The organism is Pseudoalteromonas sp. SR41-7 (assembly GCF_014163935.1).
Taxonomy (GTDB): Bacteria; Pseudomonadota; Gammaproteobacteria; order Enterobacterales; family Alteromonadaceae; genus Pseudoalteromonas; species Pseudoalteromonas distincta.
This window is the reverse complement of the sequence record NZ_JACJEF010000005.1, coordinates 1-57,671: the sequence shown is the minus strand read 5'-3', so window position 1 is coordinate 57,671 and position 57,671 is coordinate 1. Positions and strand designations below refer to the sequence as shown.

The 57,671-nt window shown below is 39.3% G+C and carries 51 protein-coding genes and 1 pseudogene (1 of these 52 running past the window's edge); 40 read left to right on the top strand and 12 right to left on the bottom strand.

The annotated features are described in order from the left end of the window. A protein-coding gene (gene ushA, locus H5092_RS08240; RefSeq protein ID WP_182716350.1) for a bifunctional UDP-sugar hydrolase/5'-nucleotidase UshA crosses the window boundary here: on the bottom strand, positions 1-1,511 show its 5' portion. 121 nt of this gene lie to the left of the window's left edge; the window shows 1,511 of its 1,632 coding nt (coding positions 1-1,511); it begins with the start codon at positions 1,509-1,511; its stop codon lies off the left edge, out of view. Positions 1,512-1,598: 87 nt separating this feature from the next. Beyond that, the gene (locus tag H5092_RS08235; RefSeq protein ID WP_024594581.1) at positions 1,599-1,784 is read right to left on the bottom strand and encodes a hypothetical protein; all 186 of its coding nucleotides are present in this window, start codon (positions 1,782-1,784) and stop codon (positions 1,599-1,601) included. 251 nt (positions 1,785-2,035) lie between these two features. On the opposite strand from H5092_RS08235, the gene H5092_RS08230 reads away from it, so the two are divergent. Beyond that, positions 2,036-2,776, top strand: coding sequence for a peptidylprolyl isomerase (locus tag H5092_RS08230; protein ID WP_182716351.1), 741 nt, complete (start codon positions 2,036-2,038; stop codon positions 2,774-2,776). A gap of 67 nt (positions 2,777-2,843) precedes the next feature. Here H5092_RS08230 and H5092_RS08225 read toward each other — a convergent pair whose 3' ends face one another. Beyond that, positions 2,844-3,260 (bottom strand): MAPEG family protein, encoded by a 417-nt coding sequence (locus H5092_RS08225; RefSeq protein WP_024594583.1) that lies wholly within the window; start codon positions 3,258-3,260, stop codon positions 2,844-2,846. 234 nt (positions 3,261-3,494) lie between these two features. On the opposite strand from H5092_RS08225, the gene H5092_RS08220 reads away from it, so the two are divergent. Further along, positions 3,495-6,377, top strand: coding sequence for an insulinase family protein (locus tag H5092_RS08220; protein WP_182733292.1), 2,883 nt, complete (start codon positions 3,495-3,497; stop codon positions 6,375-6,377). A 67-nt stretch (positions 6,378-6,444) separates the two neighbouring features. Here H5092_RS08220 and H5092_RS08215 read toward each other — a convergent pair whose 3' ends face one another. Beyond that, positions 6,445-7,827 carry a Na+/H+ antiporter NhaC family protein gene (locus tag H5092_RS08215; RefSeq protein WP_024604188.1) on the bottom strand — a complete coding sequence of 461 codons (1,383 nt, stop codon included), beginning with the start codon at positions 7,825-7,827 and terminating at the stop codon, positions 6,445-6,447. Positions 7,828-8,150: 323 nt separating this feature from the next. On the opposite strand from H5092_RS08215, the gene H5092_RS08210 reads away from it, so the two are divergent. Then, a complete protein-coding gene (locus H5092_RS08210) occupies positions 8,151-8,378 on the top strand; it encodes a hypothetical protein (RefSeq protein ID WP_370626123.1) in 228 nt (75 codons plus the stop codon). A gap of 201 nt (positions 8,379-8,579) precedes the next feature. Further along, positions 8,580-8,921: a GNAT family N-acetyltransferase gene (locus tag H5092_RS08205; protein WP_310736009.1), complete on the top strand. Its 342-nt coding sequence runs from the start codon at positions 8,580-8,582 to the stop codon at positions 8,919-8,921. Here H5092_RS08205 and H5092_RS08200 read toward each other — a convergent pair. The 3 genes from H5092_RS08200 to H5092_RS08190 are packed head-to-tail and all read right to left on the bottom strand — an operon-like array spanning position 8,918 to position 12,344. Continuing rightward, positions 8,918-9,526, bottom strand: coding sequence for a PqiC family protein (locus H5092_RS08200; protein ID WP_182733291.1), 609 nt, complete (start codon positions 9,524-9,526; stop codon positions 8,918-8,920). The genes H5092_RS08205 and H5092_RS08200 overlap by 4 nt on opposite strands. Next, on the bottom strand, positions 9,526-11,181 hold the full coding sequence (pqiB, locus tag H5092_RS08195; protein ID WP_002959056.1) for an intermembrane transport protein PqiB: 1,656 nt from the start codon (positions 11,179-11,181) through the stop codon (positions 9,526-9,528). The genes H5092_RS08200 and pqiB overlap by 1 nt, the downstream gene beginning before the upstream one ends. Next, entirely contained in the window at positions 11,178-12,344 is a 1,167-nt protein-coding gene (locus H5092_RS08190) for a paraquat-inducible protein A (RefSeq protein WP_259398378.1), read from the bottom strand. Before H5092_RS08190 ends, pqiB begins: the two co-directional genes overlap by 4 nt. A 164-nt stretch (positions 12,345-12,508) precedes the next feature. Here H5092_RS08190 and H5092_RS08185 point away from each other — a divergent pair, with 164 nt between their 5' ends. Beyond that, positions 12,509-13,255: an ABC transporter substrate-binding protein gene (locus H5092_RS08185; RefSeq protein ID WP_182716356.1), complete on the top strand. Its 747-nt coding sequence runs from the start codon at positions 12,509-12,511 to the stop codon at positions 13,253-13,255. Here H5092_RS08185 and H5092_RS08180 read toward each other — a convergent pair. Further along, positions 13,244-14,059 (bottom strand): thioesterase family protein, encoded by an 816-nt coding sequence (locus tag H5092_RS08180; RefSeq protein ID WP_024595563.1) that lies wholly within the window; start codon positions 14,057-14,059, stop codon positions 13,244-13,246. The genes H5092_RS08185 and H5092_RS08180 overlap by 12 nt on opposite strands. 241 nt (positions 14,060-14,300) lie before the next feature. On the opposite strand from H5092_RS08180, the gene dnaK reads away from it, so the two are divergent. The 12 genes from dnaK (at position 14,301) to H5092_RS08120 (ending at position 27,623) form a co-directional block, all read left to right on the top strand. Further along, the gene (dnaK, locus tag H5092_RS08175) at positions 14,301-16,217 is read left to right on the top strand and encodes a molecular chaperone DnaK (RefSeq protein WP_002959064.1); all 1,917 of its coding nucleotides are present in this window, start codon (positions 14,301-14,303) and stop codon (positions 16,215-16,217) included. A 202-nt stretch (positions 16,218-16,419) separates the two neighbouring features. After that, a complete protein-coding gene (gene dnaJ, locus H5092_RS08170) occupies positions 16,420-17,559 on the top strand; it encodes a molecular chaperone DnaJ (RefSeq protein ID WP_002959065.1) in 1,140 nt (379 codons plus the stop codon). A gap of 101 nt (positions 17,560-17,660) precedes the next feature. Further along, a complete protein-coding gene (ybaK, locus tag H5092_RS08165) occupies positions 17,661-18,122 on the top strand; it encodes a Cys-tRNA(Pro) deacylase (protein WP_182716874.1) in 462 nt (153 codons plus the stop codon). A 150-nt stretch (positions 18,123-18,272) separates the two neighbouring features. Next, positions 18,273-18,677, top strand: a complete 405-nt coding sequence (locus H5092_RS08160; RefSeq protein ID WP_002959069.1) for a DUF1761 domain-containing protein — start codon at positions 18,273-18,275, stop codon at positions 18,675-18,677. A 92-nt stretch (positions 18,678-18,769) separates the two neighbouring features. After that, complete coding sequence (locus tag H5092_RS08155; RefSeq protein WP_182724016.1) at positions 18,770-19,138, top strand: response regulator; 369 nt, start codon at positions 18,770-18,772, stop codon at positions 19,136-19,138. Positions 19,139-19,442: 304 nt separating this feature from the next. Then, positions 19,443-19,694: a hypothetical protein gene (locus H5092_RS08150; protein ID WP_024595559.1), complete on the top strand. Its 252-nt coding sequence runs from the start codon at positions 19,443-19,445 to the stop codon at positions 19,692-19,694. A gap of 161 nt (positions 19,695-19,855) precedes the next feature. Continuing rightward, positions 19,856-20,119, top strand: a complete 264-nt coding sequence (locus H5092_RS08145) for a hypothetical protein (protein ID WP_024595558.1) — start codon at positions 19,856-19,858, stop codon at positions 20,117-20,119. 189 nt (positions 20,120-20,308) lie between these two features. Continuing rightward, positions 20,309-22,039 carry an ATP-binding protein gene (locus H5092_RS08140; RefSeq protein ID WP_182733289.1) on the top strand — a complete coding sequence of 577 codons (1,731 nt, stop codon included), beginning with the start codon at positions 20,309-20,311 and terminating at the stop codon, positions 22,037-22,039. Then, complete coding sequence (locus tag H5092_RS08135) at positions 22,032-23,396, top strand: sigma-54 dependent transcriptional regulator (RefSeq protein ID WP_182712321.1); 1,365 nt, start codon at positions 22,032-22,034, stop codon at positions 23,394-23,396. The genes H5092_RS08140 and H5092_RS08135 overlap by 8 nt, the downstream gene beginning before the upstream one ends. 176 nt (positions 23,397-23,572) lie before the next feature. After that, on the top strand, positions 23,573-24,529 hold the full coding sequence (locus tag H5092_RS08130; RefSeq protein WP_182693761.1) for a porin: 957 nt from the start codon (positions 23,573-23,575) through the stop codon (positions 24,527-24,529). Positions 24,530-24,538: 9 nt separating this feature from the next. After that, the gene (locus H5092_RS08125) at positions 24,539-26,014 is read left to right on the top strand and encodes an SLC13 family permease (RefSeq protein WP_182695174.1); all 1,476 of its coding nucleotides are present in this window, start codon (positions 24,539-24,541) and stop codon (positions 26,012-26,014) included. Positions 26,015-26,228: 214 nt separating this feature from the next. After that, positions 26,229-27,623: a coniferyl aldehyde dehydrogenase gene (locus tag H5092_RS08120; RefSeq protein ID WP_404936174.1), complete on the top strand. Its 1,395-nt coding sequence runs from the start codon at positions 26,229-26,231 to the stop codon at positions 27,621-27,623. A 136-nt stretch (positions 27,624-27,759) separates the two neighbouring features. Here H5092_RS08120 and H5092_RS08115 read toward each other — a convergent pair whose 3' ends face one another. Next, entirely contained in the window at positions 27,760-28,485 is a 726-nt protein-coding gene (locus H5092_RS08115; RefSeq protein ID WP_182733287.1) for a tetratricopeptide repeat protein, read from the bottom strand. Between the two features lie 781 nt (positions 28,486-29,266). Between H5092_RS08115 and H5092_RS08110 the strand changes: the two genes are divergently transcribed. The 7 genes from H5092_RS08110 to H5092_RS08080 all read left to right on the top strand — a co-directional run bounded on the left by H5092_RS08110 (position 29,267) and on the right by H5092_RS08080 (position 37,165). After that, a complete protein-coding gene (locus H5092_RS08110) occupies positions 29,267-30,130 on the top strand; it encodes a DUF6279 family lipoprotein (RefSeq protein WP_182733286.1) in 864 nt (287 codons plus the stop codon). 84 nt (positions 30,131-30,214) lie between these two features. Continuing rightward, on the top strand, positions 30,215-31,243 hold the full coding sequence (locus H5092_RS08105; RefSeq protein WP_182733285.1) for an XdhC family protein: 1,029 nt from the start codon (positions 30,215-30,217) through the stop codon (positions 31,241-31,243). Further along, positions 31,237-31,830, top strand: a complete 594-nt coding sequence (locus H5092_RS08100) for a nucleotidyltransferase family protein (protein WP_182695170.1) — start codon at positions 31,237-31,239, stop codon at positions 31,828-31,830. Before H5092_RS08105 ends, H5092_RS08100 begins: the two co-directional genes overlap by 7 nt. A gap of 199 nt (positions 31,831-32,029) precedes the next feature. Next, positions 32,030-32,518 (top strand): (2Fe-2S)-binding protein, encoded by a 489-nt coding sequence (locus H5092_RS08095; protein ID WP_007582016.1) that lies wholly within the window; start codon positions 32,030-32,032, stop codon positions 32,516-32,518. 12 nt (positions 32,519-32,530) lie between these two features. Next, on the top strand, positions 32,531-34,822 hold the full coding sequence (locus H5092_RS08090) for a xanthine dehydrogenase family protein molybdopterin-binding subunit (RefSeq protein WP_182733284.1): 2,292 nt from the start codon (positions 32,531-32,533) through the stop codon (positions 34,820-34,822). Between the two features lie 186 nt (positions 34,823-35,008). Further along, positions 35,009-35,980 (top strand): GTP 3',8-cyclase MoaA, encoded by a 972-nt coding sequence (gene moaA, locus H5092_RS08085; protein WP_007582018.1) that lies wholly within the window; start codon positions 35,009-35,011, stop codon positions 35,978-35,980. Between the two features lie 147 nt (positions 35,981-36,127). After that, the gene (locus H5092_RS08080; protein WP_182733283.1) at positions 36,128-37,165 is read left to right on the top strand and encodes a GGDEF domain-containing protein; all 1,038 of its coding nucleotides are present in this window, start codon (positions 36,128-36,130) and stop codon (positions 37,163-37,165) included. Between the two features lie 10 nt (positions 37,166-37,175). On the opposite strand, the gene H5092_RS08075 is transcribed toward H5092_RS08080, so the two are convergent. Next, positions 37,176-38,114: a LysR family transcriptional regulator gene (locus tag H5092_RS08075; protein WP_076925596.1), complete on the bottom strand. Its 939-nt coding sequence runs from the start codon at positions 38,112-38,114 to the stop codon at positions 37,176-37,178. A gap of 119 nt (positions 38,115-38,233) precedes the next feature. On the opposite strand from H5092_RS08075, the gene H5092_RS08070 reads away from it, so the two are divergent. From H5092_RS08070 to H5092_RS08050, 5 genes are all read left to right on the top strand, one after another. Beyond that, positions 38,234-39,403, top strand: a complete 1,170-nt coding sequence (locus tag H5092_RS08070) for an efflux RND transporter periplasmic adaptor subunit (RefSeq protein ID WP_182733282.1) — start codon at positions 38,234-38,236, stop codon at positions 39,401-39,403. 9 nt (positions 39,404-39,412) lie between these two features. Continuing rightward, entirely contained in the window at positions 39,413-42,565 is a 3,153-nt protein-coding gene (locus H5092_RS08065) for an efflux RND transporter permease subunit (protein WP_182733281.1), read from the top strand. After that, on the top strand, positions 42,558-43,970 hold the full coding sequence (locus H5092_RS08060) for a TolC family protein (protein ID WP_182733280.1): 1,413 nt from the start codon (positions 42,558-42,560) through the stop codon (positions 43,968-43,970). Before H5092_RS08065 ends, H5092_RS08060 begins: the two co-directional genes overlap by 8 nt. Positions 43,971-43,980: 10 nt before the next feature. Further along, a complete protein-coding gene (locus tag H5092_RS08055) occupies positions 43,981-45,009 on the top strand; it encodes a zinc-binding dehydrogenase (RefSeq protein ID WP_182733279.1) in 1,029 nt (342 codons plus the stop codon). Between the two features lie 339 nt (positions 45,010-45,348). Beyond that, positions 45,349-47,604: an acyl-CoA dehydrogenase gene (locus H5092_RS08050; RefSeq protein WP_149603631.1), complete on the top strand. Its 2,256-nt coding sequence runs from the start codon at positions 45,349-45,351 to the stop codon at positions 47,602-47,604. A gap of 190 nt (positions 47,605-47,794) precedes the next feature. Here H5092_RS08050 and H5092_RS08045 read toward each other — a convergent pair whose 3' ends face one another. Further along, the gene (locus H5092_RS08045) at positions 47,795-48,763 is read right to left on the bottom strand and encodes an integron integrase (RefSeq protein ID WP_182733278.1); all 969 of its coding nucleotides are present in this window, start codon (positions 48,761-48,763) and stop codon (positions 47,795-47,797) included. 245 nt (positions 48,764-49,008) lie between these two features. On the opposite strand from H5092_RS08045, the gene H5092_RS08040 reads away from it, so the two are divergent. The 6 genes from H5092_RS08040 (at position 49,009) to H5092_RS08015 (ending at position 51,755) form a co-directional block, all read left to right on the top strand. Further along, positions 49,009-49,512, top strand: a complete 504-nt coding sequence (locus H5092_RS08040) for an arsinothricin resistance N-acetyltransferase ArsN1 family B (RefSeq protein WP_182693011.1) — start codon at positions 49,009-49,011, stop codon at positions 49,510-49,512. Positions 49,513-49,630: 118 nt separating this feature from the next. Beyond that, on the top strand, positions 49,631-49,894 hold the full coding sequence (locus H5092_RS08035; protein WP_182694107.1) for a hypothetical protein: 264 nt from the start codon (positions 49,631-49,633) through the stop codon (positions 49,892-49,894). 95 nt (positions 49,895-49,989) lie between these two features. Then, entirely contained in the window at positions 49,990-50,502 is a 513-nt protein-coding gene (locus H5092_RS08030; protein WP_182694106.1) for a hypothetical protein, read from the top strand. A gap of 142 nt (positions 50,503-50,644) precedes the next feature. After that, entirely contained in the window at positions 50,645-50,893 is a 249-nt protein-coding gene (locus H5092_RS08025; protein WP_182693013.1) for a hypothetical protein, read from the top strand. A 99-nt stretch (positions 50,894-50,992) separates the two neighbouring features. Then, on the top strand, positions 50,993-51,319 hold the full coding sequence (locus H5092_RS08020; protein WP_182693012.1) for an Imm50 family immunity protein: 327 nt from the start codon (positions 50,993-50,995) through the stop codon (positions 51,317-51,319). Positions 51,320-51,440: 121 nt separating this feature from the next. Then, complete coding sequence (locus H5092_RS08015; protein ID WP_182693010.1) at positions 51,441-51,755, top strand: CC0125/CC1285 family lipoprotein; 315 nt, start codon at positions 51,441-51,443, stop codon at positions 51,753-51,755. A 937-nt stretch (positions 51,756-52,692) separates the two neighbouring features. Here the strand turns inward: H5092_RS08015 and H5092_RS08010 are convergent. Then, positions 52,693-53,847: an IS110 family transposase gene (locus H5092_RS08010; protein WP_182693009.1), complete on the bottom strand. Its 1,155-nt coding sequence runs from the start codon at positions 53,845-53,847 to the stop codon at positions 52,693-52,695. Between the two features lie 117 nt (positions 53,848-53,964). On the opposite strand from H5092_RS08010, the gene H5092_RS08005 reads away from it, so the two are divergent. The 5 genes and pseudogenes from H5092_RS08005 to H5092_RS07985 all read left to right on the top strand — a co-directional run bounded on the left by H5092_RS08005 (position 53,965) and on the right by H5092_RS07985 (position 57,538). Then, entirely contained in the window at positions 53,965-54,396 is a 432-nt protein-coding gene (locus H5092_RS08005) for a hypothetical protein (RefSeq protein WP_182733277.1), read from the top strand. Between the two features lie 105 nt (positions 54,397-54,501). Next, on the top strand, positions 54,502-54,810 hold the full coding sequence (locus tag H5092_RS08000) for a hypothetical protein (RefSeq protein WP_182725399.1): 309 nt from the start codon (positions 54,502-54,504) through the stop codon (positions 54,808-54,810). Positions 54,811-54,987: 177 nt separating this feature from the next. After that, positions 54,988-55,821 carry a tyrosine-type recombinase/integrase gene (locus H5092_RS07995; protein ID WP_182733276.1) on the top strand — a complete coding sequence of 278 codons (834 nt, stop codon included), beginning with the start codon at positions 54,988-54,990 and terminating at the stop codon, positions 55,819-55,821. Further along, positions 55,818-56,905 (top strand): annotated as a pseudogene (locus tag H5092_RS20870) (IS91 family transposase). The gene H5092_RS07995 and the pseudogene H5092_RS20870 overlap by 4 nt, the downstream one beginning before the upstream one ends. Before the next feature lie 336 nt (positions 56,906-57,241). Continuing rightward, a complete protein-coding gene (locus H5092_RS07985; RefSeq protein ID WP_182725410.1) occupies positions 57,242-57,538 on the top strand; it encodes a hypothetical protein in 297 nt (98 codons plus the stop codon). The last annotated feature ends 133 nt before the right edge of the window (positions 57,539-57,671 follow it).

Sequence of the window (57,671 nt, the reverse complement as noted above, 5' to 3'; positions counted from 1 at the left end):
CCATCACCGCCTGATGCGTTATAGCTATTTAGACTCATTCTGTATGTTTTATTTTTATTAAGCGGTTCGCCATTGATCAAAACATTAACCAACTGATTATTTTTACGCTCAAACGATATTTTATGGTATTGCAAATAAGCACCAGCATCCGGTGGGAAGCTCGTTACTGTATTTAAGTAATCCCATAAATCACTGCCTTGCCAATCCATATAAGTAATGCGGTTTTTAAAAGGATGTACTTTTAAAATATCTTTATAGCTTACTTTACCAGCCTCTATTGAGCTGCGAATACCACCGCCACTTATTAATCCAAAGTCTGCATTTACTACATCCATTTGAGCTTGAATAATTACACGTGCAAGGTTTGTTTGTTGGTAACGAACTTTGTTTCTGTCACCTTCTAAGCGAGCATCTACTTCACCAATGGTACCTTCAATTTGTTTAGCGCCTTTAGCTTGGTATACCGCTAAATAAGATTCAAGTTTAGGGTCTGGTTTAATGTACTCGTTTGCTAATACTGCTTTAGTAGAGCCATCAGCTTGAACTTTATCTACATACAAATTAACAGGCATGAGTTTGTAGTCTAGTAACGTTAATTTTCCGTTTTCAAGCTTAAACTCAGCTTTACCAACATACTTACCCCATTCATGGGCTTGCATAATGTAAGTACCGTTTTGCTGGTCTGGCTTACAGGCAAGGCCAGGTTTAAAGTTATCGTCATTTACATTTGTATCACTCATACACACAGGTTCTTGTGAGTGACCGCCAATGATCATATCAAGTGTGTTTGCAGGAAGTGAGCGAGCAAGTGTTACGTCACCTGGTGCATTAATGCCAAAGCTAGCATCAACATAATGACCCATATGAGTCAGCGCAATGGTAATGTCAGGGTTGTACTTAGCTTTTATTTCTTTAGCTAGTTCTGCAGTAACGTCAACAGGGTCTTTAAACTCTAAGTGGCCAATATACTGAGGATTACCAATTTTAGCTGTGTCTGTTGTTGTTAATCCAATAACAGCAATAGTTAAGCCATTTTTTTTGAATATTTTATAGCTATCAAACGCATGTTCGCCTGATTCTTTTTCAAATATATTGGCTGATAGAAAAGGAAAGTTCACCCATTTTTGCTGTTGCTTCAAAACATCAATAGGATTATCGAATTCGTGATTGCCTAATGCCATTGCATCATAACCAATCAGCGACATACCTTTAAAGTCAGGTTCTGCTTTTTGTAAATCTGACTCAGGAATACCGGTATTAATGTCACCACCAGAGAGAAGTAAAACGGCATGACCTTGCTTTTGGGCGTCATTACGTAAAGAGTCAATTAACGTTTTGCGAGCGGCCATACCGTATTCGCCTTTTTCGTTTTGCCAAAAACGGCCGTGATTATCATTAGTATGAAGAACAGTTAAATATTCAGTAGGAGTACTGTTAGAGGTTGATTCAGGAGCAGGAGATGTACATCCAAGTACACTAAAAATAATCGAAAATAAAATAATTATACGCATAAAATACCTATGGATTAAGGTCTACTTAATTTATCAAGCGGGTAGTTTAAACTAGTTTTATGCTAAAAAAACGTACTTATTGACATTTTATTTAGAAGGTACAGTTAATCGATTTGTGGCGGCACTTTCGCGACGCTTTAACTCTGCATCCGCATATTCCCGCTTAGTATGGTTTATACCTACCATCCACGTTAAAAAGCTCGCCGGTAGTTTTGTGTATGGTTCACCTTTGTGTAAACCAAAGTCGCAAATTGTTTGTTTAGTGTGTGGCATTGTTAATTCCTGTTGTTTGTGTTTTTTTTAAGGTAACAAATAAGTGACCACACTTTTAAGATGATTTAATTTTAAATAGTTAGATTTATATAGCAAAAAAGAATATAAATAATGGCATATGTAATTAATTTGTTATCAACACGGTCTTAATTGTATCAACTCACACTTTAGAATCGATTTTAATCGCCGATGGCATTAATGTGTTAACGCATTAACTAATTATTTAAAAAATATAACAACAGGAATAAAACATGAAAAAACTTTTACTTGGCTCAGCATTTGCTGCAGCAAGTTTTACAAGCACCGCTACTATAGTTGAAATGAACACGAGCCAAGGTGTCATAGAGATTAACTTGTTTGATCAACAAACCCCCAAAACAGTCGCAAATTTTTTAAGTTACGTTCAAGACGATTCATATAACGAAACAGTAATTCACCGCTCTGTTAGTAACTTTGTTATTCAAGGTGGTGGATTTACATTTTCTGATTCGCTAGATGCGATTACTACAAAGCCTGCTGTAGAAAATGAGCCCGTTTTTTCTAATGTTAAGGGCACCATTGCGATGGCTAAATTATCGGGTGATGCTAATAGCGCAACAAGTCAGTGGTTTTTTAATATTACAGACAATAGTGCAGCACTTGATACGCAAAATGGTGGCTTTACTGTGTTTGGACAAATTACTGCAGCAAGCCAATCAACGTTAGATAAAATTGCAGCGTTAGTACACTGTGGTGAAACACCCGTGGTTGATATTACTGCTGAGCAATGTGCAAGTACTGATGTAACAATTAGTAGTGCTAACTTAGTGACTATTCAAAATGTGGCGGTAATGGATGATGATCCTAATTCAGCAGCAGGCCTTACTGTTACTGAAAATACGTTAATTGATTCTGACACATCAACAGATTCTAGCAGCAGTTCTGGTGGCGGGTTAATTTGGCTTTTAGGTGCTTTTTTACTTGCGGTACCTCGTTTAAAACGTGCTAAATAATTAAAATTAACGTTAATGTGGATGGCCTAAACCAGCCGTCCACATTACTATTATTAAACTTTGCTATTTAAAATAGTACTCGCCAAACCATTGCTAGCCAAATTGAAAACACACAAACACAACCCAGTAAAAACACTTTAAAACGTGCGCGTACGTTGTTTTCACCTAAATGAATAACGCTATGCACAATACGTGTTGCTACAAATAAACAGGCCAGTATTGCCACAAGTGTACTGGCGCTATTTAGTTGCAGTGCAAGTAAACACCCCGCGTAAAAAAGCACTGGTATTTCAAACTGATTCGAAAAGTTTCTATCTGCCACCCTAATAGTGTCGCCAGCCTTATCTAACTGCATTGTTTTAAAATCACTTAAATCTAGTTGTTTATTTTTAGCTGCGGCAAAGCGCCTTTTACCCATAATGAGCATGACAACCAGTGAAAGCGTAACTTGTGCAAACATGGCAAGTATGATGATTTTTTCCATTGTTTTTCCTTATTATTTAGAATTTGCGTATTTTTTGATATTGAATGATTTTTAGTCTCGCAAGGTTGGCAGACTCCCAACTAATATCCAATTATGAAGACATTTTTCACAATGTGTTACACAAAATAGCGTTATTTTGTAGAAAGTTATTAATTGAAAATGTTAGTTTAGCTTAACTATATTGCTTTGAATTGGCGCACGCTATTTTGCGCAATACTTTTTAATGGAAAAAAAATGAAAAAGATTATTGGTTTTAGTGCCATCGCACTTGCAGTTTTAAGTGGTTGTTCAAATACGGCTTCGGTTTCAGTGGCGCCTCAGGCCTCTTTACTATCAGATACGTTAGTCGTAAGTCCTAACGATAACCGCGAATATAAAACACTTAAGCTGGCAAACGACATTGAAGTAATTTTAGTGTCAGATCCAGGTGCTGAAAAATCAGCAGCGGCACTAAGCGTTGGTGTTGGTTTACTGCACGACCCGATGTCGCAGCAAGGTATGGCGCATTATTTAGAGCACATGCTGTTTTTAGGCACAGATCGCTACCCAGACACAAAAGGGTATTCTGATTTTATGACCAAAAATGGTGGCGCGCACAATGCTTACACGTGGCTCGATATTACTAATTACATGTTTAAAATTAATAACGACGCGTTTGATGAAGGGCTAGACCGTTTTGCTGACTTTTTCAAAGCGCCTAAGTTATACCCAGAATACACAGACAAAGAAAAAAATGCAGTAAACGCAGAGTGGTCAATGCGCCGCGAAATGGACTTTTTTGGACAATTTAAACTCGCGCGTAAAATGATGGGTGATCACCCGGCTAATCGCTTTTTAATTGGTAACCTAGAAACCCTTGGCGATAAAGAAAACAGTTCACTTCATAAAGAAACGGTTGATTTTTATAATAAATACTACTCTTCAAATATTATGAAAGTTGCGCTTATTTCTAATTTGCCTATTGCTGAAATGGAGCAAAAAGCGCAAAAATACTTTGCTGACATAAAAAATAAAAATATCGAAAAACCAACAGTGACTGCAAAACTTGATTTTGATAACGCTGGCGGAAAACGCGTGTTTTATGCACCAAATGAAGATGTAAAACAGCTGCAACTTGATTTCACCATTGCTAATAATAATAGCGAATTTGCACTTAAACCAAACCGATTTGTAGCGTATTTACTAAGTAATGAAATGCCGGGCAGCCCAGCGCAACTTCTTCGTGATAAAGGATGGGTGTCTCAGCTTTCAGCTTCAGCTGCACCAAATCAATATGGCAACTATGGTTCGTTAAATGTAAATGTAGAGCTTACAGATGAAGGCATGAAAAATCGTGACGAAATAGTTGCGACTATTATGCAGTACATCGATTTAATTAAAAAAGAAGGCGTTGATAGCAAGTACTTCAACGAAATTCGTACTTCCCTTAATAACCAATTTAAGTTTTTAGAAAAAGGTGATGAATTTAATTATGTAAGCTCACTTACACAAAGTATGCAAGACTATCCGTTAAATCACGCTATTAATGCACCTTATTATTATGCAAAGTTTGACGCTGACGCTGTAAACAATGTACTTGAGCAGTTAAATGCCGACACCCTTCGTATTTGGTATGTATCGCAGCAAGAAGAGACAGACTCACAACTACACTTTTACGACGGTAAATACCGCATCAGTGACATTAGCGATGATGAAATTGCCAGCTGGAAAAAACCAAGCGAATTTAAGTTAGCACTACCAACAGTAAACAATTTATTGCCTGAAAATTTTGCAATAAAAACGCAAGCATTTAAAGAGCAAAAACACCCAGAACTTGCTTACGATAAAAGTGGTGTAAAAGTATGGCGCCAAGCAAGTCAAAAATTTGCAGAGCAGCCAAAAGGGCTTGTTGAAGTTTATATAAATACTCAACCCGGTTTGAACGATATTAAAGCAGAAGTCCTTTATTCTGTTTGGGCCGATTTATATAATATTCAACAAAGTCAGTTAAGTACCGAAGCAGCGATCGCCGGTATGAGTGTAAGCTTAGCACCGAGTAATGGCCTTGTTTTATCTATGAGTGGTTTTACAGATAAGCAAGATGTATTGCTTAAACAAGCTTTAACCGGCTTAAAAGCTGATGAAACAGCACAAGCATTTAACCAAGCCGTAGATCGTTTTAAACGTAATTTACTAAACCAACAAAAGCAGTTTCCGTATGCACAAGCATTTGGCGAGTATTCAAAACTAACGCGTACAGGTGGCTTTGATACAGATGCGCTTATTAAAGCCGCTGACTCACTGAGTGTTGCCGACTTAGCACAATTAAAAACAGCTACGTTTGCACAAAACGATTTACGTGTATTTAGTTACGGTAACTACGATCAGCAAGATATTGACGCGATTGCACAAGAGTTAAGTGCAACATTACCAAGTAATCATAAGCGCAGTGAATTTGCACGAAGCAAAGCGTGGTTGCCACAACCGGGCGAAACACTGGTACTGCAAAAAGATATCGATGTAGCCGATGTAGCGGTGGTTGATATGACCGTTCACCCTGTTGCGGGTTACAAACAAAAAGCAGAAGCAGCTGTATTACAAAGCCACTTTAGAACTGTTGCGTTTGATAAAATGCGTACTGAGGAGCAACTTGCATACGCAGTAGGTGCGTTAGCTCGCCCAATTGAAGATTACTCAGCAATTGGTTTGTATATTCAAACACCGGTTAAAGGACCAAAAGAAATACAAGCTCGTTTTGATAAGTTTAAAAAAGAATACGCAGTTGAACTTGATAACATGAGCGAAGAGACTTTTGAGCAGCTGAAAAACTCTACCCTTGTATCACTTAAAGAGCAGCCTAAAAACTTAAGTGACGAAATGAGCCCACTGATAAACGATTGGTATCGTGAAAACTTTACCTTTGATTCTAAGCAAAAGCTGATTGATGAAGTTGAAAAAGTAACGCTTGCAGATATAAAAGACTACTACAAGCAAACAATGCTTAACCCTAATGCTGCACGTTTAAATGTGCAATTACGCGGGACTAAGTTTATAGAAAGTGACTTTGCCGATTTACCTAATCAAACTAAAATCACAACGCTTGATGCCTATTACAATGGTATTAAACTACAAAAATAAGCTTTATCTATGTAGCTAAAAATAAACCCCAATGTATCACTACGTTGGGGTTTTTATTTAAGCAAATTTAAGCCATTATCAAAAAGCCTATAACAGCTAATGCCGCAGCAATCAGTGTATATGGCAATTGTGTAACGGCATGGCTCATTAAATTACAACCAGAACCTTGCGCTGCGAGTACGGTTGAATCTGAGTAAAAACACGCTTGGCTACCAAAAGAAGAAGCCGATAATAGCGCCCCAATGACTAGTGGTATGTTTGCATCAACCGCATTAGCCAGTGGCATAACAATGGGAATTGATACAGCAAAAATACCCCAGCTAGACCCCGTTGCAAACGCTAAAATAGCCATTGAAATAAATACCACGGCTGGTAAGTATGCAGCGGTCATATAAGGACTTAAGCTGCCAATAACAAACTGAGGCAAACCAATTAAGTCGCATACATCTTTAAATATAAACGCAGCTATAACAGTACCAATCGCGGGGATCATACTTTTAAAGCCATCAAGCATGCGTTCAATCATTTCACTTACACTCATTAATTTTTGTAGAGCATAAAACGGGAGAGTGACCGCCATTGTTGCTAATAAGCCTTTGTATACGTCTATTTCAAAGTAAACAGTAAATGCAACCAGTAAAATAATCGGCACCAAAAAGTTACGTAATTTACCTTTAGGATCAGCATCTTCAAAGTTCTCTTCTACGGCTTTTACCGCATATTCATCCGCTGTTTGAACGTCATTGTATTGAGCAGGGTCGACTTGAGCTTGCTCAATTTGTGCCATTTGCTCTGCTTTTTTCATTGGACCAATCGCAGGAATAATACCCAGCACAACAAGTAAAACAACAAGCACTGCAAACCACGCATAAAACATGTACGGTATGGCTTGGATATAAACTGCAATCCCTTTGCCTTCTTCTGCAATACCGTTATCTACAAGTAAGCCACCAAAAAAAACCGCCCAGGTAGATAAAGGGACAAGTACACAAATTGGTGCGGCAGTAGAGTCTACAACATAGGCAAGCATCTCACGGCTCACTTTAAATTTATCGGTAATGCGTTTCATGGTTTCACCCACGGTAAGCGCATTTAAGTAGTCATCAATAAAAATAACTACACCCAAACAAAAGGTCATAAACAAAGATGAGCGTTTACCTTTAGTGTATTTAAGGGCTAACTTGCCAAAAGCCGATGCGCCACCTGTGCGCACTAATAGCGCGATTAAAGCACCGAAGCCACCACATACAAGTATTAGCCAGCCGATGGTTTCGTCTGTCATCACTTTTAGCGATGTACTCGCAAAGTTAGTAAGTACCTGTGCAGGATCGGCGATAACTAAACCAACTAAAGCACCAATAAGTAAAGATAAAATAGGGCGGCGTAATACAACAGCCAATACAACTACCACCAAAGGTGGCAGTAAACTTAACGCAGAAGGTTCAAGCATTTAAGTATTCACAAAATTAAAAGCATGTATAAAAATTACAATAGTATTAATTTTTAAACTGCTTATACAAAAACAAAGAAGATGATAAGTTTGTTGTAAAATCATCTTCCAAGTCACTGCTTTTGTACGCGAGGGAGAGACACATAAACAGTTATGTTAAATAGCGGCTTAAGTGAAACGCGTTGGCTTTGGCGCCAGACGGTGCAAGGAGTGCAAACCGCTATTGTTGTGCCTGTAAAAACATCGGCGCAAAAATAATCTGCTTTTTAATTTCAGTCAACAAAAAGTTACATGCAAAACAAAGTTTTTTAGAGGAGCTTACATTGAACGCTGTATTTAAAACAAATCGATTGTTGTTGCGCCATGCAAATGAGCTTGATGCAGCTATTTTACTTAAGCTAGTTAATCAGGCGAGTTTCATAGAGCATATTGGTGATAAAGCAATCTATACCCTTGATGATGCCAAGTCGTACATTATAGGGCCTGTTTATCTTTCGAGGTTAAATTTGCAGCAGTATGTTTGGTATTTAGGCAAGGCAGAGCCTATGTAGTGTGGTTATTCCCCATAAATAGGCAATAACACAGCATAAATGCCAAACATGCGCTGCCCGAAGGGTTCTACCTAGGGGCAATTAACTCTTTGTTGCTCGGTTTTTACTTAGCCCACTAGGTTATAAACCTCACGCCGCGATTAAATCGCCCCTAGATTGAACAAATTTTAATCCTGAAAGGTCAACAGGCCCTAGTCATTTATTGCTTCTCATGTACGCCAAGGCTTTGGGCCTTACATTATTACTTTGCATAATGCTGTAGTGGTTGGCGTTGTTGGGTTTTATAAACGCGCCGCGTTACTGCAACCTGATTTAGGTTTTGCACTTGTAAGCGGTTTTGAAAAAAAGGGTTATGTTTTTGAAGCGGCCAGCGCACTTTTGCAATATAAGCATGAATTTGGAATTACAAAACTGTGTGGAATAACATCACCAGATAATAGAGCATCGCAGAATGTGTTGTTAAAATTGGGCTTTAAAATAAAGGGCAAGGCGGTTATCAATGATGATAAAACCGCCGTGATTATATTGTCACTTAACGATTAAAGTCTTGCTTGTTCTATTTGTTTTGCAACATTTAGGTTTATATTTAGCCATGTTGCTTCAAGTGTCGAAACCAGGCCATCATAGCCATCATCATCAATAGGGACCAATTGCGAAAAATTATTAATACTTATAAGGCGTCGGCCTGTTTCAGGGTGTGTGTAATATAAACGCCAAAGCCCAGAAATATCAGCGTTACCTTGCATATCGCCATTAAAGTGGTGAATTTCGTATTCAAGCTCATAAAACGTTTGTTGATCAAGTTCAGTAATGACCGGTAAGCCTTTTATTACCATCCAGTTGGGCATAGCATTAAAAAGTGTTTGCTGGGCTGTTGCAGTAAGCATTACATCCGGCGATTCGCCCCACAGGTTATAATTTGCAGCATGAATTTGGTTGCTATCTATTTTCATAGCAATGCCCAAATTATTTAAAGCGCCTCTAAGTACAACAGTTTGTATTCTTAGTTGCGCATCTGTATCTGCAACTTTTCGAGACGATGCACCTATAGGCTGCTCAAACTGGTAATACTGTGTCGCAGTTTGTATTGATGAACTACAACCTGCCAATAGTAATAATAAACTTGCAGTTAAAAATAACGATTTCATTATTGCTTCCTTGGTTTTGGATCTGCTGGTAATGATTTATCAAAAATTAGCATATTAGGTTGCTCGTTTAATCCGCGAGTTAGAGGCTGTAGGCCCTCACTTAAACGTTTAAACTCTTTTAATGTTTGCTGTATTTGATGATGAAGTTCAGAACCGGCTTGGTAACTGGCCATGGTTTTATCAAATTGGCGCATAGTGACTTCAAACTGCTCCATGCTTTTTGTCATCTTTTCGAAATTACGGTTAAAGTCGCCAGGTAAGTTTTGTGTATCTTTTTGGCTTAGCAGCTCTCGCATTTCATTAGCAAGCGCTCGGTAATCGGTAAATGTAGCTTGCATTTGTGCCAAGCTATCTTCAACTTTTAAGTTATTTACCTTATTAAGTACGTCAGAAACTTGATCTGCTAATACAGTTATACCGCTTGAAATACTCGGAAAAACATCATACTGCACAAGTTTACCTAGGTGCGCTTCTGGCGCGTCGGGGTATATATCAAAATCTACATACACAGCACCCGTTAATAAATTACCAGGCTTTAACGAGGCGCGCATCCCACTTTCAATCCAGCCCTTTAAACTGCCTTGCCAATACTCTTTTGCTGAAGCACTGTCATGATACAAGCGTCCGTATTCTACTTTTATAAGCACTGGAACCGCCGTATTATGGTTTCTAAAGTGGGCAGGTTTACCGTCAATAATTACATTGGCAGGGGTTTCAACAACAGTACCTACACGCATACCTCTGTATTCGACAGGTGCACCTGTGCGTAGTCCTCGAACTGATTGTTCAAATTCAATTAGGTAGTAATCAAAATCATAAAAGCGCTCTTCTAACGCCTCTTTATAGCTTTGGCTTAATGAAAAGCTATGCCCATCTTGTGCTATTTCACCCGGGGCCTGTTGTTCAGGTAAACCAACCGAAATACCGCCTTTTAGTAGTTTGCTTAAAGAGCCTGTATTAATATTGATACCATCGGCAGATAGGTCAATTTCAATTCCTGCGTTCACCCAAAATATTGAGTTCATGGTGATCAGATTTTGATAAGGGGCTTTAATAAATACGCCATACTTCATTGCTTGGTTTTCCCAATCAAAAGTGGCGGTTTCTATTTGCCCTATTTTATAATTTTTGAAGAATATACCGGTGCTTACATCAAGTACTTCAGCGTTGTAACTCATTAATTTAAAACGACCACCTTTCACATCTTTACCAATGAGGGCGGGTTCATCTTGTAACTTAAAACGCTCTTTTAGTTCTTTACTTTCACCGGGTGAAAACTCTAAATATACACCAGACAATAACGTACTCATCCCGCTAATACCTGTTTCATCAATGCGTGGTTTTACGACCCAAATTTTGGCATCGTCAGTCAGTAGCTCGTTGTAATTTTTATCTATTTGCGCGCGAGCAATTACGCTGTCTTGCGTGTCGGATAGCCGAACATGATCAATTTGACCTATTTTTACACTGCGCACTTTTATTTCAGTCTTACCTGCAATAATACCTTCTGCTTGCGGCATTTCGATAAAAATAGTAGGGCCTTTATTAGCTTGGTATTGGTATAACATCCACATGCCCACTAACAGCGCAATTGCCGGAATGATCCAGATAGCGGAAATTTTCGGTTCTTTTGTTATTTCGGCGGTTTCGGTCATGCTTTGTTCTCTGATTTTTTGTTTTTAGGGGAATCCCACAATAAGCGTGGGTCAAAGGCATGGGCAGCCATCATTTGGCATATTACCATAACTGTAAAAAATACAATGCCTAATCCTGGCGTTACTGACATTAAATTACCCAGTTGGACTAAGGCCACTAAAATAGCAACCACGAATACATCTATCATCGACCATTTACCAATAAACTCAGTCAGTTGATAAATTCGGGTGTAACTTTTTGTATGTTTATTGGCAGGCCTTGCAACCATAAAGCATAAAAAGCTCAATACAAAAGCTTTAGCAAGTGGCACCACAACGCTGGCTAAAAATATAATAGCGGCAATAGGGTAGGAGCCACTTTTCCAAAGAGTAATAACACCACCAATTAAAGTCGAAGGGGATTCATCCCCAAGGCTAGTGGTGTGCATAATAGGTAAAACATTTGCTGGAATATAACAAACAACAGAAGTAATTAGCCAGGCTGCTGCTTTTTGTACGCTATAAGGGTTTCTGACGTGTGTTTTTGTATGGCAACGCTGGCAAATATTACCGGTACATAGTTGATGGCACACATGGCAGGCTTTAATATTTTCATCTATTGCACGTTTAGCATGCTCTGCGCCTTCGAGTACTTTTACAGGCTTTATTTGAGCCCATAAGCGTGGGCGATTTAAGTGAACAAGTGCAGCTATGTATAAAATAACAAACCCCACATAAGCCCAAAAACTCGTGCCGAAGCTAATATCAGCCAGCGACATGATTTTAACCATACTAACAAGTACGCCAATTAAAAATATTTCCGACATAATCCAAGGCTCTAACGCCAAAGTGAACTTTAGTAGTCGCCTTGCAATGCTCTCTGGTAATGCTTTTAAAAGCCCAAGATGCAAAGGAATTAAAATAACAAGCAAACCCATGGGCAGGGCAATAATGCTCAAATCAATAAATAAGCCAAGTAGCTCACTATCATAATTAAACAAAATTCGAGCCGCGTCGGGCAGTGTAATAGTTTGAGTTATACCGCTACTACTAAATGAAATAAAAGGGTAAAACATACTGCTGAGCAACATTAATAGTGCGCTAAAGCTTAGTGCAACTATGCGACTGTCGTGATTAACATCGGCTTCGCAAAGTTTATGGTGACAATGTGGGCATATCGCCATTTGTTTTGCGATTATGCGAGGTATATCTATGATCAGATCGCAGCAGGGGCAGACAGTTTGCAATTTAATACCAAGCAAGAAGAATATTTCTTCAATTTTGCTATATTTAATACATTAATACAACGCGTTCTGCCATCAAGCTGCTCGTTATATAAAGGAAGCGTGTGAAATATTATTTGTACTGCATACTAATGTGGCTCTTTATTTGTTCGCAAAATGCTGTGGCTATTAATAAAGAGCGAGAAGTAATTATCTCCGCGAGCGCATCAATTCCGCCCTATGTTTTTGAAAAAACAGACTCGGGTATACACCTAGGTTTAATCAAAGCCGCGTTAAAGGCTAATGGATTTGCCAATATTAATGTGCAATATATGTCGAATAAACGCGCTGAGCATCAATTGCATAATAAAGGAGTAGATATACTTTTAAATTATGCAGGAGGAAGTAGTCCATGTATTTACCCAAGTAAACCTGTACTTAGTTATGAAAATGTAGCCATCACACTCAAGCGAAATAAATATAATATTGATGAAATAGAAGGCATGTTTAATAAAAACGTCCTTGCTTTTCAAAATGCAACTGCATATCTGCCTTCTATATTTAAAAGTAATGTTAAACACTTTAGCTCATATCAAGAGGTTATTAATCAAAAGGCGCAGGTAGATAAGCTGTTAAAAGGTTGGGTGGATGTAATTGTGTTAGATAAGCGTATTTTTTACTATTACTACAATCAACATAAATCACCCGAAGCTGTGCAAATTTACACTTTATTTCCAAAAGCAGAGCGACCTGCTTATTTTAATAACCTCTCTTTAGCTACTGAGTTTGATATAGGTTTGGCGCTCATCAAGCAAAACGGTACTTATAAAAGAATTGTTGATGAAGGCCAAACCCATTCATCAATCAAATAACGCCACTGTTTGACGTGTAAGCGCTATTAGCTCACCGGATTGTGACCATATACAGCCATCTTCTAAACCGTAACCATCTTTTGAGTGATGAGTGATTGCTTCAAAGCCAAGCCATTCGCCAGGTGATAAGTTTGGCTCTTGTACAAACTCTAAATACCATGACATGCTACTAGCTGGAGCGGGTTGTTTAAACATTTGTAATAACGTAGGTGGCCATGCATCTGTTAATGCAATTACATGCGCTTCAGTTATTTGTTCGGGCGTATGTTTAAAGCGCATCCATCCCCCTAAGTGAGACGTTTCTGCGCTGCTAAATGGCATGGCACCTTGTTGAGGGCATAAATCAACATGTTGAAAAAATTCAGGCATCTGGCCTTTAATAAAAGGTAGAGTATGGCGCTCGTCTACCGGTTTTAACCCTAAAGACTTTGAAACAGGCACATTTACACCCGACTCTCTACTTTTAGCAAAACACGCTTGTACAATTACACACACTTGTTCATTTTGAATGGCTTTGGCGAGTACCTGTGTGCTGCTTTTACCTTGTCGTAATATTTCTACCGATAACGAAAAAGGAGTATCAGCTAGTAATGGCCCTACAAAATTTGTACTGAGTGAGAGTAGGCGACGATCATTGGATACTTTTCCTCTGATAGCTTGATACAACAGTGCGGCTGAGAGCCCACCAAAAGCAGTTCTGCCTTGGCACCAGTTTTCTGGAAATTGCATTGTGCTAGTTAATTGTTCGGTATTGTCTGAACTTCCAATTTTTGCAGCTTGGAGAAGTAATTGTTCAAAATGCATGAAGATGTCCTTTTATAGTGCGATTTAATAAATTTATAACACAACCAAACTAGTCAGACCAGTAATTAAAAACGTCTCTGGCGGTGCAAAAATCACCATTCCTTACAATTATTAGGGTTATTTTGTAAATAAATCACAAAAATTGGATTTTTTTTCATTTTTACAGTTGAAATAAGTTTGGCGCATCCCTATTTACTATGTCATCGAACGTATTAACGAATATTGAAGTTGGAGAAGTTTCATGGGTAAAATTATTGGAATCGATTTAGGTACTACAAACTCTTGTGTTGCAGTACTTGATGGTGGCAAAGCACGTGTTATTGAAAACGCGGAAGGCGATCGCACAACCCCGTCTATTATTGCTTACACGCAAGACGGCGAAACATTAGTAGGTCAATCTGCTAAGCGTCAAGCGGTTACTAACCCGACAAACACATTATTTGCAATCAAGCGTTTAATTGGTCGTCGTTTTGAAGACGAAGAAGTACAACGCGATATCGGCATTATGCCGTTTAAAATCATCAAAGCTGATAACGGCGATGCATGGGTAGAAGCGGGTGGCGAAAAACGCGCTGCACCACAAATTTCTGCTGAAGTACTGAAAAAAATGAAGAAAACGGCAGAGGACTTCTTAGGTGAAGAAGTAACTGAAGCTGTAATCACAGTACCTGCATACTTTAACGATTCACAACGTCAAGCAACGAAAGATGCTGGCCGTATTGCGGGTCTTGAAGTTAAACGTATTATCAATGAGCCAACTGCTGCGGCACTTGCTTACGGTATGGATAAAAACCGTGGCGAAAACATCGTTGCAGTATATGACTTAGGTGGCGGTACTTTCGATTTATCAATCATTGAAATTGATGAAGTTGAAGGCGAGCACACTTTTGAAGTACTTGCTACAAACGGTGATACTCACTTAGGTGGTGAAGATTTCGATAACCGTGTAATCAACTACTTAGTAGCTGAATTCAAGAAAGATCAAGGTTTAGACTTAAAAACTGATCCTCTTGCAATGCAACGTGTTAAAGAAGCTGCTGAAAAAGCAAAAATTGAACTGTCATCTGCACAATCAACTGAAGTAAACCTTCCGTATGTAACTGCTGATGCATCTGGTCCTAAGCACATGAACGTGAAACTAACACGTGCTAAGCTTGAATCACTAGTTGAAGATTTAGTAACTAAATCTCTAGAGCCACTTAAACGTGCACTTGCTGATGCTGATTTATCAGTAAGCGACATCAACGATATTATTCTTGTTGGTGGCCAAACACGTATGCCTTTAGTACAAAAAACAGTTGCTGATTTCTTCGGTAAAGAACCACGTAAAGACGTAAACCCTGATGAAGCAGTTGCAGTAGGCGCAGCGATTCAAGGTGGTGTACTTGCTGGTGACGTCAAAGATGTACTATTACTAGACGTTTCTCCATTATCTCTTGGTATTGAGACAATGGGTTCAGTAATGACAGCATTAATTGAGAAAAACACGACGATTCCTACTAAGAAATCGCAAACATTCTCAACAGCTGAAGATAACCAATCTGCTGTAACAATTCACGTGTTACAAGGTGAGCGTAAACGTTCAAGCGACAATAAATCTCTAGGTCAATTTAACCTAGAAGGTATTCGCCCAGCACAACGTGGTACACCGCAAATCGAAGTAACATTCGATGTTGATGCCGATGGTATCTTACATGTATCTGCAAAAGATAAAGATACAGGTAAAGAGCAAAAAATCACAATTCAAGCATCTTCAGGCCTAAGCGATGAAGAAGTTGAAAAAATGGTTCGTGATGCAGAAGCACATGCTGAAGACGATAAAAAGTTTGAAGAACTTGTAGCTGCTCGTAACCAAGCTGATGCTCTAGTACACGGTACTCGTAAGCAAATTGAAGAAGCTGGCGATGCATTACCAAGCGAAGACAAAGAAGCGATTGAAGCGGCTGTTGTAGATTTAGAAGCTGCTATTAAGAGCGACAACAAAGAAGAGATTGAAGCTAAAACTCAAGCTCTTGCTGAAAAGTCTCAAAAACTAATGGAAATTGCACAAGCGAAAGCACAGCAAGGTTCAGCAGATGCAGGCGAGCAACAGCAATCAGCTAAGCAAGACGACGACGTTGTTGATGCAGAGTTCGAAGAAGTGAAAGACGACAAGTAATTGTTGCTAACGCTTCTCGCTAGCCAAAAACACTTAACTCAATCGAGTGTTTAGGTTAGGATGAACAATTGAGGCGCGCGAGCAATAGCTTGTCGCGCCTTTTGCATGTATTTAAGGTTTGAAAATTCAATGATAAATCGATGCGATTTATCGGTTTATCCAGCAGCTCACGCTGCAAACAGAAAAGAGTAGTGTGATAGATATGTCAAAACGCGATTATTACGAAGCCCTCGGCGTAAGCAAAGATGCGAGTGAGCGAGACATAAAAAAAGCGTATAAACGCTTAGCGATGAAATATCATCCAGATCGTACCGCAGGCGATAAAGAGCTTGAAACTAAATTTAAAGAAGTTAAAGAAGCTTACGAGATTTTAACCGATCCTCAAAAACGCCAAATGTATGACCAACATGGTCACGCGGCATTTGAGCAAGGCGGTGGCGGTGGTCATGGCGGCTTTGGTGGCGGTCATGGCGATTTTGGTGATGTATTTGGTGACGTATTTGGCGATATTTTTGGTGGCGGCGGTGGTCGACGTCAATCTCGTCAACAACGTGGTTCTGACTTACGTTACAATATGGACTTGAGCTTAGAAGAAGCGGTTCGTGGTAAAGAAGTTGAAATCAAAGTACCAACATGGGTGGGTTGTGAGCCATGTGATGGCAGTGGTGCTAAAGCAGGTTCTAAGCCTAAAACATGTACTACGTGTCATGGTGCTGGCCAAGTACAAATGCGCCAAGGTTTCTTTGCTGTTCAGCAAACGTGTCCAACGTGTCAGGGACAAGGTCAGATTATTTCAGACCCTTGTAACAAATGTCATGGTCAAGGCCGCGTAGAAAAAACTAAAACGCTTTCAGTTAAAATTCCAGCTGGCGTTGATACTGGAGACCGTATCCGCTTAACTGGTGAAGGTGAAGCCGGAATGCACGGCGCGCCATCTGGCGACTTGTACGTGCAAGTATCTGTTCGCGAACATGAAATATTTGTGCGTGAAGCAAATAATTTATACTGTGAAGTACCAATTAGCTTTACAACAGCAGGTCTTGGTGGCGAAATTCAGGTGCCAACACTTGATGGTCGTGCAAAACTTAAAATACCTTCTGAAACGCAAACGGGCAAAATGTTCCGTATGCGTGGCAAAGGCGTTAAGTCTGTTCGAAGTGGTGCCCAAGGCGATCTAATTTGTAAGGTAGTAATCGAAACGCCAGTTAATTTAAACGAGCGTCAACGTGAACTACTGCAAGAGTTAGATGAAAGTATGGGTACAGATAGCTCGAAAAATCGTCCTAAAGAGCAAGGCTTTTTTGACGGTGTTAAAAAGTTTTTTGATGATTTGACCAAGTAAATTTAAATTATTATTAATAATGAAACGGCGCTTTTTAGCGTCGTTTTTTTTGCTTTAAATTTTATTTTTGTTACTGTTAAAAAAAAACACGATTCAATAGTATGACCCCAGCAATCGAATTACTTAAAAAACAAAAAATCCCCTTTGAAGTACTCAGTTACGATCACGATGCAGGTAATAGTCAATATGGGCTTGAAGCTGTTGAAAAGTTAAATTTAGATAGCGCCCAAGTATATAAAACTCTCGTTCTTGAAACGCATGAAAGGCAGCTAATTGTTGCTGTTACTCCTGTGTCGCAACAAGTTAACTTAAAACAGTTGGCAAAATTATGTGGTGCCAAAAAAGTAGCAATGGCTGCCCCGCAAAAAGTTCAAGCTAGCACTGGTTATATTTTAGGTGGAGTAAGTCCACTTGGGCAAAAAAAACGCTTAGCTACGTTTATTCATAGTAGTGCTTCACTTTTTGATACTATTTATGTGAGCGCTGGAAAGCGAGGTTTAGAAATCGCACTCTCCCCAACTAATTTAGCGGCGTTAACTAGCGCTAAATTTGGCGATTTATAGCCTTTATTTTTAAAATTACTCTCCATAAAGGCAATTAACTCAAGTTAAGCAATTTGCTCAATACCTTATTTGTAACTACATTGAGAGTATCTTTATACCGTTAATATTTAATACCAAACGGTATTACACATTTTGTATACGGCTGTTTGTATGAACCTTTTAGATGTAGATTATTTTGCAATACTGGTGGCTGCACTGTCTTCTTTTATGCTTGGCGGCATATGGTACTCAAAAGCACTCTTTAAAAACGCTTGGCTAGAAAGTATTGGCTTAACTGACCTTGATTTACAATCAGCCAATCCTAAGTTGATATTTGGCGGCAGCTTCTTTTTAGTATTTATAGCGGCTTTAATGTTGTCTCTATTTTTAGGTAAAGACGCAAGCTTAGTTGAGTGTATAGGAACAGGCTTTGTAATCGGCTTTTTTTGGATCAGTAGTTCACTAGGATTAAGTTATATATTTGAGCAACGCCCTTTAAAGCTATTTTTAATTAATGGGAGTTACTGTATTTTACAGTTTTCGTTAATGGGGCTTATTTTAGGTATTTGGCCGTAAGGGTTGAGTAGCCGTTAATGCCCAGTTTGATTCTTACCTGAGAGTAGAGTAGGTTTATATAATCGTATTTACATGATTTGGTAGCGGTATTAATGAAAATATTAGTAGTTGATGATATGCCACTCATGCGTCATGTTTTAATTAATATGCTAAGAAAGTTGGAGTATTGCAATATCGTTGAAGCTACAGATGGATTACAAGCTTTGGCTTTATTACGTGACCAGCATTTCGATTTGGTTATTACAGATCTTCATATGCCAAAAATGGATGGCGTTGATTTACTCACAAACATTCGAAAAGACAGAGCCCTTGCCTATATTCCTGTGTTGATGGTTACCTGTGAGGATAGTACAGATAAAGTTAAGCAAGTTATTGCAGCTAAAGTATCGGGGTTTATAATCAAACCTTTTAATATGAATGTACTATCATCTCAATTAAACCGCTTCTTTTTCAAAGATTAGGTTATATTTTTCATCATCATTAAATTATTATGAGCTCACTTTAGTATCCATACCGCGTAAAAATTTTAAAACCCAGTGGTCACCTTTACCCACCTAATACAAATGAGCAATAATACCTAATCATTTTGCGAGGCTAAATGTGTCGCTCCCTGTGTTAAAAAATTCTCATTTAGAACAGTTAAATAGCGAATTTTCGCCTAGCTATCAACACGTTTTTCTACCCTCAAATAGATCACTTAATTAAACGAATTGCTATAAACTGGTATCATAAAGAATAATTTTTTATATAGTACTGAAGGACTTAATGGCAAAACCTAATAAAAAAGGCCCAACTAAAACGGTCGATATTTTTTGCTCTGCTTGTAAAGCTTCCTTATTTAAATATCGAAAAGGAGGCAAAGGAGCATTAGTTAAGTGTTTTAAAGAGCGTATTAGTCAAGACTTTACACAAGAGCCCTGTATTTGTCCTAACTGCAGTCGGCCTTTTGCCCGAGAAGCGATTATTCGTGGTGCACCTGCCTATAAAATAATTGGTGGCAAAGTAACGTTTAAATAATTCAGATACAGTAAAATTTCTTCATACGGACATATGGCCTTGTTAGAATTTACCATATTGATAGAATCGCTCGGTTTGCTGTTTCAATGAATGAAAAAATACCCTCCCCATGGATCGGGCCAGTTTATTGGGTTATTTAAAAATGGATAAAGGATAGTTTCGTGATAGCACTCTTATTTGACATCATAGGTATGACAGGTACTTTTTTAGTAGTTGGTTCATTTTTCTTACTGCAGCTAGGAAAAACGTCTCCATCTAGCCTAACGTATAATATGATGAATTTAACAGGGGCGATTTTGTTGTTAATTAGCCTTTGCTATAACTTTAATTTAGCGAGCTTTGTGATAGAAATATTTTGGATAGCTGCTTCATTAATTGGTTTATACAAATACCTAAAAAACAGATCAGCTTTAGCTACAAATTAATAACGTATTAATTTTGTTCTAAACCTTAAACACTGCAAGCACACCTGTTTGCGGTGTTTTTTGTTTTAGGACTAGATTTAATTAACAAGTATAATTAAATTCATTTGTTAACAAAAAGTTTATATCCCTGCCTCATATAAGTCGTTACACTAGCGACCTTAAATTTTTAGGCTATTTCTCGGGTAGGCCATGTTTACGTTTTCTAAAAAAATAATTACAGTATGTATATTATTAGTATTAATTTTGGTTGTTACATTTTGGATAGGCCGCGCTCACGATATTGAAAAAGCAACAGCTCAAGCGCAGCGTCAGGTTACTCAATTAAATAATTACATTGATACTGAACTCGCTCGTTTTTCGGCTATTCCCCAGCTACTTACTTATAATCAGTTAATGATTGAATTTGCAAACGGCGACCAAGCCCATTACAACGCTATAAATAACTACTTAGCTGATATACAACAAGCCAGTGGTGCATCAGATATATTTGTACTGAATGCCCAAGGCGCAGTAACGGCAAGTAGTAACTGGCAAGCCGACTACACATTTTTAGGCAGTAACTTTGCCTTTAGACCTTACTTTAAGCGTGCATTTGCAGGTGAAAAAGTGGCCTACTTTGCACTAGGTATGCGTTCAAAAGAGCGTGGCATTTATTTTTCGCAGGCTGTTTATCACGACAACAAAGCGGTTGGTGTTGTTGTATTAAAAGTGAATGTAAGCAAATTTGAAAACGACAGAGAGCTTTTAAATACATCTAAAGGTAGCCATTTTTATTTAGAGCTTAGTGATAATGTAATTGCGATGTCTGATATGCAAACATGGCGTTTAAATAGCTTCAGTGAGTTTGATATAACAAAGCGACGTAATATAAAGTTACGCCGTGCTTATTTAGATCATCAACCTGTATATATTAAGCAATTTCAATATAAGAGCCAGGGTATTTCGCATTTCAGAATTAATAAAAACCTTTATGTGAGTGCGACAAAACCATTGCGTTACTTTAGTGCACATATGAACGTACTTGTTGATATTACAAAAGTAAATTCAGCTCAATTAATACGCTTGTTTTGGGCATTTAGTATTTATGCTTTAGTTATGATTGTTGGTTATAGTTTACTTGCTCGTTTTGCGGGTTATAAAAAGCTCGTTTACTCTAGGCATAGTCTTGAGCAAAAAGTGATTGAGCGCACACAAGAGCTTGAGAAAACGCAAGTTGCATTAGTTCAATCAGCAAAACTTGCAACAATTGGGCAGTTAAGCGCAGGTATTAATCACGAAATAAACCAGCCCCTTAGCGCTATGAATACTTACCTAGCAAGCGCCAAACGTTTACTCGCTAAGCAAAATTACACCGCACTTGGCGAAAGCATAACTGTGATTGAGGGGCTTGTAGGTCGCGTACACAAAATAGTGGGGCAGCTAAAACATTTTAGCAAACCATCACAAACTCAATTAAGGCCTTATCCGTTAGCTGGTTTATTAAATAACGCCTTGATGATTGCCAGCTCACAACTAAAACAAGATAACGTACACGTAGAGCAGCCTAATTTAGATAGTGGGTTAATAGTGTGGGTTGATTCACTTAAATTTGAGCAAGTGTTGGTTAACTTAATAACTAACGCGAGCCAAGCTATGAATGGCGCAATAATACGTAAATTAAGTTTTAATGTTGAGTGCTTTGATAATCGAGTAAAACTCTCAATTTTAGATACAGGGCCTGGAATAGAGCAACATGCTTTTGGTAATATTTTCGAACCTTTTTATAGTACTAAAGAAAGTAACGGCTTAGGCCTTGGACTATCTATTTCAAAACAAATCATTGACTCGTTTAATGGCTCTTTAAGTGCGCACAATCGACTGCAAGGCGGGGCTGAGTTTATAATCAGTCTATCAAGCACGCAGGATAAAACAGATGATTGAAAACTCACCGTGTAAGCACATCATTGTAGTTGATGATGAAGCGATGATCAGAGATTCATTAAAGCAATTACTTACTCTCGAAGGCTATACAGTTGAGTGCTTTAATGATGCAAGTACGGCTCTAACAAAGCTTAATCGACGTTTTATGGGCGTTGTACTGAGTGACATAAATATGCCGACAATGGATGGGCTTACTTTGCTTGAGCAAGTCACGGCATTTGATAGTGAACTGCCGGTTATATTTTTAACAGGGTACGCCGATGTAACTATTGCTGTTAAAGCTATGCAATTAGGCGCGTATGACTTATTTGAAAAACCAGTAAACGAAACATTGCTTGATTGCATAGCAAGAGCATGCGACAAGCGTAGCTTAGTGATTCAAAATCGTGCACTAAAACTTGCTGTACAAAAAACCTCAGCGCCGGGTGTAAGAATACTGGGTGATACTCCTAAAATGCAAGATATGATGCATTTACTCAATACGGTTATTGATACCCCAGCTGATGTAATGATTGAAGGTGAAACTGGCACGGGTAAAGAGCTTGTAGCGCGTTACTTACACGATCAAAGTATTCGCTCAGCAAGTAACTTTGTGGCTATAAATTGCGGCGCGGTGCCTGAGCAGTTGATAGAAAGTGAGTTATTTGGTGCTGCAAGCGGTGCCTATACCGGAGCAACTCACACTCGTAAGGGAAAGTTTGAATTCGCACAAGGTGGTACTGTTTTTTTAGATGAAATAGAAAGTACCCCAATGTCGTTGCAGGTTAAATTATTACGCGTATTAGAGGAGCGAAAAGTAACTCCAGTAGGTGATAATAAAGCAATTGAATTAGATATAAGAATTGTTGCAGCCACTAAAGTAGATTTGCTTTTATTAGTTGAAAAAGGTGAATTTAGAGCAGATTTATATTATCGACTAAGTTTGGTAAAAGTAGATATACCACCACTTAGAGCTCGCAAAGCAGATATAGTATTACTGTTTAAGCATTTTAGCTCTATTGCAGCAACACGCTATCACAAGCCGCCAGCACCTCTTAATAGCGAAATACAACAGCGACTCTTAGCGTACGACTGGCCTGGTAATGTAAGGGAGCTTAGAAACCAAGCTGAGCGCGCGGTTTTATTAGGAGTAGAACTTGCTTTTAGTGTTAGCAAAACGCAGGCTAAAGGTGAGCTTTCTCCCGATTTAAGCTTATCTGAAAAAGTTGCTTTTTATGAGCAGTCGTTAATAGAAGAAGCCCTAGAGCGTAACCATGGCAGTATTAAAAATACGATGGATACACTGCAAATCGCTCGTAAAACCCTTTACGATAAAATGAGTAAATACAATTTAAACCGTGATATGTTTATTGACTAAATTGTGTGGTTTATGTGACAACTTCGTTTTTATGGTGTGTGGGAAACCGCACATTTATTCTCTTTTTTATACGCAACACCCATTAACCATCTGAAATATAAAAGTATTTTACCATTGGCAGTAAAGTTGCGTTATTAGGTCTGACAACAAGTAGATTCTAATAATTAGGACACATAATGATAAAGTTTACACACTCTACTATTTTACTCACCTCAATAAGTAGCTTTGCTTTTTACTCGTACACGGCTTGCGCTACTGAATATGATGTTTATGGTAAAGCCGAAGTGCAAATTGCTAATACAGATACGGGTATTATGCGTTACGCAGAAGAAGGCACGCAGATTGAAGCGCCATTTTCGCGTATAGGTATTCAAGGGCAACACAAATTAAATGAATATTTAAACGTTGTTTTTAAATACGAAGTGCAAGTAAAAGGCTTTGAGCAAGATGACACCGAAGAGCCATTTAGTGCAAGGAATACATACCTTGGTTTAAAAGGTCAATTTGGCGAGCTTGTAGTGGGAAGAAATGATACTCGCTTTAAATACTCTGAAGGCAAAGTTGATAACTTTAATGAAACCCAAGGTGACATAGCTCAAGTTATTGCAGGACAAGATAGACTTGGTGATACGCTAACATACACTTCTAAGTATTGGCATAATACGCAGTTTTCGTTTACTTACGCTCCAAAAGACGACAACAAAGATAACGAAGCTGGATTTGCAGCAACCTTTATTTATGGTGATCGAAGCTTAAAAAACACCTCATATTACTTATCATTAAGCCATGTTGATTCTCTTAATAATATTAATGCGAGCCGAATAGCAGCAGCCTATAAATTTGAACAATTACAGCTTGGTGCACTGTATCAGCATTCTGAATCAACAGATGGTATAAAATCAGGTAACGGTTATGTGTTAAGTGCAAGCTATACGCTTGATAAATGGGTACCTAAATTACAGTTTGCTAAAGATGACTCTTTACTTCGTCAAACTTCTGAGGCAACGCAATGGACTACGGGCCTTGACTATGTATTTGATAAGCAAACAACTGCTTACCTTTTATACACCGACCTTAATTTAGAAGAACAAGACGACAGCAGTGTTGCGCTTGGTCTTAAATACAAATTTTAGAGGCCTGCCATGACAGATAATATACTCACGCAAAAACCAGATAAGAAAAGACATTTCCAATGGCTTTTTTTGATACTAGGCCCTGTAGTAATGCTATTAACATGTTTACTCGATCCACCAACGGGTATGTCTGTAGCGGCATTTAAAACCGCAGGTTTAGCATTTTGGATGGCGTCGTGGTGGGTGAGCGAAGTAGTACCAATTCCAGCAACTGCTTTGCTCCCTCTGGTAATATCACCACTGGCTGATATAGCAGCAATTAAAAGCGTGGCTGCCCCGTATGCGCACCCGCTAATATTTTTATTTTTAGGTGGTTTTTTAATTTCTATTGCTATGGAGCGTTGGGGGTTACATAAACGTATTGCGCTAAGCACCATGTTATATGCGGGTAAAAAGCCAAGCTTGCAAATTTTAGCAATGATGCTGGTAACCGCATTTTTGTCGATGTGGATGTCAAATACCGCAACAGCTGTAATGATGCTGCCTATTGCGCTTTCAATTACTAATTTAGTTAAGCAATCAGACCCGAGTAATGAAGGTTTTGGTAAGGCTTTACTGTTATCAATCGCTTATGGTGCAAGTATTGGTGGTATTGCTACCTTAATCGGTACTCCGCCTAATGCTTTAATGGCTGCGTACTTGTCTGATAGTTATCAAATAGAAATTGGCTTTGCGCAATGGATGATTGTAGGCGTACCACTGTCTTTAGGCATGCTAATTATTAGCTGGGTTTGGCTTACTAAATTTGCGTATAAAGTAGATGCTAATATTAAAAACGATCAAAAAATTGATACAAAAGCGGTGTTTTCAACGCAGTTAAAAAGCCTAGGTATAATGCAGCGCGCCGAAAAAGGCGTGTTATTTGTGTTTGTTTTAGCAGCACTGTGTTGGATATTTAGACCTTTATTAGGTGATATAACAGGTCTTAATATTTCAGATACTACTATTGCAATTGCAGCGGCATTGCTGTTGTTTGTAATGCCAGCGAATAAAGGCAAAGATGAGCGTATCCTTGATTGGGAAAGCGCAGCTAAAGTGCCGTGGGGCGTTTTATTATTATTTGGTGGCGGGCTTACACTTGCATCTCAAATTAAGTCATCAGGGCTTGCTGAATTTATTGCTCACCTAATTGAAGGCGCCAGCACTATTCCACTTGTTATGAGTGTACTTGTTGTTGTGGCATTAATTACGTTTTTAACTGAGATCACAAGCAATACAGCAACTGCAGCTGGCTTTCTTCCTTTGTTAGGGCCCGTTGCAGAGTCTATAACAGGTTCACCATTGGTTTGGGTTATTCCTGCAGCTATAGCGTGTAGTTGTGCGTTTATGATGCCGGTAGCGACACCACCAAATGCTATTGTGTTTGGCTCAGGGCAAATTCAAATGCGCGACATGATAAGAGCGGGCTTTGTGCTAAACATTGTGGCTATTGTATTAATTACGTTGGTTACAATGACGATTGCAGCCCAAGTATTTGGCTTTTAAAGCTGAACTAAATTAGTTCTAACCAACCTATGCCAGAGTAGCTTTGTTTATATTTACAGTTTTAAACAAAGCTACTCTTTATGCTTATTTATATTGCTTAAGAAGCTCTTTTTTAGATAATTAGTGTTATTGCTCGAAAAACAGAACAAGGTTATAGTCGTTAATAACTTTAAAAATTGAGTAACCTATTTTGAGCACTGAGACATCACAGGCAATGCCTTTAATTCCCCAGTTTGATGAATTGCAAAAAAGCTTTCTCGAAACGCCTTACTTGCCAATTGATAAACGTCTCGTTTTATTGAAAAAACTCCGTGTACGTATTGTTGAACTTGAGCAAGAGCTAGTAGATGCTGCTTCAAAAGACTTTGGTTACAGAACCGCTTTCGATACTTTACTAGGCGATATATTACCTACAGTGCAAACACTCGCGCACATTATTAAAAAACTGCCAAAATGGGCAAAGCCAAGTAATCGCTCTGTGGGTTTAAGCTTATGGCCTTCAAAAGTAAGTGTTAATTATCAGCCCAAAGGTGTGGTTGGTATTATTGCACCGTGGAATTACCCTATTCAGTTAGCGTTAGTACCTGTGCTTACCGCCATAGCTGCCGGTAATAGAGTGATGCTTAAATTAAGCGAATTCACACCTCATACAAACGCCGTTATCGAAAAAATATTTAAAGATGATCTGCAAGCTCATTGTAAAATAATACTAGGGGGGAGTGATGTTGCAGCACAGTTTTCATCACTGCCATTTGCTCATTTATTATTTACGGGTTCTACGAACGTAGGTAAATTAGTAATGGCGTCAGCGAGTCGTAATTTAACGCCGGTAACGCTTGAACTCGGTGGTAAATCGCCAGTTATTATTACGCAAAATGCCGATATTAAAAAAGCGGCACAAGCCTTACTGTTTGGTAAAATGGCCAACGCAGGGCAAATATGCGTTGCACCCGACTACGTATTTGTACCCAAAGAGCTTGAGCATCAGCTTATTCAGCAATTATGCGAGTTGTATAAAAAGCATTTTAAAGACGGTGTTGAAGGTAAAAACTTAACTTCTATCATTAGCGATGCGCATTATAAACGTTTGGCAACCTACTTAGAGCAAGCCCAAGAACTGGGTGCAAACATTATTAAGCCACTTGAACACAATCAGCAAGACGAAGAAAAGCATCGTATGGGGCTGCATTTAGTGACTCAAGTAACTGACGAAATGCAGCTTATGCAAGATGAGTTATTTGGTCCAATACTGCCAATAATGAGTTATGAAAAGCTCGACAGCGCAATTGACTATATTAAAGCTCATCACCACCCATTAGCGCTTTATATTTTAGGCCAAGATAAGCACGCTCAAGAATACATTATGAAGCAAACAATCAGTGGCACTGTGGCAATAAACGATACCTTAGTGCAAGTAACTGCTGACGATGCTCCTTTTGGTGGTGTAGGCCATTCAGGAATGGGGCATTATCATGGTATAGAAGGTTTTTTAACGTTTAGCCATGCTAAAAATACGTTAGTATCGGGCTCGTTTAATCCTCGCATTGTTATGCTACTAAAACAAAGCAAACTTATTATTAAGCTTCTAAAGTGGCTTTACATAAAATAATAGGGTGCTGATTTGGTAAAGTTGAATAGGTGTTAACTTGCTAATCAAGATATATTAAAAAGGCTGAATTACATTATGTAATTCAGCCTTTTTTAGATTAGTTTAAAGCTACGGTCTTAAACTCTAAAATAAGACTTTAAAATAAGCGACCTTCGCCAGCATAGGTACCCACTTTTATTTTTGCATAAATGGCATCGGCTTTTTCTTTAGCTGCTTCAATTTCTTTAGGCAGCATTTTACGCTCATCAAGTTTACGGCTATGACTCGCTTGCATATTACCGTTGTACTCAGCGATAGTATTCCAAATATATGACTTTTCAAGATCTTTTGGCATACCTAGTCCTTCAAAATACATGAGGGCTAAATTAAATTGCGCTAAAGAGTAATTGTTTGCAGCTGCTTTTTCGTACCAGTTACGTGCCGCTTCATAGTCTCGTGTAGCACCCACGCCATTAGCGTACATTACGCCCAAATTAAATTGAGCTGCAGGTAAATTCTTCTTAGCTGCTTTTTCAAATAAGGTAACTGCCATTTGATGATCAAGTTTTACGCCTTTACCTTCATCGTATAAAACAGCTAGAGCAAACATCGAATCAGCATGGTTCTTTTTAACGCCTTGTTGATAAAGCGCAGCTGCTTTGCGGTAATCGCGTGTTACACCGTATCCACCTTCGTATAATTTGGCTAGTTCGTAAATTCCTGGCGCAAAACCTTTATCTGCTAGGTATTGGAATTCTTTTAGGGCGACTGCAAATTCACCTTCGTTAGCTGCTCTTATGCCATCTTCTAATGTTGCATGAGCGAAAGGGCTGGCAAGTAAAACGCCAGCAAGAATGAGTGCTTTTAAATTAAACTGTGACATATTAATGCCTCCAATTATTAATAGTTTCGATAGATTTTAGGGCCAGTACATTTTTTAGATTAAATATCCACTGCTATTTAGGCTCGCCCTTGAGGCGGTTTGCTCTTTGTTGCTCGGTTTTTTAATGAGCTTACTAAGTTACAAACTTCGCGCGGCGATTAAATAGCGCCTAGATAGAACAGATTTAATCCTAAAAGGTCAACAGGCCATAGTTAAATGCTAATTTATTAAATTTTTGCACTATTTGCACATTATAAACGTTTAATACCCAATACATTTATGTAAAGACTAAATCGGTTACTATAAATAGATGCAAAAAAGGGTGTCTACTGTTATGTTTTACGCCAGCTTTAGTGTAAACGCAAGGCGGTACCTTATAAGATCGTGCGTATAAAATGTAAATAACACCGCGGTGGACTTTCAAGGTAAGTAAATGAGTTTAAGAAGTGTAAGATACAGATTTTATAGAAAATTTAAAGATATAAAAAAAGCCCGTTAGGGCTTTTTTGAGTCATATTAACCGTCACTAATATGAGCAATGTAGCAAGTAAATGTGATATTTGGTGTTATTACTTGGGTCGAGTAAGTAATACCACGAAGCGGCACGTTCTTCTTTTAATGTGTCAGCATCCTTGCTGAATATCCTTCCATAGGCACTGAGGTCGGTACACTTTGTTTCTGATAATGATTATTAGTTAGATTACCGCGCAAGTCAATACTTAAATGATAATTATTATCAAATAAGATTTTCATGATTATAAAATTTAAAATAAGGAAAGTGATGCTTAATAATCTTAAAGCTAAAAAAGTGATAAATGCATGCTTTGCTATCAGCATGGTATTTTTGTGTAGCTGTTCAGCCTCATTCACTTATAACAACTTGAGCTGGCTTTCGTCATTTTGGGTAGATGATTATATTGATTTAAATAAAACACAAAATAAGCAGCTCAAACAGATTATTAACACGACCCAAGCGTGGCATAGAAGTACGCAGCTACCAGCCTACAAACAAGACATTCAAAATATTAAGGCACTTTTTAACACCACACTAAGCAACGATCAGTTAAAAGAGCAGGTGGTTTTTGCTAAAAAGCATTGGCAGAACCTACTTGAATACGCGCACATGCCTTTAGCTGAGCTTGGGGCAACCTTATCAAGTGAGCAAAGAGAAGAACTTTTAAACAATATTCAAATAAAAATTAACGACGAACGTGAAGAGTTTAACGAACAAACCCCGCTTGAGCGAAAAAGTGAGCGTTTGGAAGAGCAATTTGAATACTACGAGCAGTGGATAGGCAAGCTTAATAAACAACAAAAAGCGCTGATTAAATCAACTAATGAGCAACATCAAGACTCAGGAGCGCTGTGGTTAGAGTACAAGCAAACCCGTTTGAATGCGGCCAAACAGGTATTTACAAATGCTGAAATTACAAAAAAAGAATTTATAAATCAGTTGAGTACAGTTATTAAAGAGCGCGAACTATATATGAGCGACGCACTATTGAAAGCCAATGAAGCAAACTTAGATTTATATATAAATTTACTCTACGAATTAAACTCAACCTTAAATGATAAACAACGCCAAAGCGTTAATGATCAATTTGATGAGTTAATTGAGACCTTAAACGATATAATAAAAAACTAAATTGTGCGTGAATTATTAAGTTTTAAATTAGCTGTTTAGGCTGATTTGTTTTTAAACGCAAAAATGCTTTTTAAAGGGCAATATATGGTTACAGATTTGAAAAGTATCTTAAACACTTGGTATCCCAACAGGGACAACCAAGAATGGGTTTTAGCTACTTTGTACAAAATTGAAGGCTCTAGCTACAGAAAGCTAGGTGCTATGATGCTTATTTCGAGCCTAGGCGAGCGCTTGGGGATGCTTTCGGGTGGCTGTTTAGAAGCTGACATACAACGCCATGCTAAACAAGTAATGAGTAGTTTAAGCAGTAAAACCATTAGTTATGATGCCACCGATGAAGACGATTTAACATTTCAACTTGGCATTGGTTGTGGGGGCATAGTACATATTTTACTGCAGCCCATTCACAAAGCTAATGACTATTTACAGTTAGAGCTTGTATCTAAAGCACTTAATGAGAATAAACCAGGGCGATATCTTCAACAAGTAAGCCCCATTTTGCCAGCCGGTAGTGGTGTATTTACGCAAAATAATGAGTTGCATGGCTTATCAATGAACCGCAAAGCGCAGTTGGTAGAATTACAAGGCGCTACGTGCTTGCAAACCTCTATTTATCCACCGCCCCACCTATTAATAGTAGGTGGTGGAGCAGATGCAGTTCCGGTTTATACATTTGCCAAACAACTTGGTTGGAGTGTAACGGTATGGGATACACGCGCGGCTAATGCAAAAAGACAATATTTTAAAAATGCAGATGCTATTTTGCGCATCACACCGAGTGAGTTAAAAGAATATTGCATAACTAATAAAGTCGATGCGGCTATTTTAATGGCTCACAGCGTTGAACTTGACGCCAGTACGTTGGCTCAATTTAAAGATGTTCCGTTTAAATATATAGGATTATTGGGTCCTAAGCACAGACGTGAACAAGTTTTAGAGCACGCAAATACGCGTGTTTCACAAATTAAGTCTCCTGTTTTTGGGCCTGTCGGTTTAAATTTAGGCGGCGACTCGCCAGAGAGTATTGCACTATCGCTGATCAGCGAAATACATGCAGTGCTGTGTGATAAAGATGCCCAATCACTAAGTCATTGGGGGCAAGAGCCGTGCTAATTGCAAAAGTTGTTTTAGCCGCAGGTCAATCATCTCGCTTTAACGGCTGTAAATTAACAGCTGATATTGGCTTTGGCAAAACAATGATTGAGCATGCTGTAAATACACTTCAAGCACTTGATGACACGCCCGTGTATGTAGTTACCGGGGCATGGCATAAAGAAGTAGCGCAGGCACTGGCAGGTTATCAAAGCATAGAGCTGATTGAGAACAAGCAATGGAGCCAAGGTTTGGGTAATTCAATCGCGACAGCTTCTCAAACTGTGTTTAAAAATAAGTCCTTTGATGGGATTTTATTTATGCTTGCGGATCAGGTTGAGCTAAAAGTAGCGCACTTAAGTGAGCTAGTTACTGGTTTTAAACGTAATCCATCGCGCTGGTGCGCAAACTATGGCGAGCGTTTAGGTGTACCCGCTATATTCCCAGCGGTTGATTTATCTCAGCTTGCAAGCTTAACTTCAGATAGAGGTGCGCAGCAATTACTGCGTTCCAGCAGTGAGGTCGTTAATACAATTAGTTTAAGTAGTGCGAGTGTAGATATAGATACTCAAAAGCAGCTAAGTAATTTTATAGCTAAAAATGAGTGAAAAAGTAGTCGTAGGGCAAAATAATTTTTAGCTGCGCTAACGCTTTAGTGCAGTGGTTATGGTATTAAGCTGTTAATGTAGCTGATGCGGTAACTATATGTGTTATGGATTAGTAGTTACAACAATCTTAACTGTTATAACCTGCGTTTAAATTAAACAATTTAAACGCAGGTTATAAAGCTTAATCAAGGGGCAAGCTATGGTGACGTTTACAATTAATGGCAAGGTGGTTGAATCACACGCAAGTGAAGATACACCATTATTATGGGTTATTCGCGATGAAATTGGATTAAAAGGTACGAAGTTTGGTTGCGGTATTGCAATGTGTGGTGCGTGTACGGTGCATTTAGATGGGCAAGCAACTCGCTCCTGTGTTTTACCAATTGGCGCTATTGCAGGAAAAAACATTACCACAATTGAAGGGCTTAATAACGAACACCCACTTCAAAAAGCATGGGTTGAAGAGCAAGTACCACAGTGCGGTTACTGTCAGTCGGGGCAAATAATGCAAGCTGCTACATTACTGGCAGCTAATCCAAGTCCTTCAGATGAAGAAATAGTAAGCCATATGAATGGTAACTACTGTCGCTGTATGGCTTATAAACGTATTAAAACTGCTATTCAACGCGCTGCAGATGAGTCACAAAGTGTAGTAAATATATTTGATCCAAATGCACAAGACGCTTAACTGGAGCCGATAATGAAAAAATTATTTCAAAAAAATAGCGAAACCGTTAATTTAAATCGTCGCTCGTTTATGATTGGCACTGCTAGCGCAGGCTTAGTCATGGCGTTTGCCCCTGCGTTATTTTCGGGTTCGCTCAGTGCAAAAGAATCAATTGCGCAACAGGCTTTCTCACCAACAATTTGGTGGACTATGAGCACCGACGGTGCCGTAGAAGTGAGTATTGCTAAAGCTGAAATGGGTCAACATATCGGTACTGCTCTTGCGCGTATTGTGGCTGATGAACTTGAATGTGATTGGGATAAAGTATCAATTACCTACGTAGATACTCATGAAAAATGGGGCTTTATGGTAACGGGTGGTTCATGGTCTGTATTTCAAAGCTTTAAGCCATTATCTCAAGCCGGCGCTGCGGGTCGAATTGCATTAATAGAAGCTGGAGCTAAAATGCTCGGCGTGCCTGCAGACAAATGTCGTGCTGAAAAGGGCTATATTATTTCAGGCGAAAAATCGGTTAGTTACGCAGACATAGTTAAAAAAGGCGAGTTTAATCGTACATTTACCAGTGATGAAGTTGCAAACCTTCCACTAAAACCGGCTAATAAACGTCATTTAACAGGGCTTAAACAAGACTTTAAAGCGCTTGATATACCAGCCAAAACAAATGGTACAGCAGTATATGGGATAGATGTAGAAGTTGAAGGCATGCTGTACGCGCGCCCAGTTATTCCACCAACTCGTTATGGCAGTACAGTAACAAATGTTGACGATAGTGCAGCAAAAGCAATTAAAGGTTACAAAGGCTATGAAATTTTAAATGACCCTAGTAACACAGTGCAAGGCTGGGTTGTTGTATTAGCTGATAGTTACCCAAGTGCCATTAAAGCAGTAGATGCTTTAAACGTGAGTTACAAAAAGGGTGAGTCGGCAAATATATCTGAAGCTGATATTCAAAAAGAAGGTAAGCGATTATGCGAGCAACGCGACTCGGGTACTTTGTTTGTTGATGAAGGCGATATAAAGAAAACCCAAGCAGACGCTAGTGAGTCGTTAGAATCAATGTATACCACAGCGACAGCGAGTCATTATCAGCTAGAGCCATTAAATGCGGTTGCAGAGTTTAAAGACGGAAATTGGATTATTCATACCGGTAACCAGTGGCAGTCACTTACGTTACCAGCGCTTGCTAAAGCACTCGATATAGAACAAAACAAAGTAATTATTCGTCCTTATTATTTAGGTGGTGGTTTTGGTCGTCGATTATTTGGTGATTGGACTGTACCTGCGGCTCTAACTGCAAAAGCAGTAGGTAAACCAGTAAAACTGGTATTTACACGAGCAGACGATAGTTTATTCGATCAGTCTCGCTCCGCATCTGCTGCAAAAATGACGGCGTCGTTTGATAAAAATGGTACCTTCACAGGAATGGAACATGCATTTGCCGCTGGTTGGCCTACTAAAGCTATGGCACCAGGGTTTTTATCACCGGGTGTTGATGGCAAAGGTAAATTTGATGCATTTTCGGCATCAGGCGCTGATCATTGGTATAGCATGAGCAGTCATCGTGCACGCGCTATTAATAACAAAGTTGCACAAAGCACCTTTAATCCAGGTTGGTTACGTTCAGTAGGGCCAGGTTGGATTGCATGGAGTCTTGAGTCGTTTATTGATGAAATTGCCCATAAGCAAGGCAAAGATCCTGTTCAATTTAGAATTGAAATGTTAGATGGTAAAGGCAAGCAAGCGGGTAAAGCACCTGAGAGCGTTGGCGGAGCACTGCGCTTACGTAATGTGCTTAAAACGGTGTCTGACAAAGTAGCTTCTGTAAAATTAGCGAAAGACGAAGGCATTGGTTTTTCTGTAAGCTCAGGGCAAGAACGTACCATGCCAGCATGGCTTGCAACCGCAGCGCATGTTCACGTTAACCGTGATAGTGGTAAAATAACGCTGAAAAAGCTTTATGTTGTTGTAGATGCGGGCTTAATAGTTCACCCAGATGGCGCACTGGCGCAAATTGAAGGGTCGTTACTATGGGGCAGCAGCCTTGCATTGCATGAATCAAATACGTATAAAGATGGGCAAGTATCTGCGACTAACTTTAATACTTATTTACCGCTAAGAATGCAAGATGTGCCAGATATGGACATCGAGTTTTTACAAAGCGATGAGTTTCCAGTTGGTTTAGGTGAGCCTGGCGTGATAGGAGTTGCTCCTGCTATTGGTAATGCAGTGTTTAATGCTGTAGGCGTGCGTTTACGTGACCTACCAATGAAGCCAAGCGAACTTAAAAAAGGCTTAAAAGCGTAAAACAAAAATAATTAAAGGGGTATGCTTTATGCAGCCCCTTTTAGTTATTAAATATATTTATGTAATTATTATTTATGTATCAATAGGTAGCGTTGTTTATACCAGTTTGCTTAATTAAACGATTAAGTATTATTGCAAATTGGTATTAGGTTGTTATTACGTGTTGATATTAGTTAAGGTTTATTTATGCTAATCGACCCAACAGGGCGAGAGTTTAGTTACCTACGTTTGTCTATTACGGATGTATGTAATTTTAAGTGTGTTTATTGTTTACCAGATGGTTATCAGGGCGGTCACGACCGTGGCTTTCTCACAATTGATGAAATTAGCAATACGCTTAAAGCGTTTGCACACCATGGTATTGAAAAAGTAAGGATCACTGGCGGAGAGCCAACCCTTAGAAAAGACTTTATAGATGTTGTTCGCGCGGCAAAAGATGTTGCGGGCATAAAAAAAATTGCAATGACTACCAATGGTTTTTCTCTTCATAAGAATATTCATGACTGGGTAGATGCAGGCTTAAACGCCATTAATGTAAGCATTGATAGCTTAGATTCGCGCATGTTTAACACCATTACTGGGCATGACAAATTTACCTCAGTAATGAAAGGTATTGATACTGCGCTTGAAACGGGTATTGATTCAGTAAAAATAAACAGCGTGCTGATGAAGCAATACAACGCAAAAGAGTTTGATACATTTTTAAATTGGGTTAAACACCGCCCCGTCACCATCCGCTTTATAGAATTGATGCAAACAAACGACAACAAAGCCTTTTTTGATGCTAACCATGTTTCTGGGCAAGTTTTAAAAACTCAGCTACTACAAACGGGCTGGCAGCAAGTTGCGCGTAGTGCATCAGCAGGTCCTGCTCAAGAGTTTGCGCATCCTGATTATCAAGGCAGAATTGGTTTAATAATGCCTTACAGCAATGATTTTTGTAGTACCTGTAATCGACTAAGGGTTACAGCAAAAGGAAATCTGCACTTGTGTTTGTTTTCTGAAGAGGGTATTTCGCTAAGAGAATATATGAACGACAGTTCAAACAGTGAATTAATGGCATTGTTATCTCGTTATATTAAAACTAAGAAGCCAACTCATCTTTTGCATCAAGGTAATACGGGCATCACCACTAATTTATCTATGTTAGGTGGTTAATTGTTAGAGCTAATTTGTAAACAAAAACATCAAACGTGTCCCTAAATCACCAATAAAAGGGTGTGTTTACATGGTTTTAGAGCAACAAAGCTTGTTAAATTGTATTTTCACGTTAAACTTACTTTTTATTTTTATTAAGTGATTAGAATGGATATCGCAGCCCTTAATAGCACTAAATCATTAAGAAAGGACGTTCTAAGAGGAATGTGCCTTTGTTTTGGTGTTTTATCGGTTGGATTTGCGAGTGTTAATTTGACCGTAAATAATTTTCCATTGCTAGGCTATATCGAAATCTGTTTTTCTATTTATTGTATATTTACTTATATTTCACTTAAACGCCGTCCACTACAGTTTTGGCAATCCTTAATAATGTGTGCACTGGTAACGTTAATTATTATTATAGGTACATCCTTAGCAACGCCTAGTAATGGTGTGTTTGTATGGTCGTTTGCATTACCTATTTTGTACTACCTGTTACTAGGTAAACAATATGGTGTAATTTTCTCTGCAAATTTATTAGTGATCCAAGTGTTTATTTTAGGGAGTAAGTCTACACTTGCCCCCTTTGAAACTTTTAACTTATCTCTTAATCTACTCTGTGCTTATTTAAGTATTTGGGCGATTTCTCATGTTTTTGAAGGGAGCCGCTCACATTTTTCAAGGCGACTTAAAAATTTAGCGTTACTTGACCCACTAACGGGTGCAGGCAATCGCCTTTCAATGAACCACTACTTTGAAGTTGAACTACAAGATAAGTCACAGTTATATTTGTTTTTACTCGATTTAGACTTTTTTAAGCAGATAAATGATGAGCATGGCCATGGTGTCGGTGACCAAGTACTTATCGAAGTGGCCACTTTACTAAGGGTTGTGCTTGGTAGAGGGTATGTATTTAGAGTAGGCGGTGAAGAGTTTGCTTTATTTAGCTCTTTTGCAAATGAAGAGACTGCACTTAATACCGCTGAACAAATAAGAGCACGTTTTGAAAATACCACATTTGACATTGACGGCCTTGCAATCAATGTTACAACCAGTATTGGTGTCGCAAAATTTAAAAGTACCAATTCATTGGAAAGCTTTGTAAATCAAGCTGATAAACAGTTATACAAAGCAAAGCAATTTGGTCGCAATAAAGTGTATTGTAAGTTTAAAAAAGAAAATGATTACCAGGCAGTCGTTGCGTAAGTCGTGCTACTTAGTACATTTGTTCAAAGTTAGGGATCCCGTTTTCCCAAATCGGTTTATCTTTTCCTAAATGCTCGCGTACAGCATCAAAAAATAATCGGGTTCTTACTGGTAAATCTCGATGCGGATATACGGCATACATCGCGCTAAACTCCATCAGTTTTACATCGGTCAATAAAGGCACTAACTTACCTTGTATTATTTCATCACCAATAATAAATGCAGGTGCGACAAAGTAAGTTGTGCCCGACAATGTTTTCATTAACAATGATTCTGCATCGTTTGCACGAAACACACTTTTTATTTTTTGCTCGCAGCGTTCACCTTTACTATCGTAGTAATCTATAGCTTCTACTCGAATAGAATTACTGGCATAGCTTGCTGCTGGTAATTGCGCTAACTCTTCCATTGTTTTTGGCATACCATAAGTTTCAATAAACTGTGGCGCAGCTAAAATTAATAACCGGTTACGCGCTATTTTACGTGCAATAAGTGACGAGTCTTTAGGCTCTCCTACACGAAAAGCCAAATCAAATCCTTCAGAGACAATATCAACTAATCTGTCGTCTAAACGCAGTTCGACTTCTACTTGCGGAAAGCGTTTTTGAAAATCATTAAGCACAGGTTGTAAATAACGACGACCAATAAGTGTTGATGAAGTGATTTTTAAAACGCCGCGCGGCTCTAAATGGTAGTTTTCAGCCATGCGCACGGTTTCGCCGAGCAGCTCTCTAAGCTCAGCGGCTTTTTTGATCATTTCGGCGCCCGCCGCTGTGAGCGAAAATGAACGGGTAGTTCGGTTAAGTAACCTAACGCCTAACTCATCCTCTAAACGGCTAATTTGTTTAGATATAACAGAGCGATCTATGTTGCGTATTTCAGCAGCTTTAGCAAAAGAGCCTTGCTCAACTACTTCAAGTAACATTAAAAGTCGACTTGTTGTATCCATTATTACACCTTAACTAATCTATTGATGCCATTTTGGCATTAATGAATTTAAAAATCTATGGTTTTTACACACGGGTTTAATCCGTATTATGCGAGGCTAATCAACAATGGAGCGTCTTCATGAACAAACATCTAATTGCTGCTGCACTTACTGCGGCCTCTTTTACACTTGCGGGTTGTGCTGATGAGAGCACAGCTCAATCAGCACCTGCACAGCAACTTCAACCAATTGATGTAGCACAGGTGCTTGTTAAGCCGGTACAGAGCTGGCACACATATACAACTCGTTTAGAGTCTCCACAAGAAGTTGCTTTAATGCCGCGTGTATCAGGAATCATCGATAGCATTGAATTTAAAGAAGGCGATGTGGTTAAAGAAGGCGATGTTTTATTTCAATTAGATGCTCGCCCATTTGCAGCGGTTGTTGCAAGCTTAAAAGCACAAATCAATAGCGCAGAAGCCGCACTTGAACAAGCTAAAAGTGAAGACAAACGTGCGGTACGCTTATTAGACCGTAAGGCAATCTCAACTGAGCAAGCACAAGCGCGTACTTCAACACTGCGCCAACGCGAAGCACAGCTTTCTGCACTTCAAGCACAACTTACTTCAGCAGAGCTTGATTTAGAGTTTACGTCAGTAGTATCACCAATTGATGGCATTATTTCTCGCGCAAATATTACCAAAGGTAATAACGTACTTGCGGGTCAAAGCGTATTAACATCGATTGTTTCAAACCAAGCTATGTACGCTTATTTTGATGTTGATGAACGCACATGGAATAGCTCTTTCAATGATGTTACTGCTGCGAGCCACCAAACTGTTGTAATGCAAAAAGTCGGTCAAAGTGATTTTGCATATAAAGGCTACATTAACTTTATCGATAACCAAATTAATTCATCAACGGGTACATTACGCGTACGTGCGGTATTTAATGAAGACAACAACCAATTACGCGCAGGCTCGTTTGCACGTATTAAGCTTGCAGCCAACTCTATTAGCGACGCTATTATTATCCCAGAACGTGCAATTGGTACTGACTTAAAAAATCGCTTTGTACTAACCGTTGGCGAAAACAACGTACTTGAATACAAACTAATTACTATTGGTGAGCGTTACGGTGCATTACGTGCGGTTACTTCAGGCCTTAACGAAGGTGATGTAATTGCTGTAAATGGTCCTGCTCGCGTAGGTCCTGGTATGCCAATCTCTCCTCAAACAGTAACAATTGATACAAGCGGTGTGGCATTTACATTGTCAAACGACAACGCACAACTCGTGGCTAAGCAATAAGGTTTATTGATGAAATTTTCGCATTTCTTTATACAGCGCCCAATATTTGCGGCTATGCTGTCGTTGGTTATTTTAATTGCTGGTGGCATATCACTATTCCAATTACCAGTAAGTGAATACCCAGAAGTAGTTCCTCCAACAGTTGTTGTTACCGCCAACTACCCAGGTGCTAACCCTACCGTTATTGCGCAAACAGTGGCAACACCGCTGGAGCAAGAAATTAACGGCACTGAAAACATGTTGTATATGTTTTCGCAAGGTACAAGCGATGGCCGTATGACATTAACGGTGACCTTTGCGTTAGGTACCGATTTAGATCGTGCTCAAGTACAAGTACAAAACCGTGTAAACAGTGCACTTCCGCGTTTGCCAGAAGAAGTACAACGTTTAGGTGTTGTGGCTGAAAAGTCATCACCCGATTTAACCATGGTAGTGCATTTATACTCACCTGAAAAAACGCACGACACAGCTTACTTATCTAACTATGCTGATTTAAACATTAAAGATGAAATTGCGCGCTTACCAGGCGTAGGTGATATTCGCATGTTTGGTGCTGGCAAATACTCAATGCGAGTATGGCTAAACCCAGATGCACTTGCTGCACGCGAATTAACAGCAACAGATGTAGTAACAGCACTTCGCTCGCAAAACCAGCAAGTTGCTGCAGGTAGTTTAGGTGCGCAACCAATTTCAAACGACAGTCAATTTCAAATACTGTTAAACGTTAAAGGTCGTTTAAACAGTATTGAAGAATTTGAACAAGTTATTATTAAAGTAGGCGACGAAGGTCAGTTAACGCGCTTATCTGATATAGCCCGTGTTGATTTAGGTCAAGACACTTACGCACTGCGTGCAGAGCTTGACAACCAACCAGCTCTTGCAATGCCAATATTCCAACGCCCAGGTTCAAACGCTATTGAGCTTTCTGATCAAGTACGCGAAACAATGGCGCGCTTATCTAAAGATTTCCCTACTGGTGTTGAATACGACATTGTGTACGACCCTACGGTATTTGTTCGCGGCTCAATTGACGCGGTAATTGCCACTTTGCTTGAAGCAATTGTACTGGTAGTTATTGTTGTTATTGTATTTTTACAAACGTGGCGTGCATCAATTATTCCGCTAATTGCTGTGCCTATTTCACTTATTGGTACATTTGCCGTAATGCAGTGGTTAGGTGTCTCAATTAATACCTTGTCGTTGTTTGGTTTAGTTTTGGCCATAGGTATTGTTGTAGATGATGCGATTGTAGTTGTTGAAAACGTAGAGCGTAATATCGAAAAAGGCTTATCGCCACTTGAAGCAACCCGCGTTGCAATGAGCGAAGTAACAGGCCCTATTATTGCCATTGCGCTAGTACTAAGTGCTGTATTTATTCCTACTGCGTTTATTACCGGTTTATCAGGTCAATTTTATAAGCAATTTGCACTTACAATTACAATTTCGACGATTATCTCAGCATTTAACTCATTAACGTTATCGCCTGCACTTGCTGCATTGTTATTAAAATCACACGATGCAAAACCAGATGCGTTCACGCGTTTACTTAATAAATTGTTTGGACGTTGGTTGTTTAAACCATTTAACCGCGTATTTAATCGTGGTGCTAAAGGGTACGAAAAACTGGTACAAAAACTAATCCGTATGACCGTTGTTGTAATGGTGGCTTATATTGCACTTGTTGGCGGCACAATTAAGTTATTTGATTCCGTACCAGGTGGCTTTATTCCACAGCAAGACAAACAGTATTTAGTGGCTATTGCGCAGTTACCTGACGCATCAAGCCTTGATCGTACTGAAGACGTACTTGCTCAAATGCAGCAAATTGCATTAGAAGTCCCAGGCGTTGCACATACTGTTGCTTTTCCTGGCTTATCAGTGAACGGTTTTACAAACAGCCCTAACAGCGGCATTGTATTTACACCACTTGAGAGCTTTGACAAACGTACCGATCCGAGCCAATCAGCGATGGCGATAGCGGCGCAGTTGAATAAACGTTTTGCTGCCATTGATGAGGCATTTGTAGCGGTATTTCCACCGCCGCCAATTCAAGGTTTGGGCACTACAGGTGGTTTTAAACTGCAAATAGAAGACAGAGCTAATAAAGGATTTGAGGCACTATTTAATAGCCTGCAAGCCGTTATTGGTAAAGCGCAACAAGACCCAGCATTAATGGGCCTGTACTCAAGTTTCCGTATCCAAGTTCCACAAATGGATATTGATATTGACCGCGAACAAGCGCTTATTCAAGGTATTCCACTTGATGAAGTATTTAATGCACTGCAAATTTACTTAGGCTCTGTGTACGTAAATGACTTTAATATGTTTGGTCGTACGTACCAAGTAAATGCACAGGCTGATGCTGACTACCGCTTAGACCCTGATCAAATACTTAATTTAAAAGTACGAAACCGCTCAGGTAATATGGTGCCACTAGGCTCTGTATTAACAGTAACACCAACAATTGGTCCTGACCGTGTTATGCATTACAACGGTTACCCAAGTGCAGAACTAAATGGTAGCCCAGCGCCAGGTTATAGCTCTGATCAAGCACAAGTTGCTATTGAAAAAGTACTCGCAGACACACTACCAACAGGTATTGAATATGAGTGGACTGAAGTAACGTACCAACAAGTACTTGCCGGTAACACCATGGTTTATGTATTCCCGTTAGTTGTATTACTTGTATTTATGGTACTTGCAGCGCAGTACGAGAGCTTACGTTTACCACTGGCAATTATATTAATTGTACCAATGACTATTTTCTCAGCCTTGTTAGGTGTGTGGTTTGTCGGCTCTGACAACAACATATTCACCCAAATAGCGTTAATAGTACTGGTCGCGTTGGCTTCTAAAAATGCAATATTGATGGTTGAGTTTGCAAAAGATAGACACGACTCAGGCTTATCGCACTTAGAGGCAATACTTGAGGCATGTCGTATGCGCTTGCGCCCAATATTAATGACGTCAATTGCATTTACAGCAGGTGTTGTACCGTTAGTACTTGCCACCGGTGCGGGCGCCGAAATGCGACACGCAATGGGTAACGCAGTATTCTCAGGCATGATAGGTGTAACCGTGTTTGGCCTATTGTTTACGCCGGTATTTTATATGTTAGTGACTAACAAAAAAGAGAAAGCGCAGGAGAATACTCATGACTAAATTAATGCAAAAAAGGCTTGAAACAAGTCTAACTGTCAGTGCGGTATTAGTCGCTGCGTTTTTAGCCGGGTGCGCGAGTAAAATAGACACCATGGGCGAGCAAAAAGCCGTTAACGAATTTGTTGCTAAAGCTAATATTGCGAGTAACGTTAGCGTTGCTGATGAAACAAACTGGTGGAAAAAGCTTAATTCTGATCAACTAAATGAGCTTGTTACTGGTGCGCTTGCAAATAACTATAATTTGCAAACAAGCCAGCTAACACTTAAAAGTGCATTAGCGCGATTAGGAGAGCAAAAAGCCCAGTACCTTCCGCAAGGTGGCGTAAATGTTGGCGCAGCTCGAAGCGATGCACCAAGCGTTTATGACCGCCAATCAAGTGCAAACGTTGCACTTGATTGGCAGCTAGATTTATTTGGTCGCATTACGGCGTTGGTTGATGCTGCAAATGCATCGGCCATGAGCCAAGCAGAGCAAGTACGCTTACTGCAAATTGAAGTAGTATCGTCAGTTGTTAAAGGCTTTGTAAGTTATCAAGGTAATGTTGAAAAACAACACATTGTTACACTTCAAATTGAAGCGCTTGAGCAAAGTATTGACGTTCTTCAAGCCCGTGTTGACGAAGGCGTCGCAAACGAGCTTGATTTAAACCGTACTATGGCGCAGCTTAGGCAGCAACAAGCACTAATGCCTGCCATTGAGTATGCAAAATACAGCGATTTATCTGCTCTTGCAGTACTAAGCGGTAAGTTAGCGCAAAATATTGCTATTGAAAACGAGCAAGGCGTGCTTGAACGTGACTTTAGCGTAGCATTAAAAAACGCTAATAATGCCATTGCCTTACGTCCTGATATTAGCCGTGCACTGTTTGACTTTAGCCAAGCAAATAGTTTAAGTGTTGCAGCTAGCAAAGCGTTATTACCAGATATTAGCTTATCTGCATTTGCAGGGGTTGTGAGTATAGACAGCACAGGCTTAAAAAATACTGATCAGCAGTGGCAAGTAGCGCCGCAGTTACAATGGTCGTTATTAAGTTACCCAGCATTATTAGCACAGCGCGACGCGCAGCAGTTTTTAAGTGAAGCCGCATACAGCGATTATCAACAAGTGGTATTAACTGCACTAAGTGAAAGTGAACTTTCACTGCAATTGTTGGTCAATCAGGCACAGCAAAAACGCTTTGCAGATGAGCGCTATGACTTTGCTAATAAAGCATTTTTACAAGCCCAAGCAATGTATGAAGAAGGCCAAATTCCTTACCTTGAGTTGTTAGATGCGCGTCAGGATGTTTTAATAGCACAAGAAAATGCTGTTGAAACAACAATTTCTTCACTGCTTGCCAAAGTAAATGCTTACCAGTCATTTAATGGCCAATGGAGTTATGCGTTAAACGACACTAATAAGTAGAGTTATATTGATGCCAAATACTGAAAATTTACATGAATACATTATCCCGCAAACGATGCGCGCTATTGTACTGCCAGAACCAAATGAAGCAATTGACTTAGCAGATGCTGAGCTGCCTGTTCCAGACTGTGCAGATAACGAGCTGCTTGTAAAAGTAGAGTACGTTGGTTTAAATCCAGTTGATGGTCAATTTGCTAAAACAGGCTTTTGTAAATGGCAGTATCCACACATTTTAGGCTTAGATGCTGTAGGTGTTGTGGTTAAAGCTAATAAAGGTGTGTTTCCAAATGTTGGCCAGCGGGTTATGTGGCATGCCAACATTGGTGAGCAAGGTGCTTTGAGCGAATACACCAAAGTACCTAACTTTGCAGTGTCGGTTGTGCCAAGCGGTTTAAATCCGGCCATTGCAGCTACACTTCCATGCTCCGGTATGGCAGCACTTATCAGCTTAGATAAAATAGGTATTAGTGAAGGCGATACTATTTTTATTGAAGGCGGAGCCGGAGCGGTAGGACAGTTTGCTATTCAATATGCAAAACAGCGCGGTGCAGATGTATTTACCACCGCATCAAAGCGTAACCATAAATTGGTTAAGCAGCTAGGCGCTGATGTGGTTTTTGACTATAGCGATAAAAAGCTATGCGAAAAAATCCGCAGAGAACTTGGCCCGCAAGGCTTTGATGCGGTTATTGATACGATAGGTGGAGAGTGTACTCAGCGTAATATTGAGTTAATGCGTTTTTGCGGACGTATTGCCTGCTTAAATCCGCTACCTTGTTTTGATCAAGACTTAATGTATCACCGAGCGCCGAATATTAGCGTTGTATCGATTGGTGGTGCATGGCTTGCTAATAGTTTATGTGCACAACAACGCTTGAGCTTTATGGGCAACCTGTTACTTGAAGGAGCTGTTAGTGGGGACATTAAACACCCAGAAATAACGCCCGTAGACTTTAGTGCTGAGTCAGTATCGCAAGCGCTTAATAAACAACTTGCTGGTGGTTTTACCGGCAAGCAAATTGTTAAAGTTGCTAAGTGAAGCGCTTATACAATTTGATTTAAATTTAAGTAGTTTTAGCTAGATTAACTGATAATGTAGCCTCTACAAATTGAATAAAAACGTAGCCTATTTGTGCTGCGTTTTTTTATGCCCATCAAAAAATAGATACAGCGCTAGCGCTTTTGCTGTTTTATTCATCATTTTAGTCAAAATACTTTTTTTCAGCGTACAACTGTAAGCCTTTGTGTTTCAACAGTTTACGTTCAGGTAAAGAAAATAAATTGAAAAAACTGTTAATTAATTGAATAGAGTAATTGATCTAAACGATTTTTTATGACGTAATGTAGGTATTATTTAGCTGGTCGGATGAGTTCAATCATGAGTTTACGTACAAAACTAAAAAAAGTATTACCAAGTATTTCTATCACAGAACAAGAAGCGCTAGACGCGGGTGATGTATGGCTTGAAGGTTCTATCTACCAAGGTAAACCTGATTTCAGTGCACTTCGCGACGTACCTGCTGCTACATTAAGCGCAGACGAGCAAGCATTCTTAGACGGTCCAGTAAAAGAGTTATTGGGCATGATTGACGATTCAGTGATTCAAAACGGCATTCATTTACCAAATGACATCTTAGAATTTTTGAAAAAAGAGCGTTTTTTCTCGCTTATCATTCCTAAGTCGTTTGGTGGTTTAGAGTTTAGCCCTTATGCAAACTCTACCATTGTTGGCACAATTGCGACTAAAAGCTCAGCAGTTGCGGTAACCGTAATGGTTCCTAACTCGCTAGGGCCAGGTGAGTTATTACTTCACTTTGGTACGCAAGAACAACAAGCACATTACTTACCACGCCTAGCAAATGGTACAGATATTCCATGTTTTGCATTAACAAGCCCAGAAGCGGGTTCTGATGCAGGTGGTATTCCTGATGTTGGTAAAGTAACTAAAGGTATGTACAACGGCGAAGAAGTCCTTGGTTTAGAAATTACCTGGGACAAGCGCTACATTACACTTGCGCCTATTGCTACCGTACTTGGTTTAGCATTTAAAGTAGTTGACCCTGATGGTCTGCTAGGTGGTAAAGAAAACCTAGGCATTACCTGTGCACTTATTCCTAAAGAGCACCCAGGTGTAGAGCTTGGTAATCGCCACGACCCAATGGGTATTCGTTTTTACAACGGTACTACACGTGGTAACAAAGTATTTGTACCAATGGATTTTGTTATTGGTGGACAGAAAAACATCGGCCGTGGTTGGCAAATGCTGGTTAGCTGTTTAGGTGCTGGCCGTGGTATTTCATTACCTGCGCTAGGTGTTAGTACAGCACAAGTTGCATTTAAATCAGCATCTGAATATGCAGCAGTGCGTGAACAGTTTGGTTTAGCCATTGGTCAGTTTGAAGGTATTCAAGAAAAACTAGCTGACATTGCAGGTAAAACATACCTACAAGAAGCAATGCGCGTACTTACAACTGAAGGCTTAGGCATGGGTTTAAAACCATCAGTAGTAACCGCAATCGCTAAATACCATATGACAGAGCTTGGTCGCGACGTGCTTGATTCAGCAATGGATATACAAGCAGGTAAAGCGATTCAAAATGGTCCACAAAATACATTAGCAAGTGGTTATGTTGCTCAGCCGATTGCCATTACGGTAGAAGGCGCGAACATTCTTACACGTAACCTAATGATCTTTGGTCAAGGTGTTATGCGTTGTCACCCATATTTACAATCTATGGTTGAGTCAATTCACAGTGAAGACAAAGGCGCAGATAAAGAATTTAACGGCATTTTGCGTAAAACAATCGGCTACAGCACAGCAAACAGCTTACGTGCTTTCCGCTTAGGTGTTTTACCATTTACAGCAAGTGCTAATTCTGAATTACCAGAAGTACGTGACTACGAAAAAGCAGTACATAAATTATCTGCAAAACTTGCAGTGTACGCAGACTTTTCGTTACTTGTACTTGGCGGTAAGTTAAAACAAGCAGAAATGCTATCGGCACGTTTAGGTGATGTAATGAGCTTCTTATATGCAGCTATGGCATCAATTAAATACTACGAGCAAAAAGTATCAAGTAGTGACCGTGAGCAAGCAGCGCCGTATTTCCATTACGCGACTCGTTTTGCACTACAAAGTGCTGAAGAAGCATTGCATAAGTTTTTAGATAACTTCCCTGCAAGTGGTACACGTAAGTTTATTCGTTTCATTACAATGAACTACTCAACTAAAATGCCAAAAATTAGCGACGATTTAATCCGCGAACTAGCTAAGCAAGCTCAGCTAGATACCGCATTTAAAGCGCAAATCACGCATTTAGTTAAACCAGTAGTGGGCGATGGCCATCATATTAATGAGCAAGCTTACAAAGCTAAAATGGCATCACTTGGCGAGCTGGCTAAAGTTAAAAAAGCATTACGTGCTAAAGTAATTAAGCCTGGTGCACGTTTTAACATCACGCTTGATAATGCACTAGCGGCAAACGTAATTACGCAAGCTGAGCACGTTCAGTTAATTGATTACAACATCAAACGTGAAAAAGCGATTCGTGTAGATGAGTTCGATTTTGATATGAACATACTAGACGATAACGCACAGCCAATTAACCCGCTTAAAAGCGTAGTTAATCAGTAAGTTAAAGTAATTAAATTCAATGATGCAAAGCGCCCGCAGTATCGGCGCTTTTATTTTTGAAAAGTATTAGTGTGGAGCCCCGCTTGTGTAAAAACAAGCGGGGCTTTTTTATGTGTTATTTAAAGTAGAAATAGATGACGGTATTGGTTTGAAAGTGAATATGTATCTGTAGAGGATTAAAAAGAGACGCTTATAATCTTGAAAAAGGGCTAACAACCCCGTTAGCACCTTGCTGTAGTACATGGGTATAAATTTGAGTAGTTTTAACATCAGAATGGCCAAGCTGAGCTTGAACAGTTCTTATATCGGCGCCATTTTGCAGTAGATGAGTAGCAAAAGAGTGTCTCAATGTATGAGGTGTTATTATTTTTGTTAACCCTGATTTTTGGACGGCTTTTTTAATCTCTTTTCTAATACAAGAGTGATGAAAATGATGTCGCCTTATTTCACCACTTTGAGGATCTGAACTTAATATATGAGAAGGAAATAAATATTGCCACGCAAGCGATTTTGCGGCACTTGGATATTTTTTTGTTAAAGCATATGGCATCCATACGCCAGAATATTCCGTATTATTTAAATCCAGTTTTAAATAGTCATCAACGTTCAAAATTTGATTTCTCAGCATAGGAATTAGCTCTGTGGCCAGCGTAACAATGCGGTGTTTATTACCTTTTCCATTCCATACTTGAATGCATTTATAATCAAAATCAATATCTTTTACTCTTAATTGCACCGCTTCCATTACTCTTAAGCCACTTCCATACATAAGGGCTGCAATTAAATAATAGCGCTTATTTAAATGAGCCATCAACATTTTAACTTCCTCTGGGGTCATCACTACAGGGAGCTTTGCTTGTTTTTTACTACGGGCAAAATTTAAATTTAATGAGAGTTCTTTTTTTATTATGTGCTTGTATAAAAATGACAATGAATTGAGTGCGGTGGCTTGCGTACGTGGTGCAACGTTTTGCTTTAACACTAAATGTTCTAAGTAGCGTTCGACTTCATTGTCCCCCATTGAGGCGGGATGGCGTTTATTATGAAAATGGATATAAGATGCAATCCATCTTAGGTAGGTATCTACGGTGCGTAATGAATACTGACGTACCAACATATAATCGGCTATATAATTTAAAAATGGGGAACGTGTTTTCATACTATTACCAATAATGGCGCTGTTTTTATATACAGTATAGTTGTGATGCACACATATTCAAGAAAATGAGCGGCGAGCGCATTTTCTCTTTTATTGAGAGTTTGAATGCTAATAAAAATTATATATAGCAATGTGTTAAGTTATTTGGTAAAAAAGATTTATAAAATACATGAGCGTATAGTTGGCAGAAATATGCGCGATGAGCGCACTATTAAATTGTTAGGTGCTAGGAGGTTAACTGACATATGGAGCATGAATTGATTCGGCAAGTTCAAACTAAAGATTATGAGAGTATTGCAAACATATATAACCATTATGTTTCAAATACTTCTATTACGTTTGAAGAAACGACCGTTACAAGTACCGATATTCGAAATAGAGTAGAAAAATCACGTAGCACCAATCTTCCTTGGCTCGTTATGGAAATCAGTGGCTCTATTGTCGGTTATGCTTACGCTACCAAATGGAAAGAGAGAGCTGCATACAGATTTTCTGTAGAGTCTTCAGTTTACATTTCCGAAAAGCATCACGGTAAAGGCTACGGAACACTTCTTTACACCGAATTAATTAAGAATTTGAATTTACTAGAAGTAAATTCCGTAATCGGAGGCATTACGCTACCAAACCTTGCAAGTGTTGCTTTGCACGAGAAATTGGGTATGAAAAAAGTTGCTCACTTTAGCAATGTCGGTTTTAAATTTAGTAAGTGGTTGGACGTAGGGTATTGGCAGTTGAAACTCCGCACCTAACAAGCCAATAAACTCACTCACTTCGTTCGCTGGGACGCATACATGCGGAGCGGCTGCGCCATTATGCCCCACATGTATGCGCCCGTTATTGGAAAGTTATACATAGCAAGGATTTAGCTTGGTAAATATTGAAAATACATCAACAATAATCGCAACAATAGTGCTATTAATTTTGTTTATGTTCTTTGGTGTAAATCTGGCTATGGTTGCTTTAGAAAGAAAAGTATCTTTATCTAGTCTTAAACTTCTACTTACTGGCGCAGCGGAAATGCTTCGGAAAAAAGATAACCCTAATAGCTACAGGCAAGCAAGAGTTTACCTGTCTGGTAGTCTTTTATCTCTTTTTGCATTAATGGCATTTTTGGAGTTCGGCTATGCATAACAAAAACATCATGGTGGGAATTTTACTCGCTGAAAAAGCGCTCCTAAAATCCCCATATGTTAAGCGTTAGGATATTAAATTACAGGGAGAGTCTTTTGTTAGAGCCGTTAAAAAAAACTAAAGAGCAAGTAGAAAAAGTTAGCGAAATTTATAGCCAAATAGAAGATAAAAATAGAAAGGTTTTTGCTCAGCAAGTTGCAGATTTGAAAAAAATCAATTTATCTAAAATAGAAAAAGAAATACTTACGTATTTTTGGCACTCAATTGACCAAGAACCTATAGATAAAGTTAAATATGATGCATTAGAGTATTGCATGAGACTTAAAGAAGAGAATTCTAGTTACTCAGGTATCCAGTTTAGATTGCAAGAGGGGTTGTTATCTTTGAAGATCAACGACCTAATTGAAAATTATGACTCAAATACAAGCCATACCAATGAAGCCGTTACTTTAACTAAGTCAGGGATAAAAATGGTTACTTCAATCAATCCTAAATATAGTCAATTTCACCTAGCTTATAGAGACTTTATTAAAAATAAAATTGTTGTAGGCGTAACTATCGTTTCTTTCATATCAGGTGTTGCAGGGTTAATTCAACTCATATCCTAACAAGTCATTTCAGCAGGACAAAAAACAGTTGGTTTTTGCTCCTGCGTCGCTTATTTTAACCAACTATTTTATTGCCTCTGAATGAGGCGTTATGTGTCATTCACTGGCAATTATATAATTTGAAAATGGAGATAAATTAGAAATGGATATCAGTAATCCAATTTTTTGGTCATCAGCTTCTGTTTGGGCGATGTTACCTTTACTAGGCACTTTAATTGTTCACATCGCATTTAGTGCGGCTGTGTATAACGATGCAGCAAAACTTCAAAATGAAAATCATAACCTTGTATTTGTTGGTCCCATTTTATGGTCTTTAGCAGTTCTAATCGGTGGTGTTTTTGCTGCGGTAGGTTATTGGCTAGTGCATCATTCAACAATGAGTCGACTTTGAGCAATATGCCACATAGCAAAAACATCATGGTGGGAATTTTACTCGCTGAAAAAACGCTCCTAAAATCCCCATATGTTAAGCGTTAAGCATCGTCAGCATATGAATGAATATCAGCAGGAAATCGTTTCATATTTTGGGTATTGGCCAGCGTTCTGCGATGCTCCTATATTGAGCTACGAGGAAATAGATGGTCGCTTAACCTTAGAAATTGAGTACATAGATACTGAGAAATGTTTGCATGCTAAGATTGAACTAATTTTCTACGGGGTTTCAGAATCGGAACTTAGTGAATTTGAAAAAGGTAGTGTGATTGACACAATGAGAATACTTAGTGGCAACGTGCATCGAGTTGAAATTGAACCTTGTTACGGTATCGGCGGCAACTTTAAATGCACAAGCATTCAGGCAAAAATACAAAATGCTTAACAAGTTGCACCAGCCGACATTTTTTCCGTCGCTCCTTTTTGTGCTTGAATAGCACAAACGGGTTCCTCCAAAAATGCGGCTGTGCAAAGCGTTAGCAGTCAAAATTAGACATGGAGATAAAATGAAATTCATCGCAGTACTTATCGGAACAATATTCTTAACAGCATGTGCAACTGGCTACCAAGCACACACTTGGTCGGGCGGCTATAACGATAAAGTGATAGGTGAGAATCACTATTATGTTGAATATTTGGGTAATGGAACAACGTCAGCAGAAACTGTTAATGCATATTGGTTACGTCGAGCAAACGAGTTATGCCCTAAAGGGTATACAGAATTAACTTCCGAATTGGGGAAAAACAACTCTGTGGCTGTCGGCACTGCTGGTGTTTCATTTGCTCATCCTTGGAAAAAAGCTGAAATCAAGTGCAATTGACTGCTAACAAAAACATCATGGTGGGAATTTTACTCGCTGAAAAAGCGCTCCTAAAATCCCCATATGTTAAGCGTTATGCGTCTCTTTAAGCTCAAAGGATTGAATTATTAAGATATTGATTTCACTGTTCACTGAAGTTCAAAGCACTCCAATTCTGTTTAAATTTCAGCATCGCTTAAATGCACTAACTAATTTGCTCTTATTGGTATTTGCTTATTTTCCTTGGCCAAACGCAACCTATGAACTGAATGGTAACAAACTTGATTACACAGAGTTCTGGCTGTCAGGAATGGCGCCTAGCTTATTGGCATTTAACATTCTTGTTCTTTCAATCTGTTTTGGAACCATAAATCATCGGCGTTGGGCTTTGTGGGGCGTTTTCATATACTGGTCAGGAATCATTGCCTTCCTGTCGTTCTATAGTATTTTAGGTTTTGTAATTGGCGCTTCTATTATCGTTATCTGGGTATTGTTTTTATTTCGCAATCAAAAAATACAGTTGTATTTTGCACAGGGTAACGCATAACAAACCGCTGTAGTCGGTCGCAAGCTCCCTGGGACAATGACACGTGGGCTCAGTCGCTTCGCTCTAATTTTAGCCCACGTGTTATTGCCCCTAAGCGGGGTGGTATGACTCCCACTGTCAAGTTAAACGCACTGATCCCTGCCTAACTTTTTTAAGCCATAATTACTTTAGCTCGAATTAGAGCGAGTTAATACATAGGATGAAGCAAGTAATGTCGTCGGTTATCTTGCTGATATTCGTTGGTTATTACTATTTCTAGTAACAGAGCAGACCTTACTTATTTGGTCGTGGCACCTGTCTTCAGTCTATGTTCGTGGTTCAATGAAGCGTTAGCTACATTGCCATCCTAACGCCGTCGGTGGTTGTGCCACTCCCGATGCTTGATCCTATGCATTAACTCTAATTCGTTTATCATGCAGGTACTCTTGCCAATCTAAGTTTTGTATTTACTGGCGTTAGCACCACTTCTTTTGCAATTGCCCATATGTATGCAATCATTTCTCGAGCAATGGCGGTGACAACCAGGTTGTAATGTTTCCCTTTGGCTATCATTTTTTTATAGCGCTTGCAGAGCCTAAGTTGTGCTTTCCACGCAATATCAATAATGTCCTTTGGTAAACCTTCTTGTCGTTTTTGCATATCTGTCGATATATTTGCCGCATACCGATAAGTGTGTGCGCCTTCAACGAGAAGGCGCCTCGCTCGGCCGTTTCCGCATTTTGTGATGGCGCCAATATGGCGTTTGCCACCACTCGAGTGCTCACTAGGTACAAGACCAAGATAACTCATTAATTTGCGGGGGTGGTCGAAGCGCGATAAATCGCCAAGCTCAGCAACAACGCCGGTGGCGACCAACAAACGAACGCCACGCATAGCTTGTATTGCTTTTACTACAGGATAATAACGCCACTGGTGAACATGGTGTGTTAGTTCATTGTCTAGCCGTTCAAGTCGGCTTATTCGTTCATTAATTGTGTGTAAAAACTCTTGTAAGACGATGTGCTGCGCGGGATGTGGCAACACAAGCTCAGTGAGCCAACGTAAATGTTTTTGTGACCAATTTGCAATGCCTCTGTAATTAATATTATTGCGAAGCAGCAGTGCCTTTAATTGATATTTAGCATCTTTTAAATCCTTCATTGCCACTTCGCGTGCGCGAGATAAATCACGTACGGCTTCATCTTCAGGCTCGGGAACATAAATAGGTGTTAAATCTTCAGATTTAAGTAATTTAGCGAGCTTAAGGGCATCACGTTTATCGGTTTTAATCTTCTCACCTGGCTTTTTGGGAATAAGAGAGGGTGCAACCACATAACAGCAATGGCCGAGACTGGTAATTAATCTGTAAATCCAATAACCACATGGGCCAGCTTCATAAACAAAATGAAGTGTTGCGCCAGGGTATTTGGATTCAAACTGACGAACAAGCTTTTGAACGGCCACTTTGGAAGACGAAACTCGGCCAAGATGAACGGGTTTCGCACCTCTATGTTCTTCAATATAGGCGACTTCATTGAATTCTTTATGTGTATCAAGACCTATAAAAAGTATGCTATGTTTATTCATGTTAGCCTCTGCTGTTTAGTTAATTGACAAACTAATTATGGCTCTGGCTTTGAATTAAGCTAACCCACGAAAAGCGGAGGCTAACACCGTGTGGGAGTCATTATGTCTATGAGCCATATGAATAACTTACTAATTTGTAGCCTGATAATTCTGTTGGTTAGTTGCACAACCATAAAAAATGTTTCAGATAGTTCTCAATTTGAAGGTGACATAGGCATAAAGTATTTAGAAAAGAACGCTTTCATTTGCACTGTTGATAATAATGCAATGTTTACGAAAGGCTTACCCGTTAACGAGCTATATGAAAACCATGGTTTCAAATCCTGTCCTCGCGGAATGGATGTTGCGTCCCTTCTAAAGGGGGCTGAAATTAAAGTTTCAGAGGCTTCTCATAGCTCACACTTCGGTTTAGTGTCTTATACAGATCATTGGTATTTTGTTGGTTCCGCCGACATTGGCGGTAAAATGGTGAGTTTTTATTACTACTTAGGGTTAACTACTGATGGAAAACCTCCTGTGAACTATAAGAATAATTTGTTGTGGCACTAGCAAAAGCTCATAACAAGGCCAGCCAGCATCGCTCCCTACGGTCGCTGGACCTCGTTTCACTCGGCCGCTGCTGGCGGCGTTAGATTTACCTACTACGGAGCAGCAATGGATATAGCTGTAGAAAAGTACATATTTGATAGTATCGGGGAAGGATTTAAGGCCGGATTTGTTGAGGTTAAATTTCCTGATGAGGGATACCCTAGGTTTCTAACATTTTCGAATGAATCTGTTCGCCTGCATTCGTGTGGTAGTAGTGAGGTGATTTGGCATTTTGCACCAGGCGAAATTGTCGCTGATCTTGAGCATATCTCTATTCTATCAAGCAGTACCGATGCCGTTGAATTAAAGTTTCAAACTGAAATAAAAGTTGTACCTTTTAGCATTAACAGCCATGGAGTTTACTGGGGCCGGTAAAAATCTAACAAACGCAGTCAATCGGAACGGTTTTAAGCTGGTTTCGCTTCGCTTCGCTGCACCAACTTAAAACCCGTCCGTTGCTGCGGGCGTTGAACTAAGCCGCTACGCGGAGATCCTATTCTGACCATTTGAGCCACACTTACCTTGGGGTTATCCCCTATTTGGAGGTAAGTAATGAATACACTCATTGAACAAGTCAAAACTGAAATAGCCTATCTTGGTTATTCACAAAGTACATGTAAAAGCTACTGTGAACATTTACTAAAACTCAGTCATTATTTTAATAAACCGCTCGATTCGATTACTGATGAGGAACTTAACGCCTTTTTTAACGATCCTGCGATTCGTAAACTTTCTAGAGCAAGCCAAAAAATACAGATAAACAGTATTTGGTTCTTGTTTAAGAATATTTTACATCGGCCACTTAACTTAGATATTGTACTGCCAAAAATAAAACTTCGCGCACCCACTTATTTATCGCGCGATGACATGCGACGGCTTATAGAAAGTTGCACCGATATGCGCTTAAAAACATTGATAGTGGTGTGTTATGGATGTGGTTTGCGTATTGGCGAACTGCTACGCATTAAAGTGCAAGACATCGATGGACAGCGTAAAACCATTTTAATTGAACATGGTAAAGGAGATAAGTCACGCTATGTTGTTGTATCAGATAGCGTGCTAAATCAATTACGTCGCTATTGGAAAATGTATCACCCAACAGGCTGGATGTTTTATTCACGATGGTTAATGGATAAATCCATGTCACCCTCAAGCTTCAGAAAGGCATTGAGAAAACATGCACAAGCGTGTGGCTTAAAGCACTGTAACCCACATGCTTTACGCCATGCTTATGCAACACATCAACTTGAGTTAGGGATGCCGCTTCATCAACTGCAACATCAGCTTGGTCACAGTGATATTAAAACCACACAAAGTTACTTACATTGGTTACCAGAGTTAGGTCAAGGCGGCATTGATTTGCTTGCGAGCTGGAGTAAACAATGAGCGCTTTACACCTCGCTGATATTTTAAACTCGAATCTTGAGAATTATCGCCAGCATCATACGATGAGCTATCAACAACTGCGTGTCTGTCAGCACCTTCAATCATGCAGAACAGGTCAGCTCGGTTACCAAGCATGGCAATGTGATAACTGTGGTGAGTCACAAAAGATTGGATGTAGCTGTCGAGACCGTCATTGTCCGCGTTGCCAAGGCATGGCTACGGCTAAGTGGGTGCAAAGGCAGCAAGAGGATTTATTACCGTGTCGGTATTTCCACCTTGTTTTTACGCTCCCCCATGAGTTGAATATCATTGCGCACTATAACCAAACGCGTTGTACCAGTTTTTATTTAAAGCCGCATGGCAAACGCTGAACAAATTTGCGAAACGAAAGAGGCATGGTCAGTTAGGCATGACAAGCGTACTGCATACATGGGGGCAAAACTTAAGTCAGCATATTCACCTGCATTGTTTGATACCCGCAGGTGCACTTGAAAAAACGCACTGGCATGAAATAGAAAAAGGCTATTTATACCCCGTGAAAGCGTTATCAACAGTCTTTAGAGGTAAAATGCTGGCGGCGCTCAATGAATGCGATAGTTCATTTACGAAGATAAACATGCCAACCAAATGGTGTGTTTATAGCAAAGCCTGTTTAACGTACAGTGAAAATTTAGTTAGCTACCTTGCTCGCTATACCCGAAAAGGCGTAATGTCAGAATCACGTTTAGTGAGAGCAAATAAACAAACTGTGAGTTTTAAATACCGAGATTATGCAGATAAGAACCGCGATAAAGTAATGACACTGAGCTGTGATGAATTTTTACGGCGTTACTTACAACATGTATTGCCGAGAGGGTTTATGCGCATTCGTCACTATGGTTTTTTAGCTAATGCATGTCGCAAGCGAAAGTTAGCATTAATAAGGTCACAAGAATCACACATAGGTAAAGTGGAGAAGCTAAAGACAGAAAACGTAACACTGATACCGCATTGGCCTTGCCAACATTGTAAGGCAGGTATCTTGCGTTTAATTGGCGTATTCCAGTTATATGAAACAACGACCAAAGTAGAGCGAACGAGTTAGCAGCTAGGTAGCTGCTTAAAATCAATTAGTTAACCTGCTTAACTGCTCAGGCTAGCGGCCTCTGTACGTGTAAAAAATATAATTGCTTATTAAGGCAAATTTAGGTGTAATGAATACATAATAAGCGCTGAGCAATGCAGGGAAAGCTTACATAACACTAGCTAAGCTGATTAAATCAGCTAGGAAAGTGAGAGCCTCCAAAAAGCAAATTCCCATAGCATAAACAACACCAACTCTGACACACCGAGCAGGTAGCGGCTCAGTCCAACAAGCGATTATGCAACACAAACAGCGTGTCGCATAAATACTAAAATGTTATATTTACAAGGAAGTTTAATGTTTTATTTTAAACTCTATGATGACAAAAGGTTAAAAGACCTCAAGCATAGTAAGAAAATCGAGATCGTGAATAACGCTGTAAAATTATATCGAAAAGATAAGCCATTGAATATTACCAGCCGATTACTGGCAATGTTAATTTGGTGCGGTATTCCTGCTGTAGTTTTATTTTTAGTCTTCAGTTTTGGTCTTGCTATTGGTTGGTTTGCACTATCTATCTTCATTCTTGAGATTAAATTAGCTAATGATGAAAGCGCTGATGTCGAAACATACCTAAACCAAGTGTTAGAGTAATGTAAATATAACAAGTGACTATGGTGTCAATTCCTAATTTCAAACCATTTTAGGATCCCACATGACACCATCCCTCACCATAGAATTTATGATTACTATAAGCTTTCTTATACAGGCAATAATAGCCACTTTT

Coding starts and splice junctions, on each gene's coding strand:
- H5092_RS08060 (WP_182733280.1), top strand. CDS start 42,558: ATGACTAAATTAATGCAAAAAAGGCTTGAAACAAGTCTAACTGTCAGT.
- H5092_RS08220 (WP_182733292.1), top strand. CDS start 3,495: ATGAAAAAGATTATTGGTTTTAGTGCCATCGCACTTGCAGTTTTAAGT.
- ybaK (WP_182716874.1), top strand. CDS start 17,661: ATGACCCCAGCAATCGAATTACTTAAAAAACAAAAAATCCCCTTTGAA.
- dnaK (WP_002959064.1), top strand. CDS start 14,301: ATGGGTAAAATTATTGGAATCGATTTAGGTACTACAAACTCTTGTGTT.
- moaA (WP_007582018.1), top strand. CDS start 35,009: ATGCTAATCGACCCAACAGGGCGAGAGTTTAGTTACCTACGTTTGTCT.
- H5092_RS08150 (WP_024595559.1), top strand. CDS start 19,443: ATGGCAAAACCTAATAAAAAAGGCCCAACTAAAACGGTCGATATTTTT.
- H5092_RS08140 (WP_182733289.1), top strand. CDS start 20,309: ATGTTTACGTTTTCTAAAAAAATAATTACAGTATGTATATTATTAGTA.
- H5092_RS08180 (WP_024595563.1), bottom strand. CDS start 14,059: ATGCATTTTGAACAATTACTTCTCCAAGCTGCAAAAATTGGAAGTTCA.
- H5092_RS08045 (WP_182733278.1), bottom strand. CDS start 48,763: ATGAAAACACGTTCCCCATTTTTAAATTATATAGCCGATTATATGTTG.
- H5092_RS07995 (WP_182733276.1), top strand. CDS start 54,988: ATGAATACACTCATTGAACAAGTCAAAACTGAAATAGCCTATCTTGGT.
- H5092_RS08230 (WP_182716351.1), top strand. CDS start 2,036: ATGAAAAAACTTTTACTTGGCTCAGCATTTGCTGCAGCAAGTTTTACA.
- H5092_RS08055 (WP_182733279.1), top strand. CDS start 43,981: ATGCCAAATACTGAAAATTTACATGAATACATTATCCCGCAAACGATG.
- H5092_RS08160 (WP_002959069.1), top strand. CDS start 18,273: ATGAACCTTTTAGATGTAGATTATTTTGCAATACTGGTGGCTGCACTG.
- H5092_RS08125 (WP_182695174.1), top strand. CDS start 24,539: ATGACAGATAATATACTCACGCAAAAACCAGATAAGAAAAGACATTTC.
- H5092_RS08000 (WP_182725399.1), top strand. CDS start 54,502: ATGGATATAGCTGTAGAAAAGTACATATTTGATAGTATCGGGGAAGGA.
- H5092_RS08215 (WP_024604188.1), bottom strand. CDS start 7,827: ATGCTTGAACCTTCTGCGTTAAGTTTACTGCCACCTTTGGTGGTAGTT.
- H5092_RS08065 (WP_182733281.1), top strand. CDS start 39,413: ATGAAATTTTCGCATTTCTTTATACAGCGCCCAATATTTGCGGCTATG.
- H5092_RS08200 (WP_182733291.1), bottom strand. CDS start 9,526: ATGAAATCGTTATTTTTAACTGCAAGTTTATTATTACTATTGGCAGGT.
- H5092_RS08110 (WP_182733286.1), top strand. CDS start 29,267: ATGCTTAATAATCTTAAAGCTAAAAAAGTGATAAATGCATGCTTTGCT.
- H5092_RS08105 (WP_182733285.1), top strand. CDS start 30,215: ATGGTTACAGATTTGAAAAGTATCTTAAACACTTGGTATCCCAACAGG.
- H5092_RS08095 (WP_007582016.1), top strand. CDS start 32,030: ATGGTGACGTTTACAATTAATGGCAAGGTGGTTGAATCACACGCAAGT.
- H5092_RS08225 (WP_024594583.1), bottom strand. CDS start 3,260: ATGGAAAAAATCATCATACTTGCCATGTTTGCACAAGTTACGCTTTCA.
- H5092_RS08040 (WP_182693011.1), top strand. CDS start 49,009: ATGGAGCATGAATTGATTCGGCAAGTTCAAACTAAAGATTATGAGAGT.
- H5092_RS08025 (WP_182693013.1), top strand. CDS start 50,645: ATGGATATCAGTAATCCAATTTTTTGGTCATCAGCTTCTGTTTGGGCG.
- H5092_RS08080 (WP_182733283.1), top strand. CDS start 36,128: ATGGATATCGCAGCCCTTAATAGCACTAAATCATTAAGAAAGGACGTT.
- H5092_RS08120 (WP_404936174.1), top strand. CDS start 26,229: ATGCCTTTAATTCCCCAGTTTGATGAATTGCAAAAAAGCTTTCTCGAA.
- H5092_RS08020 (WP_182693012.1), top strand. CDS start 50,993: ATGAATGAATATCAGCAGGAAATCGTTTCATATTTTGGGTATTGGCCA.
- H5092_RS08090 (WP_182733284.1), top strand. CDS start 32,531: ATGAAAAAATTATTTCAAAAAAATAGCGAAACCGTTAATTTAAATCGT.
- H5092_RS07985 (WP_182725410.1), top strand. CDS start 57,242: ATGTTTTATTTTAAACTCTATGATGACAAAAGGTTAAAAGACCTCAAG.
- H5092_RS08190 (WP_259398378.1), bottom strand. CDS start 12,344: ATGGCGATATGCCCACATTGTCACCATAAACTTTGCGAAGCCGATGTT.
- H5092_RS08010 (WP_182693009.1), bottom strand. CDS start 53,847: ATGAATAAACATAGCATACTTTTTATAGGTCTTGATACACATAAAGAA.
- dnaJ (WP_002959065.1), top strand. CDS start 16,420: ATGTCAAAACGCGATTATTACGAAGCCCTCGGCGTAAGCAAAGATGCG.
- H5092_RS08155 (WP_182724016.1), top strand. CDS start 18,770: ATGAAAATATTAGTAGTTGATGATATGCCACTCATGCGTCATGTTTTA.
- H5092_RS08130 (WP_182693761.1), top strand. CDS start 23,573: ATGATAAAGTTTACACACTCTACTATTTTACTCACCTCAATAAGTAGC.
- H5092_RS08050 (WP_149603631.1), top strand. CDS start 45,349: ATGAGTTTACGTACAAAACTAAAAAAAGTATTACCAAGTATTTCTATC.
- H5092_RS08235 (WP_024594581.1), bottom strand. CDS start 1,784: ATGCCACACACTAAACAAACAATTTGCGACTTTGGTTTACACAAAGGT.
- H5092_RS08075 (WP_076925596.1), bottom strand. CDS start 38,114: ATGGATACAACAAGTCGACTTTTAATGTTACTTGAAGTAGTTGAGCAA.
- H5092_RS08070 (WP_182733282.1), top strand. CDS start 38,234: ATGAACAAACATCTAATTGCTGCTGCACTTACTGCGGCCTCTTTTACA.
- H5092_RS08115 (WP_182733287.1), bottom strand. CDS start 28,485: ATGTCACAGTTTAATTTAAAAGCACTCATTCTTGCTGGCGTTTTACTT.
- H5092_RS08005 (WP_182733277.1), top strand. CDS start 53,965: ATGAATAACTTACTAATTTGTAGCCTGATAATTCTGTTGGTTAGTTGC.
- pqiB (WP_002959056.1), bottom strand. CDS start 11,181: ATGACCGAAACCGCCGAAATAACAAAAGAACCGAAAATTTCCGCTATC.
- H5092_RS08015 (WP_182693010.1), top strand. CDS start 51,441: ATGAAATTCATCGCAGTACTTATCGGAACAATATTCTTAACAGCATGT.
- H5092_RS08135 (WP_182712321.1), top strand. CDS start 22,032: ATGATTGAAAACTCACCGTGTAAGCACATCATTGTAGTTGATGATGAA.